General features: G+C 51.4%; 42 protein-coding genes (1 of these 42 cut by a window edge). 8 read left to right on the top strand and 34 right to left on the bottom strand.

The annotated features are described in order from the left end of the window. Positions 1–1,283: the 5' portion of an amino acid permease gene (locus tag DL94_RS0106020; protein WP_028129388.1), read on the bottom strand. The gene continues 85 nt to the left of window position 1, outside the view; only the first 1,283 of its 1,368 coding nucleotides appear in the window; its start codon is at positions 1,281–1,283; its stop codon lies beyond the left edge, outside the window. A gap of 195 nt (positions 1,284–1,478) precedes the next feature. Here DL94_RS0106020 and DL94_RS0106015 point away from each other — a divergent pair, with 195 nt between their 5' ends. Beyond that, positions 1,479–2,123 carry a YigZ family protein gene (locus DL94_RS0106015; protein ID WP_028129387.1) on the top strand — a complete coding sequence of 215 codons (645 nt, stop codon included), beginning with the start codon at positions 1,479–1,481 and terminating at the stop codon, positions 2,121–2,123. Here the strand turns inward: DL94_RS0106015 and DL94_RS0106010 are convergent. From DL94_RS0106010 to DL94_RS14350, 7 genes are all read right to left on the bottom strand, one after another. Continuing rightward, a complete protein-coding gene (locus tag DL94_RS0106010) occupies positions 2,120–2,680 on the bottom strand; it encodes a gamma carbonic anhydrase family protein (RefSeq protein ID WP_028129386.1) in 561 nt (186 codons plus the stop codon). The genes DL94_RS0106015 and DL94_RS0106010 overlap by 4 nt on opposite strands. A gap of 38 nt (positions 2,681–2,718) precedes the next feature. Then, a complete protein-coding gene (locus DL94_RS15240; protein WP_051586339.1) occupies positions 2,719–3,090 on the bottom strand; it encodes a hypothetical protein in 372 nt (123 codons plus the stop codon). A gap of 88 nt (positions 3,091–3,178) precedes the next feature. Then, positions 3,179–3,955, bottom strand: coding sequence for a hypothetical protein (locus DL94_RS0106000; RefSeq protein WP_028129385.1), 777 nt, complete (start codon positions 3,953–3,955; stop codon positions 3,179–3,181). A 106-nt stretch (positions 3,956–4,061) separates the two neighbouring features. Continuing rightward, positions 4,062–4,523 (bottom strand): YbjN domain-containing protein, encoded by a 462-nt coding sequence (locus DL94_RS0105995; protein WP_028129384.1) that lies wholly within the window; start codon positions 4,521–4,523, stop codon positions 4,062–4,064. Between the two features lie 21 nt (positions 4,524–4,544). Then, a complete protein-coding gene (gene uxaC, locus DL94_RS0105990) occupies positions 4,545–5,957 on the bottom strand; it encodes a glucuronate isomerase (RefSeq protein ID WP_028129383.1) in 1,413 nt (470 codons plus the stop codon). A 31-nt stretch (positions 5,958–5,988) separates the two neighbouring features. Continuing rightward, positions 5,989–7,410 (bottom strand): carbon starvation CstA family protein, encoded by a 1,422-nt coding sequence (locus DL94_RS0105985; protein ID WP_028129382.1) that lies wholly within the window; start codon positions 7,408–7,410, stop codon positions 5,989–5,991. 193 nt (positions 7,411–7,603) lie between these two features. Then, entirely contained in the window at positions 7,604–7,975 is a 372-nt protein-coding gene (locus DL94_RS14350; RefSeq protein ID WP_156031698.1) for a hypothetical protein, read from the bottom strand. A 178-nt stretch (positions 7,976–8,153) separates the two neighbouring features. Between DL94_RS14350 and DL94_RS0105975 the strand changes: the two genes are divergently transcribed. After that, complete coding sequence (locus DL94_RS0105975) at positions 8,154–8,945, top strand: sulfite exporter TauE/SafE family protein (protein WP_028129381.1); 792 nt, start codon at positions 8,154–8,156, stop codon at positions 8,943–8,945. An 87-nt stretch (positions 8,946–9,032) separates the two neighbouring features. On the opposite strand, the gene DL94_RS0105970 is transcribed toward DL94_RS0105975, so the two are convergent. The 4 genes from DL94_RS0105970 to DL94_RS0105955 form a co-directional block, all read right to left on the bottom strand. Continuing rightward, on the bottom strand, positions 9,033–9,860 hold the full coding sequence (locus tag DL94_RS0105970; protein WP_028129380.1) for a methyltransferase domain-containing protein: 828 nt from the start codon (positions 9,858–9,860) through the stop codon (positions 9,033–9,035). Continuing rightward, positions 9,857–11,302, bottom strand: a complete 1,446-nt coding sequence (locus DL94_RS14345) for an O-linked N-acetylglucosamine transferase, SPINDLY family protein (protein ID WP_051586337.1) — start codon at positions 11,300–11,302, stop codon at positions 9,857–9,859. Before DL94_RS14345 ends, DL94_RS0105970 begins: the two co-directional genes overlap by 4 nt. 32 nt (positions 11,303–11,334) lie before the next feature. After that, complete coding sequence (locus tag DL94_RS14340) at positions 11,335–12,255, bottom strand: metallophosphoesterase (protein ID WP_231464576.1); 921 nt, start codon at positions 12,253–12,255, stop codon at positions 11,335–11,337. A gap of 153 nt (positions 12,256–12,408) precedes the next feature. Further along, a complete protein-coding gene (locus DL94_RS0105955; RefSeq protein ID WP_028129379.1) occupies positions 12,409–12,648 on the bottom strand; it encodes a hypothetical protein in 240 nt (79 codons plus the stop codon). Positions 12,649–12,850: 202 nt separating this feature from the next. On the opposite strand from DL94_RS0105955, the gene DL94_RS0105950 reads away from it, so the two are divergent. From DL94_RS0105950 to DL94_RS0105940, 3 genes are read left to right on the top strand one after another with little or no spacing between them, the layout of a single operon-like run. After that, positions 12,851–13,357, top strand: a complete 507-nt coding sequence (locus tag DL94_RS0105950; RefSeq protein ID WP_028129378.1) for an NADH-quinone oxidoreductase subunit NuoE family protein — start codon at positions 12,851–12,853, stop codon at positions 13,355–13,357. A gap of 13 nt (positions 13,358–13,370) precedes the next feature. Further along, entirely contained in the window at positions 13,371–14,621 is a 1,251-nt protein-coding gene (locus DL94_RS0105945) for a complex I 51 kDa subunit family protein (protein WP_028129377.1), read from the top strand. After that, the gene (locus tag DL94_RS0105940) at positions 14,618–16,381 is read left to right on the top strand and encodes an NADH-dependent [FeFe] hydrogenase, group A6 (RefSeq protein WP_028129376.1); all 1,764 of its coding nucleotides are present in this window, start codon (positions 14,618–14,620) and stop codon (positions 16,379–16,381) included. Before DL94_RS0105945 ends, DL94_RS0105940 begins: the two co-directional genes overlap by 4 nt. Before the next feature lie 313 nt (positions 16,382–16,694). Here the strand turns inward: DL94_RS0105940 and DL94_RS0105935 are convergent, their stop codons facing one another. The 8 genes from DL94_RS0105935 to DL94_RS0105900 form a co-directional block, all read right to left on the bottom strand. Further along, entirely contained in the window at positions 16,695–17,270 is a 576-nt protein-coding gene (locus tag DL94_RS0105935) for a hypothetical protein (protein ID WP_028129375.1), read from the bottom strand. A gap of 4 nt (positions 17,271–17,274) precedes the next feature. Further along, positions 17,275–18,153: an NAD(P)/FAD-dependent oxidoreductase gene (locus tag DL94_RS0105930; protein ID WP_028129374.1), complete on the bottom strand. Its 879-nt coding sequence runs from the start codon at positions 18,151–18,153 to the stop codon at positions 17,275–17,277. Between the two features lie 72 nt (positions 18,154–18,225). After that, positions 18,226–18,648, bottom strand: coding sequence for a PaaI family thioesterase (locus DL94_RS0105925; RefSeq protein ID WP_028129373.1), 423 nt, complete (start codon positions 18,646–18,648; stop codon positions 18,226–18,228). 107 nt (positions 18,649–18,755) lie between these two features. Then, positions 18,756–20,216: a glucose-6-phosphate isomerase gene (locus tag DL94_RS0105920; protein ID WP_028129372.1), complete on the bottom strand. Its 1,461-nt coding sequence runs from the start codon at positions 20,214–20,216 to the stop codon at positions 18,756–18,758. A gap of 193 nt (positions 20,217–20,409) precedes the next feature. After that, entirely contained in the window at positions 20,410–22,056 is a 1,647-nt protein-coding gene (locus DL94_RS0105915; protein ID WP_051586335.1) for a ShlB/FhaC/HecB family hemolysin secretion/activation protein, read from the bottom strand. A gap of 3 nt (positions 22,057–22,059) precedes the next feature. After that, the gene (locus tag DL94_RS0105910) at positions 22,060–24,621 is read right to left on the bottom strand and encodes a two-partner secretion domain-containing protein (RefSeq protein WP_028129370.1); all 2,562 of its coding nucleotides are present in this window, start codon (positions 24,619–24,621) and stop codon (positions 22,060–22,062) included. Positions 24,622–24,748: 127 nt separating this feature from the next. After that, on the bottom strand, positions 24,749–26,008 hold the full coding sequence (locus DL94_RS0105905) for a glycosyltransferase family 8 protein (RefSeq protein WP_028129369.1): 1,260 nt from the start codon (positions 26,006–26,008) through the stop codon (positions 24,749–24,751). A gap of 73 nt (positions 26,009–26,081) precedes the next feature. Continuing rightward, positions 26,082–27,764: a phospho-sugar mutase gene (locus tag DL94_RS0105900; RefSeq protein WP_028129368.1), complete on the bottom strand. Its 1,683-nt coding sequence runs from the start codon at positions 27,762–27,764 to the stop codon at positions 26,082–26,084. Between the two features lie 187 nt (positions 27,765–27,951). On the opposite strand from DL94_RS0105900, the gene DL94_RS0105895 reads away from it, so the two are divergent. Further along, entirely contained in the window at positions 27,952–28,158 is a 207-nt protein-coding gene (locus DL94_RS0105895) for a hypothetical protein (RefSeq protein WP_028129367.1), read from the top strand. A gap of 136 nt (positions 28,159–28,294) precedes the next feature. Here DL94_RS0105895 and DL94_RS16525 read toward each other — a convergent pair whose 3' ends face one another. From DL94_RS16525 to DL94_RS0105875, 4 genes are all read right to left on the bottom strand, one after another. Next, entirely contained in the window at positions 28,295–28,366 is a 72-nt protein-coding gene (locus tag DL94_RS16525) for a type I toxin-antitoxin system Fst family toxin (RefSeq protein WP_255326879.1), read from the bottom strand. 123 nt (positions 28,367–28,489) lie between these two features. After that, a complete protein-coding gene (locus tag DL94_RS0105885) occupies positions 28,490–29,827 on the bottom strand; it encodes an MATE family efflux transporter (RefSeq protein WP_028129366.1) in 1,338 nt (445 codons plus the stop codon). Further along, positions 29,824–30,579, bottom strand: a complete 756-nt coding sequence (locus DL94_RS0105880) for a YdcF family protein (RefSeq protein WP_028129365.1) — start codon at positions 30,577–30,579, stop codon at positions 29,824–29,826. Before DL94_RS0105880 ends, DL94_RS0105885 begins: the two co-directional genes overlap by 4 nt. A 296-nt stretch (positions 30,580–30,875) precedes the next feature. Continuing rightward, a complete protein-coding gene (locus DL94_RS0105875) occupies positions 30,876–32,192 on the bottom strand; it encodes an ATP-binding protein (protein ID WP_028129364.1) in 1,317 nt (438 codons plus the stop codon). Between the two features lie 420 nt (positions 32,193–32,612). Between DL94_RS0105875 and trpS the strand changes: the two genes are divergently transcribed. Then, complete coding sequence (gene trpS, locus DL94_RS0105870; protein WP_028129363.1) at positions 32,613–33,629, top strand: tryptophan--tRNA ligase; 1,017 nt, start codon at positions 32,613–32,615, stop codon at positions 33,627–33,629. A gap of 195 nt (positions 33,630–33,824) precedes the next feature. Here the strand turns inward: trpS and DL94_RS0105860 are convergent, their stop codons facing one another. From DL94_RS0105860 to DL94_RS0105830, 7 genes are all read right to left on the bottom strand, one after another. Then, complete coding sequence (locus DL94_RS0105860; RefSeq protein WP_028129362.1) at positions 33,825–35,870, bottom strand: methyl-accepting chemotaxis protein; 2,046 nt, start codon at positions 35,868–35,870, stop codon at positions 33,825–33,827. Positions 35,871–35,928: 58 nt separating this feature from the next. Continuing rightward, positions 35,929–37,266, bottom strand: a complete 1,338-nt coding sequence (locus tag DL94_RS0105855; protein ID WP_028129361.1) for an MATE family efflux transporter — start codon at positions 37,264–37,266, stop codon at positions 35,929–35,931. Between the two features lie 5 nt (positions 37,267–37,271). After that, positions 37,272–40,397: an amino acid adenylation domain-containing protein gene (locus DL94_RS0105850; protein WP_028129360.1), complete on the bottom strand. Its 3,126-nt coding sequence runs from the start codon at positions 40,395–40,397 to the stop codon at positions 37,272–37,274. Positions 40,398–40,645: 248 nt separating this feature from the next. After that, on the bottom strand, positions 40,646–41,644 hold the full coding sequence (gene nirJ2 / locus DL94_RS0105845) for a putative heme d1 biosynthesis radical SAM protein NirJ2 (RefSeq protein ID WP_028129359.1): 999 nt from the start codon (positions 41,642–41,644) through the stop codon (positions 40,646–40,648). 12 nt (positions 41,645–41,656) lie between these two features. Continuing rightward, positions 41,657–42,838: a putative heme d1 biosynthesis radical SAM protein NirJ1 gene (nirJ1, locus tag DL94_RS0105840; protein WP_028129358.1), complete on the bottom strand. Its 1,182-nt coding sequence runs from the start codon at positions 42,836–42,838 to the stop codon at positions 41,657–41,659. A 33-nt stretch (positions 42,839–42,871) separates the two neighbouring features. Beyond that, positions 42,872–43,483, bottom strand: a complete 612-nt coding sequence (locus DL94_RS0105835) for a TetR/AcrR family transcriptional regulator (RefSeq protein WP_028129357.1) — start codon at positions 43,481–43,483, stop codon at positions 42,872–42,874. 136 nt (positions 43,484–43,619) lie between these two features. Then, positions 43,620–46,961, bottom strand: a complete 3,342-nt coding sequence (locus tag DL94_RS0105830) for a DEAD/DEAH box helicase (RefSeq protein WP_369793707.1) — start codon at positions 46,959–46,961, stop codon at positions 43,620–43,622. Positions 46,962–47,054: 93 nt separating this feature from the next. Here DL94_RS0105830 and DL94_RS0105825 point away from each other — a divergent pair, with 93 nt between their 5' ends. After that, positions 47,055–48,122 (top strand): glycosyltransferase family 9 protein, encoded by a 1,068-nt coding sequence (locus DL94_RS0105825; RefSeq protein ID WP_051586334.1) that lies wholly within the window; start codon positions 47,055–47,057, stop codon positions 48,120–48,122. A gap of 90 nt (positions 48,123–48,212) precedes the next feature. On the opposite strand, the gene DL94_RS15235 is transcribed toward DL94_RS0105825, so the two are convergent. Genes DL94_RS15235 through DL94_RS0105810 form a run of 3 tightly spaced genes read right to left on the bottom strand, consistent with a single transcriptional unit; the run spans position 48,213 to position 57,630 of the window. After that, the gene (locus DL94_RS15235) at positions 48,213–48,863 is read right to left on the bottom strand and encodes a 4'-phosphopantetheinyl transferase family protein (protein WP_231464571.1); all 651 of its coding nucleotides are present in this window, start codon (positions 48,861–48,863) and stop codon (positions 48,213–48,215) included. Between the two features lie 15 nt (positions 48,864–48,878). Next, a complete protein-coding gene (locus tag DL94_RS0105815) occupies positions 48,879–50,216 on the bottom strand; it encodes an MATE family efflux transporter (protein WP_028129354.1) in 1,338 nt (445 codons plus the stop codon). A gap of 19 nt (positions 50,217–50,235) precedes the next feature. After that, the gene (locus DL94_RS0105810) at positions 50,236–57,630 is read right to left on the bottom strand and encodes a non-ribosomal peptide synthetase (RefSeq protein ID WP_028129353.1); all 7,395 of its coding nucleotides are present in this window, start codon (positions 57,628–57,630) and stop codon (positions 50,236–50,238) included. Between the last annotated feature and the right edge of the window lie 41 nt (positions 57,631–57,671).

The raw sequence follows: 57,671 nt of genomic DNA, 5'->3' as shown, positions 1-57,671 counted from the left end.
GCCTCCCGCAAGTCAGGCGTAAACGCCATAATCACCAGACAGATAACCTGCGACCAAATGCCGAACAGCGTCACATAAGGGAACAGCGGCGTCTTATACTGCAGCTTGTCCGCCGTACCGTCAGCAATCATAGCCTTGCGGCTGCGGTACTGACTCCAGCAGATGGAAATCCAGGCAATCGCGCCCGTAAAGCCCGACACTGCCAACAGATACGTATATATCACCGAATCGGGATTGAACGCATAGAGCATGATAACCGCCCAGCAGGCACAAATGGAAATCCAGATGGCCCGGGAGGGCATACCATTTTTATTCAGGCCGCCCAGACTCTTGGGCGCCATATCCATTTTAGCCAGGGCGTGCATAGCCCGGGCTGCGCCGTACAGGCCGGAGTTGGAACAGGAAATTGCAGCTGTCAGAATGACAAACGCAAAGAACGCCCCAAAGCCCGTAAAGCCATACTGGTTGACAGCCGCCGCAAAGACGCTTTCTTCCAGACTGGCCTTATCCCATGGCAAAATAGAAACCAGCAGGGAAATCGGAATAATGTAAAGCGCGATGATACGCCAGGTGACATTGCGCACGGCCACGGGAATACTTTTGGCCGGATTCTCACACTCACCAGCCGCCAGGCCGATGATTTCCGTACCCTGAAAGTTTACCAGAATAATGACCATCGTCAGCACAATGGACCAGTAACCGTTGGGGGCGAAACCGCCGCTGCCCAGCAGTACGCTGGTACCAATAAAGCCCTGCTCACCGATGACGCCCAGGCAAATCAGCCCGGCTACTATACTAAAGGCCACCAGCGCGATGATTTTTATCAACGCCAGCCAGGATTCACTCTCACCGAACTTATCGACATGAAACAGATTTATGCAGGTCACCAGCAGGCTGAAGAACACCGCCCACCACAACTGGCTCACTGCCGGCAAAAAAAGATTCATAATGATGCCTGCGGCAATCATTTCTGAAGGAACATAGGCCACCCATGTAACCCAATAGGCCCAGCCCACACCACAAGCCCAGGTTGGAGAAATATGCTCCCGGGCATAGGTGACAAAGGAACCGGAAATAGGTTTTTCTACGGCCAGCTCCGCCAGGCACAACATAACACACAGGACAATAAGCCCACCGAGCAGATACGCCAGCACTGCGGCCGGTCCTGCCTGCTCCAGGACATACCCTGTTCCGAGGAAATAGCCGCTGCCGATGACTCCTCCTAAGGAAATCAACTGCAGATGCCTGTTTTTCAGCCCTCTGTTCATTTTCGTTTCGTTCATGACCTTATTAACACAACCTTCCCAGCACCGCTGCCTGTTTGTGATTTGTATAGCCTCTGCCATCCGCGGCGCTTCAATTCATTACGTTAAGAATACTACAAAACTCCGGCAATTACCATATAAAATTTTATCATCAGTATCTTTTTCTCATGGTATAATGTTAGATGAAAAATTTGCACCAAAGCAGGAGGCCTTATGCATACCTACCGCACGATTAAAGAACAAGACGACCGTATCGAAACCCTCTATGAAATACAGAAATCAAAATTCATCACCCATCTGGCCCATGTCGAGTCCGAAGACGCCGCCCGGGAATTTATTCAGGCGATGAAAAAGCGCTACTTCGATGCCCGGCACAACTGTTCGGCCTATGTGCTCGGCGAAAACAGTGCCCAGCAAAAGTCCAATGACGATGGCGAGCCCGGCGGCACTGCCGGCAATCCTATTTTGGAGGCCATCAAAAAAAACGGGCTCACCAACATTGTCGTGGTGGTAACCCGTTACTTTGGCGGAATAAAACTGGGTGCCGGCGGCCTTATCCGCGCTTACTCCCATGCCGCTGTCTGCGGCATTGCCGCCGCCACCGTTCTGGAAATGACGCCCTTTGCCGAGCTGGCCGTCACCATTGACTATGACCTGCTGGCCGCCTGCGAACACTATCAGCGGCAAAATAATATCCGCAGTGCTGAGGCAGACTACAGCGATAATGTAACCTTAAACCTGCTGGTACCGCCGGCCGACGCCGAGTCCGTCACCGCAGACCTCACCAATCTCACCGCCGGCCGGGCCAAAATAAAACAGGGCGCTGAGAAACTCATCGCCCTGCCGGTAAATATTTAATCCAAAATCTTTTCGCCGTGATAAATCTCGCCGCCGATATCCGGCTTGGCCCCGTAGCCAATTGCCCATTCACATTTGTACTTGATGGCCTGGGCATGGATGACATCAATTCTGTCATGAGTGCGAATAACCTTGCCCGGCACACCTACCACCAACGAATTCGGCGGAATAACTTCATTTTCCTTTACCAGGGCCCCGGCCGCAATCACGGAACCGCGGCCTATTTTTGCGCCCGACAGCACCGTGGCGTTCATGCCGACCAGTACATGGTCCTCAATCTCACAGCCATGAATAACCGCACTATGGCCGATGGTCACATAGTCGCCAATAATGCAGGGATGTTCATCAGCCACATGCAGGCAGGTCAAATCCTGCACATTGGAACATTCGCCCACCTGAATGTAATTCACATCACCTCTGGCCACCACACCGGGCCACAGGCTGGAATACTTGCCGACACGAACATCACCAGCCAGGAACACCTGCGGAGCGACAAAGGCCTCCTCATGAATCTGCGGACGAATTCCCTGAAAAACATCACTATTTAGCGTATACATGAACATCCTCCTAAGTAACCTAAGTAAGATAAAATATATCAGCCATCATTAAGCTGACTTTTGGCCAGTTCCAAAATATCAGCCTGATTTTTTGTACGGTCGCCGGCAATGCGGGCTGCGATATCCTCAGGAGAACCTTCGTCTGCCGCCGGCCATTCCTCTTCTTCCCCAGGCTCGCCGGCTGATTCTTCCACGGGCTCACCGTCTGGTTCTGCCGCCGGTTCCTCAGCAGCCGAGGACAGTTTCCGCTGCCGTTTTTTTTCCTCCGCCAAGGCCTCTGCCTCCATCTCCTCCTGTGTCAGGTCTGAGCCCGGAGTTGCCACATAAAACGGTTTTACCGTGAGCATTTCCATTTCCATTTTATTGCCGCCACGATAAACCCGGTGTCCTGTCTGAATAGGTTCTGACATACGCTCTCCCCCTATCTTTCGCGCTTACATCTAACCTCATTTTCGACAGCATGCTAAAAAAATCCTGCCACAGGCCTCACGGCAAAAATTAAAAAATACGGCCACGCACATTACCGGTAAAGCGTTCGATTTCTTCCATAAAAGCCTTCCATTCATCGGGCATGGCTTCACCACGCAGCGTATAGCTCCCCTTGTCTTCAGAACCATCACGCCAGCTCAGTTTCCATTCCACCCGGGGCAGGAAATCATCGGTAACACCATCCTGCTGCACCTTCCATTCAGCAGCATGCTCCCCGATACGCTCCAACAGCAGCGGCACATTGCGCACGGAATCAAATGCGTGACGTTCCGTCCCCAAGCCCTGCTTATGCCGGGTAAACACCAGAATATGTTTTCCCCGGTTGATAATCAGCTTTTCTGTCAGTCCGATTTTTTTCTGCTTAGGCAGATAAATGCTGCCGCCAGGATTTTCGATGGTATCATGCAGGATTAACGCCACCTGCTCGAGCTGCCGAACCCGATGTATTTCCACACCGGGAATCTCATTCAGCAAATCGATAAACGCCGCCCAGCTGCCGGGATGAGCATTATCCCCCACAATCCGGCGCGAACCGAGCTTGGAATCCTTAAAATACAACCGCCACAGGCTGTGGACGGCCGGCGGCACCGGTGGCTGATAGCTGGCCCGCCAGGCGCTAAGGTGCAGCTTTTCCAAACGCCGCAGCCAACGGCGCCCCCCCTCGAGCAGGGCAAAATCCCCTTTGCCCTCCCCTTGGGACACCTTGTAATAGAGCTGCCGCTCCCGTACCTCTATATCAACTTGTAAGTTCATTTCCTCTAAAGAAAATTTCAATTCCTCCAGCAATCTGTTTCGGCCTCCATTCCCACAATTCAAGCTTTCCCATATATCATAGTAAAAAGCCCGTGGCAATGCAAGAAAATATTGCCACGAGCTTTCGACTATTTGTTATTTATTTTCCCCAAACCTGTCCCATAAACTCATCGTACACATCTTCCAAGTGCTGGACAAGCACGCTGAGCATCAGCTGTATCATCTTGCTGTCAAACGTATCATCTACAAACGGCAGGCAGATGTCCAGATAAACCTTGCCGTCCTTATGTAAATAATACTTAAAGCTCTTGTAGCGGGAATTTAATTCATTGAGATATTCCTTGATACGGACTTGTTTGTCCTCCGGCAGGCCGCTGATTATCTGCGTGCGGATAACCGTGAAAATACTCGTATCAATGAGTATGGCCATCGGCAGAATCTGTCCCCGGGTTTCAATCCGGGAACGGAACAGCACCGTAGCGTAATCATCGTCCATGGACTCTGTGCTGAACACATTGATGTTGTTCTCAATCAAAAACTCCTGAAACCGGACAGCCTTTTCATTGCTTTCCACACTTTTCTTCGTTGTTTTCTTCGGCATAGTCAAAATCCTCTTCTGTAATTAAAATGCAAAATAGCGGCAAGCATTGTTGTAGCTGATATCTTCCACTAATTTTCCCAGCGTCTTCATATCGGCAGGATACTCACCATTTTCCACCATATTGCCAATGAAATTGCACAAAATACGGCGGTAGTACTCATGACGTGAGTAAGAGAGCAGCGACCGGGAATCCGTCGGCGCGCCGATGGTATTGCCCAGCACGGAAACACTGGCCAACGTCGCCAGCTGTGCCTCTATGCCGGCCTTGTTGTTGTTGAACCACCAGGCCGCGCCCTGCTGCACCTTGCCCAGTACCTCTGAGCCGGTAAACGAAGGCAAAAGCGATGCGATAACGATATTATCCGCCGGATTCAGCGAGCAGATAATAGTCTTGGGCAGGCAGCCGGCCTTATCCAGCGCATCGAGGAACTTAGCCAGGCCCGGGGCGCAGTTATGCGTATCAACAGCGTCAAAGCCACTGTCAGTCCCCAAAGAGGCCAGCCGTGTCGAATTCGTATCACGCAGGGCCGAATAGTGCAGCTGCATGGTCCAGCCCCGGCGGGCGTATTCCTCACCTAAGAACATAAGCATTGCTGTCTTATACTGCTCCATGGCCTCCTTGGAGGGCTGGCCTTTGCCATTGATGACCTTGCCGACCACATCATCGAGTTCAAATTCTCGGGCCGGAACATAGGCCATATAAGGCAGGGACTGGTCAGCAATCTGACAGCCCTGGCTGGCAAAATAATCCAGACGCTTGACAACCGCGTCACGAATATCCTGCATGGTGGAGATATCGTCCATGCCGGCAGATTCCCCCAGCTCGTAACGCATGTAAGTATCCCAGCCGTCCACTTCGATATTCAGCAGACTGTCAGCACGGAAGGTGGGCAGCACCTTGGCCGGACATGTTCCCTCCTGCTGAATCTTTTTATGCCATTTCAGGTCAGAGGCCGGGTCGTCCGTGGTACAGATAACTTGAACATTGGACTGCTTGATAATGCCCTGCGCGCGCATTTCCGCGCTCAGCAAGCGTTCATTGCAGATATCCCAAATCTTTTCCGCATTTTCCCCGTTGAGCACCAGGTCACAGTCAAAGTAACGTTTCAGCTCCAAATGTGTCCAGTGATACAGGGGATTGCCAATAGCCCGGGACAGGCTTTCCGCAAAGTATTGGAATTTTTCCCGTGAAGAAACATCGCTGCCGGACACACAGCCCTCATCCACCCCGTTGCTGCGCAGCAAGCGCCACTTGTAGGTATCTGAGCCCAGCCAGGCCTGGGCAATATTGCGAAACTCACGGTTTTCCGCAATCTCCCGGGGATTGATATGACAATGATAGTCATATATCGGCATAAGGGCGGCATGTTCATGGTAAAGATGCCGTGCCGTATCTGTTTGCAACAGAAAATCTTCGTCCATAAAAGCTTTCATAATCTAACCTCCCACAACGCCCTTACACTTCTTACGCCTTGCTGCCAAAAGTAGCCTTATAGTACAGGCCTACGCACAGCACAGCAAAAGCAATGCCGACAGGATAGGAAATAGCCGTGGAGAGCTGCAGCCCTTCCGGTGCCTGCAGAATATACGTGCAGGAAACGGCCGACATAAACGTCGCCGGAACAAAGGGAATCTTCCAGGCTCCGGACGTTTTCTTCGTACGATAGAGGTAAACTGCACCCGTCCAAAGGACAATCATCGCCAGCGTCTGATTCGTCCAGGAGAAATAACGCCAAATAATGTTGAAATCCATCTGCGACAGAATGCCGCCTACAGCCAGCAGGGGCACAGCAAACATCAGGCGCTTGGCAGCCTGGTCCTGATTGACACCAAACCAGTCAGCCAGCGTCAAACGGGCAGAACGGAAAGCCGTATCACCGGACGTAATCGGGCAGGCAATAACGCCCAGCATAGCCAGTACAGCACCAACGCCCGTGCCCATAAAGCCTACGCAGATATCGTATACAACCGTACCGGCACCACCGGCTTTCATAGCCGCAGCCAGTCCGCCCGTACCATCATAGAAAGTCACACCAGCAGCCGCCCAAATAAGTGCAATAATGCCTTCAGAAACCATAGCGCCGTAGAATACCGGACGGCCCAGGCGCTCATCTTTCAAGCAGCGGGCCATAATCGGAGACTGCGTGGAATGGAAACCGGAGATTGCACCGCAGGCCACCGTAATGAACATCAACGGCCAGATAGGCATTTTTTCCGGCCCGGCCGGATGGAGATTCTGCAGCGTCAGTTCCGGCATGGTGTGGCCGCCCACGCCAAAGAGCATACCGCCCATGATACCCAAAGCCATGACGATAAGGCAGATACCGAAAATCGGATAGAAACGGGCAATGAGTTTATCAATCGGCAAAAGCGTTGCCAGGAAATAGTAACCCAAAACACAGGGCAGTACCACTGTTACCGCCACACCGGTAAGTTTTGCCAGCAAGCCGGCCGGCCCGGTCATGAATACCGTACCAACTAATACCAGCAGTACAACCGAGAACACACGCATAATCATCAGCATGGTACCACCCATGTGATGACCAACTACCTCCGAGATACTCTTGCCATCCTCGCGCAAGGAAATCATACCCGACAGATAGTCATGGACAGCCCCGGCAAAAATAGTACCAAAGACAATCCAGAGATAAACGCTCGGCCCCCAAATCGCACCACCCAAAGCGCCAAAAATAGGACCTAAGCCAGCGATATTTAATAATTGAATCAAAAATACCTTCCATGTCGGCAGGGGAATATAGTCCACGCCGTCATTATGCACGAGTGCCGGTGTCTTGGCATCAGTGGGGCCAAACACATTGTCTACGATTTTACCATAGATAAAATAACCGCCAATCAAAGCACACAAAGCAACCAAAAATGTTACCATTTGTTTTCACCTCATCATTGTAACGCCGTTATGCCAGTTTTGCCGCAGGCCAAACTGCCTCTTGGCGTTTTTCCCCAGGGACCAGCTCCACGTCACACGGGACGGGAGATATATGTCCCCCTGCTGCAGAGCCGGGGGACATATCCTTCCGAGATATCACATCTAAGTTCCTGTTTATTGCCCGATGCCGGAATCAGGTACTCTCAATACTTACCGTGCCTCCCGGTCTGATGGTAATGGTAAAAATGCGGTACAAATCCAGATTATACCAGTAATCTTCTTTGCTGTCCTCATAGATGACTTTTATATCCCAGTATTGCACATTGTCACGTGGAGAAAACTTCAAAAAAAGTGACTGGCCAGGATATAACACATCCGTCGGCCCCAATTCGTCCTGATAAATCCAGTCGGACGAATGCGACGGACTCAGATAAATCTGCGTAATCGCACGGCCTGTGCCATTTACCAGATTAAAATCCTGACTCCCGGCCATCGCGGTTCCAGCCGCAGCTACCATCATCAGTACAGCCAGCCAGAACACTTTCAACACATGTAACCTTCGCATAAAAACTCCTCCTTTTCTGCGTGAACGTTTACATTTTTCTGTAAATACTACGCATAATAGCAACATTTGCCAATTTGGTAGCATGTTGTTATTTATGCTATAATGTGTATTCGTAATTAGGACAAAAAAATCCTGCCCAATGTCAAACTTTTCTTAAATAATCTTCAGGAGGCACTTTATGGAAATCCTTTTATTTTTCTTGTTAGGTTTAGGTGTCGGCACCTTCGGCACCTTGGTAGGTATCGGCGGCGGCCTTATCTGCGTGCCGATTTTTATTCTGTTCTTATCGCAGGGTACAGCCCATCCCTTCTTCCAGACAGCTGCCCAGATAACCGGCACCTCTTTGGTCATCGTCATGGCCAACGCGCTGTCGGGCACCCTTGCCTATATCCGTCAAAAACGCGTCTATTTCCAGGCGGCCATTCCCTTTGCTCTCGCCACCCTGCCCGGCGCTTTTTTCGGCTCTTACATCGTGGACAAGTTCAATCAGCCCATGCTGAATTTTTACTTCGGTATCTTCCTGCTGTTCATGGCCTCGCTGATGTACATCAACAGCCGCCGCAAGCCGCCGGTCGATGTCGACCAGCTCCCCGCTGGCTTTACCTATAACAACTGGGTGGGTATCATCTCCAGTTTCGGCGTAGGCTTTCTTTCCAGTATCTTCGGTATCGGTGGCGGCGTTATCCATGTGCCCCTGATGATTTACCTCTTAGGTTTCCCGGTGCACATGGCCACCGCCACCTCCCATTTCGTGCTGGCTGCCTCCTCCGCCTTTGGCGTGGTTTCCCACTTCCTGCTCGACCACATCATCTGGCTGCCGGCCATCTGCATTTCCCTGGGAGCCGCCATCGGCGCCCAGATTGGCGCAAAAATCTCCAAGAAAACAAAAAGCAAGGTCATTCTGGCCCTCCTTTCCCTGGCCATGTTCGCCTTAGGCTGCCGCCTGATACTCATGGGCAGCGTCCAGTAAACGGACAGCCAAACCAACGAAAATATCCCCGTATACCCAAATGCGGCTGACAAGTCATTTTTTTGACCTGTCAGCCGCATTTTTCGTTTATAAAAAAAATCCACCTGCCTGCAGCCGTGCCTGTACCTGTTCCCGGTGAAAACATGATTCCGCAATAAAGTCCTGCAGATATTCCGGAAAAATCCCCTCACGTGCACATAATTCCTGCAGTTTCTCCAGATTGGCCTCCAGCTGCACATCATATTCGATACGGTGCAGGATTCTGGCCAGTTCCTTGCGTATTGCCGGGCTGTACAAGCCTTTGAGATTTGCCACCGCCGCTGTGCTGACAGCCGCCCGGAACAGATAGCGGCTGACAGCCAGTTCGTGATTGATATTCACATAGCCCTGCGACTCCCACGCCTCTGCCGTGCTTTCCTCATCGTCCTTATCCCCCGGCACGAAATCAATTTCCTTAAATAAGGTATCATCTAGCAGCCGCACCATTTCGCTCTTGGCGTAGAGATGTTTTTCCCGCACAGGAAACTCCCCGGCCTGCAGGGCCGCGAGTACACCGGTATAGCGCACATTGAAAAAATCCCCGTACAACACACCGGTATCCGTCAGCTTGCGGCTGATATCCAGCAGCAGGTCATAGGGTTCATAGGCCCTGGTCAGCAGATTTTCCGCCAGCACGGCATCAAAACTCCCCTCGGCAAAGGGCAGTTTTTCCCGGCGGTAGTCCAGAAAATACCAGCTGATATTCAGCCCGGCAAACTCCGGCAGGTCCGCCGCCTCCTCGATTTCCGTCACCACAGTAAGGCTGGCCTGCGGATACAGGGCCGCAATTTTTTCGATATAAGTCAGACTTTCCAGCAGCAGCCAGCGCATTGGTGCCGGCCCGCCGCTCCAAAAACACGTCAGGTCCTGTTTCATAGGGCAAAATCTCCCTTGCGCGCCCACAAGTCAATGCAGGCACGCCAAAAGGCCTGCACGTATGCTGACTTGTCACAGAGGGGCGAATTTTTCACTTCTGTCTGCAGATTTTCCTGCGTAGCCGCCAAAAATGACCGGTCAGCGGCCAGCTGCAGAACAGTTTTCACATAATCACGGGGGCTGTCTGCAATCCATTCCCCATAACCTGCCGCTGTCAGCAGGCTGGCGCCAAACCGCGCGCTATGATGACGGCCGCGCAGTGTGACCACCGGCACGCCCATATAGAGGGCCGTCGCAGTCATGGCCCCGCCATTATAAGGGAAGGTATCCAGCATGATGTCAATTTCCTGATAGCCGGCCAGATAATTATCCGTTCCCAGGCGCACTTCCGTCCGTTCCATGGGCAGGCCGGCCTTTTCCAGGCGTTTCTCCACCGCCTGCCGCCGTTCCGGCAGCCGCGTGGTATCCTGCACAATAAGCCGCGTCCCCGGCAGAAATTCCATAATCTCACGCCAGCAGCTCAGCACCTCGTTGTTGAGTTTCATAAAATTTTGGAAAGCCCCTAAGGTCAGCACGCCCTTGCCCGTTATTGGCTGCCGCCGGTATTTTTCCATAGCCGGGCTCGGCGTAAAGCAAAAAGCCTGCGGCAGCTTTATCAATTCCTCACTAAAGCAGCGTTCTGCTCCGGCTGTGTCGAGAATATTATCCGTCAGCAGACCGTCCATCACGGTAAGGCCGGTCGTATCAAAGTAACCGATAGCGGACAGCTGCACCGGTGCCGGTTTTTTCGCCAGCACCATCAAAGTCAGTCCGCCCCCCGTATGTCCGGAAAGGTCGACCAAAATATCTATTTCGTCCCAGCGGATAGCCTCGGCCATTTCCACCAGATTTTTTCCGGCCAGGCAGCGATACACGAGGCCGCTGCCCTGCAAACGGTGGGTGAAGGTGTCCTCCTCGTCCTCCAGGGCATAGAGGTAAGTGCTGGCATAGCGCACGTCCAGGCCCGTCACCAACACCTCATAAAACCGCGCCGCAGCACTGTCACAGAAGTTCGTGGCGATAAAGCCGATACGCAGGCGGCTATGGGCTGTCACCTGTCTTACCGGCAGGAGTTCTTCTTCCCGGTAAAACTCCTGATAAAACTTATGCTGCTGCCATAAATCATCAGCGCTGAGCCCTGGCAGATAATGCAGGGCAAACAGATAGCTGGAAAAATGTTCCCTTTGGCTGCGCAGATATTTGTCACACTTCGCCGCATTGCTGTAAGCCGCCGCAGCCCCCTCTGCGTCTGCCAAATCATGGAACACTGCCCCATAAAGTTCATGGAGGCGCCATTCTTCGTCCTGGGGCACACTGCCCCGTAAGGCGTCTAACTTCTCCCGGGCCAGCCCGGTCCTGCCATGCTGTAAGCAGTCTATAATCTCCTGCCATTGCGCGTCCATGCCGTCACCTCATTTCTCCTTGGATTTTGCCTTTAATTCACCAGCCGGAAGTAGGCAATCTCCGGTGGACAGCCCACGCGCACCGGCAGCCAGCTGCCATTGCCGCAGTGAACATAGCCCAGCTTATCGCCTATCTTTACCCAACCACGAATATATTTATAGGCTGGAATAACGGGGAACCCCAATATCCCTAACTGACCGCCATGCGTATGCCCCGTTAAGGTCAGGGGTATGCCCAATGCCGCACCATCATCAATAAACTCCGGGTGATGTGCCAGTAAAATGGTATGACTAAGCTCGTCCTCCGGTATATCACGCACCGCCTTGCGAGTTAAAGCCGCTTTTTCTGCCATAAAACTTTCATCGTCCCGGGCAAAGGAATACTCCGCTCCGGCCAGCCACAAATTAGTTCCGGGAACTTTTTCTGCCCGCCCCACGAGTATATGTACCCGTGTTTTCTGCAACAAGGCCAACGTGCGTCCCCAGTTACGATAAGTCTCATGATTACCTATGCAAAAGTAAATCCCCTTGGGGAATAAGTCCACAGCCTCATCCAAAACCTGCACCGCGGCCGGATTCATCTGCAGATTATCAAACAAATCTCCCGTAACAGCCAAAATATTCGGTTTATCGGCTGCTACCAGCTGCAATAACTGACGCAGGTCGTCCACGGAAAAGAAACGCCCCAGATGTACGTCACTTATTTGCGCCACAGTCAGGCCAGCCAGCTCCGGAGCCTCTGGAAACTTAACATCGTAATAGCGCTTGACCTGCTGCCTGCGTTCGTAATAATAACCATAGCTGACTCCACCGACCATAGCTGCCGGATACAAAGCTGCCCCCTGCAAAAACCGGCGTTTATTTTTATCCACCGGAATCCGCCGGTAAATAAGACTGGTCACCACCGCCGGCACGACAATAAACAGTATGGCTAAAAAAAGTACCACCAACACCCAGAACAAAGAATCGCCTCCTATTTGACTTCATTTTATAAATTTCCGTAAAAACTAGTTAAATCCTGCAAAAAAAATAGAACCGGCAGCGCCGATTCTGACAGACAAATTGATAATAGCATAATGCATTATAAATAATTTATAAATCCCCTATTATGCCAAGCCACGAAGATGAGCGTTTTCCGCTTGCTGTTCTCTGTAATACCAACGGATGGATTTGCCAATGGCGCACCGAATTGCATCTAACTCTCCAGCCAGTGCCAGTTTGCGTAACTTTGCTACATCAAAGCCATTGACCGACAAGTAACTTGCAGAAAGGAAACCTCCCCGTTTTAAAATCTTGCGATAACTCGCACTGTCACGACGGTCCATTTCAATGTTCTTGATAGCCATATAAACAACCCCCCATAATCCCCTATGAAGTATATATTTACATGCTCCTCCTGCGGCGCTTATATTATAACACATTTATGTAAACTTGTATACATCTTTTGTAAATTTTTTCACAATTCTTGTAAGTATTGTTTTTTTTTCATATAATAAACTTAATGTACAATTTATCTTGTGAACAAATTATATTTTAGGAGGCTTTCTGATGCTAACAGCGCAAACCAAAGAGTATCCGCTGCCGGACGAGCTGCAGGCCAAAATTGACCTGGTGCTGGAATCCCATGACAACGACCCCACGCAGATTGTGGGCATTCTTCTGGACGTGCAGGATTTAAATGAACGCCACTATGTACCGGAACCAACAGCCTACTATCTGGCAGACAGGCTGTCCATACCCGTTACCAACGTATTTGACTGCCTGAATTTTTACAGCGAGTTATCCTCCAAGCCCCGGGCCAAATATCCCATTCAGGTATGCAGCTCGCCAGCCTGCCGGGTAAACCGCATCGATACCGAAAGGCTCCTCTCTACCCTGCAGGAACTTCTGGATATCAAGATGGGCGAGATAACCTACGATGGGCGATTCACGCTCGAACGCACCACCTGCTACGGTGCCTGTGACCGGGCCCCGGCCGTGCGTATCAACGGTCATGTCTACGACCATCTTGATACTACCGAAAAAATCGAAGCCCTGCTGCGCTCACTGCCTTAAAGGAGGGGAGTCCATGAGTACCACTGTAAAATTCCTGACCAAAAATTTTGGCCAGTACGATACCGCCTCCATTGGTTCATATATGAATATCGGCGGCTTTACCGCCCTGCGCCAGGCGGTGAACATGAATCCCGAAGATATCTGCACCCTGCTGAGCGAGGCAAAAATCCGCGGCCGCGGCGGTGCCGAGTATCCCTTAGGGCGCAAATGGAGCCAGGCTCGTGCCGTTCAGGGTGAAAACAAAATCGTTGTCTGCAATGCCGACGAAGGCGAAACCACCACCTTTAAGGACCGGGAACTCATCAAAAATGACCCGTTCAATCTCATCGAGGCCATGATTATTGCCGGCTTTGTCTGTGGGGCTACGGACGGCTATATTTATATGCGCGGCGAATATGCCTGCTATCGCCCTCTGCTGTTAAACGCCATCCGGCAGGCCAAAAACTATGGCTTTTTAGGGGAAAATATCTTAGGCAAGGGCTTTGATTTCAATATCCATCTCTACTCCGGCGGCGGTGCTTACGTCTGCGGTGAAGGCACGGCTCTTATCCGCTCCATCGAAGGCAAGGCCGGACGCCCACGAATGAAACCGCCCTTTATTAAAGTCAGCGGCCTGTTTGCCCGGCCGACCTGCCTCAACAATGTGGAAAGCCTCTCCCTCGTCCCTCACCTGCTGACGGACAAAGAGACTTATATGAACTGTGGCAGCGGCGAATCCATCGGCACCAAACTCATCAGTGTCGCCGGCAATGTCAATAACCCCGGCGTCTTTGAAATCCCCTTCGGCACCACCGTGCGCGAAATCATTTACGGACTGGCCGGCGGTGTGCAGCATGACCGCAAAATCCAGCTGATACAGTTCGGCGGCGCGTCGGGCAAAGTCGCTGACAGTTCAGTACTGGACACGCCTTACACCTACGATGACTTGCGCGCAGCCGGCGTCATGGTTGGTTCCGGTGGTCTGCTGGTCATCGACGAACGCACCAGCGTCCTCGACTTCCTGCGCATGAATCAGGAGTTTTTCTCCGAGGAAAGCTGCGGCCAATGTACGCCCTGCCGCGAAGGCAATCTGCACATCAAGATAATCCTTGATAAAATGGCCCACGGTGCAGCCACCAGTGAAGATATCAAAACCATGGGCACTATCGCCCGGGTTATGAGCATGTCCTCCTTGTGCGGTCTGGGCGAAACAGCCCAGAACACCCTGCAATCCGCGATGAAAACTTTTCCTGATGTCTTTGCCCTGGGAGGTACGAATTCATGAGTCAGCTTAACGAAAGCCAAACCTGTGAGATGGTTAATCTCACCATCAATAATATCCCCATACAAGTCCCCAAGGGCACCAAAATCATGCAGGCTGCACGCGAGCTGGGCATTGATATTCCCCATCTTTGCTATCATGAGGACCAGCGGATAAAAGCCCATTGCCGCCTGTGTTCGGTCGAAGTCACCGGCAAGAAACGCCTGCTGGCTGCCTGCTCCACCGAAGTATGGGAAGGCATGGACGTCCACACGGACACCCAGATTGTCCGTGACACGCAGGTGTCCATTCTCCAGCTCATGCTGGCCAATCATAAAAAAGACTGCCTGAGCTGCTCCCGTAATCAGAACTGTGACTTGCAGCGTCTGTGCAGCCGCTTTAATATTTTGGAATCACCTTTGCCCAGCGTAGTAAAGGAAGAGCCCCCCATTGTCACCAATCCAGCCATCGTCCGCGACCCGGCCAAATGTATCCGTTGCGGCCGCTGTATCCGGGCCTGCAAGGACGTACAGGGCATTGCCGCCCTCACCTATGCCGGACGCAGCAGTGACATTGTGGTAACCACCGCCTTCAACAAGCCCATGGAGGCTACTGACTGCATTCTCTGCGGCCAGTGCAGCCTCGTATGCCCCACTGGCGCCATCGTCGAAAAGGACGACACCCAAAAGGTTCTCGACGCCCTGCAGGATAACAGCAAACATGTCATTGTGCAGGTTGCCCCCTCCGTCCGCGTAGCCTTAGGTGACGCCTTTGGCTTGGAACCCGGTGCCATCGTCACCGGACAGATGGTCACCGCCTTAAAGCTCCTGGGTTTTGACAAAGTCTTTGACACCAACTTCGGCGCCGACCTGACCATTATGGAGGAAGGACACGAGTTTTTACACCGCCTCGAAAACGGCGGCACACTCCCGATGATGACCTCCTGCAGCCCGGGCTGGGTTAACTATATGGAAAAACACTTCCCCTCCTGCATAAATCACCTGTCCTCAGCCAAGTCCCCCATGAGCATGTTCGGAGCCATCGCCAAGACATACTATGCCGACAAGGCCGGCCTTAAACCGCAGGATATCGTCACCGTGTCCATCATGCCCTGCACCGCGAAAAAATACGAGGCCGCCCGTCCGGAAATGGGCCGTGACGGCTATCGCGACGTGGATATCGTCCTCACCACCCGTGAGCTTATCAAACTCATCAAATACGTTGGCCTGTCCATCGGCAGGCTCCCGGAAAATGACTTTGACAGTCCGCTGGGCCTGTCCACCGGTGCCGGTGCCATCTTCGGCGCAACCGGCGGCGTAATGGAGGCCGCCCTGCGCACCGTCTATGAAAAAGTCACGGGCAAGACCTTGGACAAATTAGAATTTATGGACGTCCGCGGCTTTGCCGGCATTAAGGAATGTACCGTAAAACTCCCCGGCCGTGACGTCCGCATTGCCGTGGCTCATACCCTCAAAAATGCCCGCCTTATCATGGAGCAGGTCAAGAAGGGCACCAGCCCCTATGATTTCATCGAAATCATGGCCTGCCCCGGCGGCTGTATTGGCGGCGGCGGTCAGCCCATCGGCACTACCAACACCATACGCCAAAAACGCATGGCCGCCCTCTACGAAATCGACCGTAACCTCCCCCTGCGCAAATCCCACGAAAACCCGGATATCCTCACCCTGTATAAAGACTTTCTTGGGGAACCACTCGGGGAAAAAGCCCACGAACTGCTGCACACCCACTACCATAAAGTTGATAAGCCCTATAGTTTCAACTAAAATCTTTCCACCAAAAAGGAGCCGCAAGCGGCTCCTTTTTCAGTTTCTTGTCGTGTGCTGGCTGACTACGTCCTAAGCAAGGCCTGTGCTGATGACTTTTCGGAGCGTTTGACGCTTTGCGTCTCAGCGAAGTAAAGTTATCAGCACAGGCCTTGCGCCTTATAACGCCGTTGTTCCAGTTTTGCCATAGGCAAAACTTCCTCTTGGCGTTTCAACGAGGTGGGAGATATGCTCGCCGCCTGTTTTGGTATTCGTGCCCCCACCTGCTGAGGTGGGGGACATTTTCTTGCCTCGTTATAACATCGCTGCCCCCTCACGCCAGCAGCGACATTATCTTTTTATCCAATATCTCCAAATTATTCGTCGAAATACTCAGCACCATCGTCCCCTTATCTACTTCCCCTTTAGCCTTTTGCGTACAAGCATGGGACACAGCATTCGTATTGATGACCAGAATATCCGTACCACTCAGTTTATCACGGTCAAAATTCTTACTGCTGCCGACGATTTTAAACAGTGGATGACGTTCTGCCACCTTGGCCTGCCAGGCCTCCGTACCGCCAATGACCGCTACCTTAAACGGCAGGTCAGTAAAGCAGTCCTGCGGTTCTTCCTCTGCCGCAGGTTCTTCCGCCACCGCTGACAAGTCAGTTTCAGCCTCTGCCTTGACTGTCAACGGTTCGTATTTTCTGAGGCGGTCCCTAAGTTCCGTAAGCTGCTCCTGCAGGCGGATACTTTCCACCACACTATCCTGATAGCGTGTTTTGTAATGTGTATTTTCCCGGCGCAGTTCCTCATTTTCCGCCTGCAAAGCCGTGCATAATCGTTCCAGTTCCTCTAAGCGTTTTAATACTCCCTTGCGCGGATTTTCCTGCTTAATATCTCTCACACCTTTATTTTTTCTTCCCTCGCAGATAGCGTACCGCCGCCAGTCCGGCCTCTGCCCCCTGGTAAACAGCCTTGGCTATCTGCAGCAGGCCGCCCGTACAGTCACCGGCGGCAAACAGTCCCGGCACATTGGTGGCCATGTGTTCATCAACTTTAATATTGCTGCCGGCAAGCTGTACGCCCAGCTTTTTAGCAATAGCCGTACTGCCGGCTGTCCCCAGGGCCACAAACACACCATCTAAAGGCAGGCTGCTGCCATCAGCAAATTCTACCTGGCTCAGCCTTTCCGCCCCCTGCAGGGCCGTTATTTTCCCTGCGTGTACCGTTATTTCCGGTGGCGGTGTCACGGCTGGCTGCTCACCATTGGTGAGCAGTACCACCTGGGCCGCATGCGGCAGCAAGGTCTGAGCCTCATGCAGCGCATACTCGCCGGCACCGATAACCCCCACGTTTTTGCCACGATAAAAAAAAGCATCACAGATGGCACAATAACTGACGCCCTTGCCGGTAAATTCCTGCAGTCCCGGCACCTGCAAAGTCTGACGGGCTGCACCTGTCGCCACGATAACACTGTCAGCCGTAATTGTCCCAGCTTTGGTCACTGCCTTAAAGCCGGTAAAATCATCATTATAGCCCAGGTCCAGCAGTTCTTCGTCCACAAACTCCACGCCGAGCCCCCTGGCCCCGGCTATGCCCTTGGCATACAGTTCAGCACCGCTTATTCCCTCGGCAAAGCCATAGTAATTTTCTATCTTCTCTGCCCGCAGCAAGCCGCTAAGTTCCACACCACCGCTGATAACTGTAACTTCCGCGCCGCCTCTTTTGGCATACAGGGCCGCCGATACGCCGGCCGGGCCTGCCCCAATAATCAGTACCTTTGCCATATTTTCACTCCTTTTACCTTTAGCTAAATATAACAAAGGACCGGCCATTTTTCCGTGAGCCGGTCACCATATTTACTCCACAAACTGCCCCAGCACATAGAAGTTGGCATGAGCCTTGGCAAAAATCTTGCCATGCTTGCTCTGCAGCTCGCACTCACAGGTCATTGTATGCCGGCCATCATGCAGCACTTTGGCCGTGGTTACCACGGTTTCCGTCAGCGGCACAGCATGCATGAAATCCGTGGTCAGGCTGATGGTTACAACTTTTTTGTTGCAGGCCAGGCAGGCGGCCCCCATGGCTGTGTCCGCCATAGTCATCAGCACACCGCCATGAGCAATGCCATACAGGTTGGTATGCACTTCATCAACAGGCAGTTCCAGCCGCACCTCTCCAGTCGCCAGGGGCTGCACCTTGATATGCAGATATTCCACAAAGGGATTATGATGGTAAAACCTGATTATCTGTTCCTGCAGCTCCGTAAGTTCCCCAGACATAAACGCGCCTCCACAAATCAAAATCTCTTTTTATTTTATACCACCTGCGCCCCTCTTGCAATAACAAAGGGCGCACAGCCTACGCCGTGCGCCCCTGCAAGTCATATTTATTTCTGGTTGGCAGCCTTAACTTCAGCCAGTTTCGGTCCCATAATGCGCTTATAGGATTCAACACCCGGCTGGTTGAAAGCGTCCACGTTGGAGAGCTCGCCTTCGTATGCTACGGACATAGCCAGCATGTAAAGGAGTTCGCCGAGGTGGTAAGCGTTGAGTTTCGGCAGCGTGAAACAAGCATTGTAACGCTTGTTGGAGGCCAGAGCATCAGCATTGGACTGACGGGCCACTTCCAGTGCCTGGCCCATGGTTACACCGGAGATATCGGAAAGTTTCTTAGCCTCCGGGAATACATCGGGGATAACCAGGTCATTTTCCCAGTCAGCCAGACGAATGAACTGAACAACCTTGTTCAGCTTGCCTTCCTGATGCTGCTGCGTCTGGGAATGCATATCCGTCGTGCCGACAGCCACGAGCGGCGTACGGCCGTAGCAAACTTCTTTGCCGTCCTTGTTGAACTGCTTGCCGAGGGATTCAGCGAGCAGCTGAATGTACCATTCGGAAACGGATTTCAGATAGTCACCATACGGCATCATAACTTCGATATCGCGGCCGTGCTTTTCCGCAGCAGCGAACTTCAAAGCGGCATTGAGCATAGCCGGGTTCTGCCAAATATCGTCGTTCTGGCAGGCCTCGTCCATAGCCTTGGCACCATCGAGGAAGGACTGAATATCAAAGCCAATGCAGGCAGCCAGCGTCAGGCCCACTTCACAGAAAATCGTGAAACGGCCGCCCACCCCATCGGGTACAGCAAACTGCGGCCAGCCTTTTTCGATGGCCAGTTTCTTGAGGAGCGTCTGCTTTTCCATGTTGGGGTCAGTTACAGCTACAACTTCCACATCAATATCAGCATATTTCTGCAGTGCGTCATAGATAACCATGAAGTTGCTCATGGTGTCAAGCGTGCCGCCGGACTTGGAGATAACGAGCAGCAGCACCTTGAGGTTGCGCTTTTCATGGGACTTGGTAACCTTGGCGCTATTTTCCAGGTAATGAATGATATCACCAGTGCGGCGCGGGTCAATGTTCTGGCCGCTGAATACAACCTTCGGGAAACCATCGCGTTCTTCCTTGGACAGCTCGTTCCAGAATTCGCCGCAGTGCACATCAAAGAGCACCTTGTTGCCGAGGTAGGAACCGCCGATACCCAGGGAAACTACAACGTCTACATTATTTTTTACATGAGCAGTGAGTTCGCCCAGCTTTTTCAGCGAGCTGGGGCTGTTGAGATTGCCTTCCTTTACATAGGGCAGCTGGGAGAACAGAACCTTTTCCGGCTCGCCGTCCTTGGACAGATGAGCACGGATAAAGCCCTTCTCACGCATAACCTTCATGGCCTCATGAGCCTTCTTTAAATCTTCTTCATAGCTTTTCAGGTCAGCCTCTGTAACCTTACCTTCGCCATAGAGGTTTTCATAATCAAACTCAAAACCGGATGCAAGTTTCAAACTCATTTTGTACACTCCTCTGATTCATTCCAAATTGCTATTGTTACATACACATTGATTATAACGCAGTTGTTCAAATTTTACCATAGGTAAAATTACCTATTGGCGTTTCGTCAGTATGACATAACGCAGTTGTTATGATTTTTCCACAGGAAAAATTACTTATTTGCGTTTCGCAATGATGTTGTCGTAAGAGTGCTTAGATTGTTTTACCGAGCAGGAACCACATCCGCTGTGGACTGCTGGCGCTATCATCATTGGCCAGGTAATCAGGCAAACCGATACGACGGGCATAATCCAGACGGGCAAACCAGTTGGAGGAATGCGTGTAAGTCACCCCTATGCCCCAGCCCTGCAGGGTTGCACTGCCACCAACGCCGTCCTTACGCATACGTACACGGCCTACATCATAATAAGCCCTGAGCATAAGACCTTTAACCGGGGTATGATAGCGCAATTCCATATTGGCGAGGCAGCCCTCATCCCCGGAACCTGTGCCTGTCGGATAAGCACGCACGCCATGAATACCGCCAACATACATCTGCTCACTACTATCCAGATTACGGCTGGCCAGTTGGCCTTGGAACTTAAACAAAAAATCACAGGTATGCCCTATACGCTGCAGGACTGCGGTATCCAAAACGCCCTTGGTATAACGCCCCAGCGAATTCCGCGCATTACCCTGGGTATAGGCAAAATCAGAATCTGCCCCCACTGTTCCCGTATAAGCAGTCAGACTGGCGTGCATACCGCCGCCCTGAGGGTTGCGCAATGTCCCCTCCAAACCGATATAACCGGCATAGCTATGTTTCTTGGCTGAAAGGTTCTGCAGTTCGTCCTTAATATCACGATAATCGAAACCATATTTAACAGCCAAAGAACTTCTCACCGTATGCCAAAGTGGCGTGACAGCATATAGGCTCGTCGTGTTAGCTATGCCACGCGCGTCAATAGCCGAAAAAACATCGCCCAACTCATAATCCATACGACTATAGCGAATGCCAACATTGGTGCCACTATGTCCCAGCTGCATATCCCAGCCAATATTGTAGTTATGCATATTACTGTTGGAAATAAGGCCGCCCACAGTCAAGCGTCCCCCTGTTTCCCCCAAATCCATGAATCCTGCCTGAAAACCATAACGATAACGTCCAGAGGCCTTGGAGCCGTAATTATCGCTATAAATAGTCGCAGTCTGTTTCCTGCCGGGACTCAGTTTTATAATAAGGTCGCTTGTGCCTTCGCTTGCGCCGGGGATAAGTTTACCTGCAGCATTAACACCATACATATTATTGACATTAACCAGCGCTGTCTCTAAAGGCTGTTCCTTTATGACCTCACCTGTTCTAAGGCCTGCTATCAAGCCCTTTGCCCGTTCCTGCGCATTTTTGCCGGCGCCATCTTCCACAATGACCTTGCCAAAGCGCCCCAAGGCAATACGTATTTCCAACACACCGTTCTTCGTCCGCTGTTCGGGAACGAAAGCATAGGCAGCCGGATAGCCATGACTGCGTCCATAAGCAGAAAGCTGCGACAACACCCTGTCCAAATCCTTAACAGTGATTTCATGGCCTACGGCCTGCGCGGTGATGGCATCCATATCCTTCTGCGGGAAACGGGTTTCCGGTTGGTCCACCCGTATACCACGCAGCGTAAAATGTAATTCCTTGGCCGGAGCAGCAGGCTGTGCCGCCTGATTGTCAATTTCCGGTGCCGGTTTTCCCATCTCCGCCCCAAGACTGTCCCCCGGACGGGGGACAGCCGGAGCTGCTTCCAGGCATGGTGCGGCCGGGCCACCGGCCACACAAGCTAAAACTGTAAATGCGATTGCTGTATTTTTATTCATGAATTATTTTGCCGCCTTTCCTGCTTCGTCCCCATCACTGAAATCCGAGATTTCATGGTGTTCTGTTTCCCGTTTACCGGAATCTGCTGATGAAATAACAAGCTCAGCGCCATCCATCGAGGCCCGGTCACCGAGGCTGACCTCATGCACCGCATTGGTTGCATCCAGGCTTGCACTGGAACCGCTGTCCTGCAGTATAGAATCGGACTTTATATCATCCTCACCTGAGCCTTCAATATGATATGCTGCCGTGATAACGCTCATATCAATCTGCTGTTCCGACGTTGGTTTCGTTGTTGGTTTCGTTGTTGGTTTCGTTGTTGGTTCCGTTGTTGGTTTCGTTGTTGGTTCCGTTGTCGGTTCCGGCGTCGAGGCCTTGATGGTCAGAGTTGGCGTGGAATTGTTGATGTTATACCCCCATAACTGTTCAGAGTAAAGGTCAGACTTATAAGTCCCTGCCTCCTTACCGGAGTTGACGATAGACCCCTTAAGCATGGCCGGCGTGCCGTAGACGTAGAAGGTATAATGCACATTGCCGTCATAGTCCACGGTCTTATTGGCCTGCGAAAAATCAAGACGGGAAAGGAAATTCGTGAGCAGGGGGGTAGTCTTGCCATCGTAGATGCGCCATGCTGCACTCGTACTCTGTCCTGTGGTATCCAGATTGCTGTCCCAGCCGGCGAACGTACTTGCCTGTTTTAGCTCGTCTGCGGTCTTGGCCGTGCCGTAAGTTGCATTTCCTGTGCCCTGCTGGAAGAATACATTACTAACGGTAACCTGCGCAGGATTTGCATTATCCAACACTTTCCCAATAATGGCTCCGCCCTGACCTGTGCCCTGCGTAACCGCCCCTGTCTGGTACACGCGCTCCAGCGTCAAAGCCTCCCCATTATTACTACTAACCAAACCAACAATACCACCAGCAGTGTAAGCATTACTGTCAACAGCCTTTACTGCGCCAGTGTTATATACATTCTGCACCTTCACTTCCCCGCTTATCTGCGCGGCTTCACCAATAATCCCCCCTGCACCATCTTGCGCGGTAACTGTGCCTGTATTGAAGGAGTTTTCTATTCGTCCTTTTGCCATACACCCCACCAAACCGCCTGCCGCCGTTCCTCCAGTGAGCTGTACCGTCTTACTGCTCTGTACCGTTCCTGTGTTGTAACTTGATTCTATGGTACCAGCCTCCAAGTGACCGACAATACCGCCAACTTCGAAACTGCCAGATATATTGCCTGCATTGTAGGCATGGGTTATGGTTAAATCAGTTGCATTTGCAATACCACCAACAACCTCAGTGCCAGATACATCACCCGTATTATAGGCATTGGTTATGCTGCCTTTAGGCATATAACCAACAATACCACCAACTAGCCTCATACCTGTTATCGTACCGGAGTTGCCGACATTTTTGAAACTGCTGGCGTCCGCATTACCAACCAAACCGCCAGTCATCAAAGAAGGATTATCTCCACTTCCGGTTACATTGGCCTGATTATATACACTGGAAATCGTCGCATCGCTGACGGTTCCAGCCAAAGCACCAACATTATTCTTCCCGGTCACCGTTCCAGTCAGGGTTAGGTTACGGACAACAGCGCCAGAAAGCTGGTCAAAAAGGCCGACATTCTCCTCTGTTGATTTATCAATAGCCAGTTTAATGCTATGCCCTGCTCCATTGAATTTACCGCTAAAATAATAAATTAAATAATCACTAGTACCAACAATTTCTTTTTTATCTTGATAGATAATGGATGCCTTGCCATCTTGGGGTGAAACGGTTGTCTCATCATTCCAGGTATTACTCAGCATATAATTCCCGGCAAGATTACCGGACTGGTCTGCGTTAATCCCTTTTAATTCATCGGCATTATTAACCAGTTTCATCCAGGTAACGTTAGGCGTACAGCTAAGGTTGCCCGGCTTTGCCGTGGGCGCCGTTCCGGCATAGCCCACATCCACTTCATTGGCCACAGCCGTATATTTGGCATCGCCGCCCACCTTGCCGCCAGCATAGTGCGTAAAGGTTACGCAGTCCCCCTCCAGCGTAATATTCATATTCGACAGGCTCGACTCCATGCGATTGACGATATCCCCCGTCTCCGGCACAGCCGCCGACAGTATTCCACTGCTGTCAAACTGCTTAAAATCGGCCTCGGTCAGCGTGCGGGTGGAGGCATACAGACTGCCTACGTTTATCTGCGCCCCCGGCCCGAACAAAATGCCGTTAGGGTTAATCAAAAATACATTGCCGCCACCAGTCATCGCACCGTAAATCTCCGAGCGTGCGCCCCCTGTGACGTAGTTCAGGTAATTATTTGTACCGCCAAAGGCGACCGTTTCCCCTGACGCAATCGAAAAACTATCCCAGGCGATGATGTTATTAGCCGCCTGACCATTGATATTCATAGTATTGCCGCTTTGACTAATAGCCGCCGTGGCACTAATACCGCCAGCCGGCATAGCCTGTGCGCCCGGCATAATGCTGAATGCCCCTGCCAGTAAAGCGGCCGATACGGCCAGCGTCAGCTGACGGCGGCCTCTTTTTGCCAAACACTTCATATCCGATCCTTCCTTTCAAGACCTTCCCCAATCGTACATCAGTGCGCTGCATATCCATCCTCGTAAAATGCCTCGCCCTACTACTATAATAATAAATCTTCAGACAAAACTCAATATACATTAAAGGTTAAATATTCCACATGACAGTCTGCTCACTAACACGCAAATCATCTATCTGCCCTTCGAGCAAACGTGTACCATCGGCAAAATCCTCATACTCCTTTTTGCCGGCATTTTCCAGCAAGTTTTTTATCTCCGCGTAGTTGGACCAAAAGAAAATATAGGCATGCGTTGCGGTATCATAAGGCAGGCGCAGCTGCCCACCGGGGGCCAGGGCCATATACGGCTCGTCCTCCCCAAGCGCAAAATCAGCGCGGAGCCTTTGCTCATCCATCGCCAAGCCCACAAAAACCCGCTGTTTTCGGCAGCATAAATTATAAATGCGCCGCACTTTGACCAGCCGTTCTTTTGCCTGCACCTGCATATTGTCCACCGCTACCCGATAGCCATGCCACAATACCGTGGGATTAAACCACGGGCTCATGCCCCAATAGGTCAAAAACATCCGGTAATGCGGCTCTGCCGGATTCAGGCCGTAATTCCTCCCCAAATAATGATATATGCCGGGCACGAGCTGCCCCCTGCCAAACTGCTGCGCCCATTCCAAGCGGATATTATAATGCCAGGACAAATGCGTGAACGTCTGCGCAAAAAACGCAATGAGGATATCGTTATCGTAGAACTCAAATTTTTCTGCGTGTGCCTTGAGGAACGCTACACCTTCCAGCAGCAGATTTGACTCCCTGCCGCGCAGACAGTCCAAATCCATAAGCAGTACACCGGCATTGAAGACTGTATCCACCGTGGCCTGGCATTCCGTGTAGAGAAACGACTGCGAGGGCGCCACCTCATCCTGCCGGCCAAAATGCTCCAGCACCGCTATATCCGGCACCGCGGCCAGGCCACTTTCGCCAATGTCTTCCTGCCAAAGCTCAGCAATATCCATATTGACAATGGTATCAGCATCCAAATAAATAGCGCGGTGTACATCGGGCAGCAGTTCCGGAATCGCCAAACGGTACATATTGGCCCCCGTGTAGCGCTCAGCATTAAGCGACTCGGCAAATATTGCGCCCGCCTGCGCCCACGTTTTAGGGATAGCCGTCTGCACATTGCACAGCCTGATTTCCTGCCCATAGCGTCGAGCAAGCTGTGCAAATTTTGCTCGATTCGCCTCCGTCATTTGCCCATCATAAAGCAGATGGACAATTACCGCAGAATTTGTATTGGCAAACAAAGAACAGATTGCGGCCCCCGTGAACTTGCTGTAGTTGCCGCTTTTGTCCACCATGGCATAACATACATGGATGGTATCTTTCTTATCCATAAAAATAATTCATCCTTTTTCCTTATGTAAAAAAGCCGAATCTCTGAAGATTCGGCTTCCATATAGTTAATTGTCAGGACAGGTACGGCTTTACTGCCACAGCCATGGCGTCCTTAGCGGCCTGTGCCTCGGCGAGGTCTTTGCCCTTCGTCGTGTAGTAAGCCTTGATTTTCGGTTCAGTGCCGGACGGGCGAATGATAACGGAAGAACCGTCTTCCAGTTCGTAGGTCAGCACATTGGCTTTCGGCAGGCCCGTTGCGGCAGTGTCGAGGTAATCGATAACCTTCGTAACCTTCTTGCCGGCCAGTTCCTTAATCGGGTCTTTGCGCAGATTTTCCATCATGCCCTTCATCTTGTCCATGCCGGACAGGCCGGGGAACTCGAAACTATCTACTTTGTTGAGATAACGGCCATACTGGCTGTAGATTTCTTCCAGACGCTGTTTGATGGAAGAACCCGTGCTGCGGTAATAAGCAGCCATTTCACAAATCAGCATGGAGGCCACGATAGCGTCCTTGTCGCGGACATAGGGGCCGGCAAGGTAGCCATAGCTTTCTTCAAAGCCAAAGATAAAGCGGTTTTCTTCGCCCTTTTTCTCCAGACCGAGAATCTGGTCGCCAATCCACTTAAAGCCCGTCAGCGTGTGGCGGAGTTCTACGCCGTAGTGTTTAGCCACAGCATCAGCCAGCGGCGTGGACACGATGGATTTTACAGCTACAGGGTCTTTAGGCATAGTGCCTTTTTCCTGACGGCCGGCACAAATGTAATCAAGGAGCAGCACGCCCATCTCGTTGCCGGAAACGAGTTCATAAGAACCGTCCGGGCACTTCATGGCGATACCGACACGGTCTGCGTCCGGGTCAGTGGCGAGCATGAGGTCAGCGCCCTCTTTCTTCGCCAGCTCCACGCCTTTTTCCATAGCCGCGAGGATTTCCGGATTCGGATAGGAGCAGGTGGTGAAATAGCCGTTGGGATATTCCTGTTCCGGCACAATCGTCACATTATCAATGCCGATATCGCGCAGAACACGGGTAACAGGCACAAGGCCGGTGCCGTTAAGTGGGCTGTAAACGAGTTTCAAGCCAGCCGTCTTGCAAAGGCCGGGACGTACCTGGCAGGCCTCGATATTTTTGTACAAGCCTTCCTTGCAGTCCTCACCGACAAATTTAATCAGGCCCTTTTCTACGCCTTCGGCAAACGGCATGTATTTGGCACCTGTGAGCACATCGGTTTTCTGAATGGCGTTGTAAACAACGTCAGCAGCGTCGTCCGTCATCTGACAGCCGTCCGGGCCGTAGGCTTTGTAGCCGTTGTACTTGGCCGGATTGTGGCTGGCCGTCACCATGATGCCGGCGTTGGCCTTATAGAAACGGGTGGCAAAAGAAAGAGCAGGTACCGGCATGGGCTCGTCGTAAATGCGCACGTTAATGCCATTGGCCGCCAGAACACCGGCAGCCTCCTTGGCAAAAGTCCAGCCTTTAAGACGGGTATCATAGCTGATAGCCACCGTCTGCGTGCCGCCTTCACCTTTTACCCAGTCAGCGACACCCTGCGTAGCCTGACGTACTACCCAGATATTCATGCGGTTGGTACCGGCGCCCAATGTTCCGCGCAGGCCAGCCGTACCAAACTGCAATGCAGCTGCAAACCGTTCTTTGATAGCGTCATCGTCACCTTCAATGTCCCGCAACTCTTTCCCCAGGTCGCAGTCAATCAGGTCAGCTCCCAACCAGCGTTTGTATTCATCTTGATACATAAAAAATCCACCCTTCTTTAGTTTGTGTCAACATATATATTATATATACAACAATCCTGGATAAAATCCTGCCTATAAATGTAAATCAATGCAAAAACTTTCTGTAATACTTTTTATCATCAGCCGTATGTATATACGTAACACCAACACACAAGGGTAATACCCCACACGAAGGGAGACATTCATCATGAGCAAAAAAGTTGAAATCACTGAATTGGAATTGGCACAAGTAGCCGGCGGCCGCCCCAGGATTCGTCTCCACGGCCCGCGCCGCAAACCATTTCAGACGATTACAGATATCATCGACGTAATAAAGACCATTGTAAATCCGCCGAAAAAGGACACGCCTGCCCCGACACCCACCACTCAGCCCCCTGAGAAAAAAATTGCCTAAGGTGTTTTTCCAATCGCCACAATAATAAAATTGCTTTTCTCGCAACAGAATGCTATAATGAAGATACGAGAAGAACAAGCGATATGCAAAGCCCCCCGGGATGGCGGTCCCGGGGGGCTTCTCTACTATTTTGCCTTTAGTGGTTCAACCAGTAATTAAAAAGCGTTACCAGAATTCCCACTGCCAGCGGAGCCAGTATCAACTCCACGATGCGCTTGAACAAGCGATATACACCTCCTTTCGCAAGGCGGCATTAGTATTTTATCATAATGTCAACAAACCAAAAAGGCCAGTGCACATTTTGACAACACTGGTCTTTTAATTTTCCCCATCAGCTGTATTTTTTTCGAAACGTCCTTCTCGTCCAGAAGAACGCGATAGCCAGGGGTATGCACGATCCGGCCCAGGCCATGGGGTTGGCTACGCAGGCGCCGAAGTAGCCCCAGATTTCACAGAGGAAAATCGCCGCTCCGGCACGCATTAAGAGTTCCATGACGCCGGCGATGGTGGGCACGACACTCTGCCCCAGGCCCTGCAGGGTATAGCGGAAGATAAAGAGCAGCGCCAGTATCCAGTAGTTCACGCCGTTGACAATCAGGTACATATGCCCCATTTCCACGACTTCCTGCTGGCCTTCACCAACGAACAATTCCATGATGAACGGGCCAGAGGTAATCAGAACCACTGCCGCGAGAATACTAAAGCCCACGGACATATAACTGCATTTTTTCACGCCCTCGGCAATGCGGTCATACTTTTGCGCGCCGTAGTTCTGCGCCGTATAGGCTGCCATGGCCAGACCGAAGGACATCATAGGCATGAGGGCGATGGAGTCCACCTTCTGCGCCGCCGCATAAGCTGCCACAGCTGTCGGGCCGAAGTTATTGAGGGCCACCTGCAGGATAACGGCACCGATGGCGATAATGGAGGACTGAAAGCCCATGGGCAGACCGAGTTTCAAGTGAGCTTTTAAAACTCCCCAGTTCAGCCGCCAATCCTCGCGATGCGTACGGAGTACCGGCACCTTTTTACAAATATAGTAATAGCAAATCGCATTGCCCAGAAACTGCGCGACAATGGTAGCCAAGGCCGCGCCGGGAATGCCCCAGCCCAAAACGAGAATCGCAATCGGCTCCAGGATAATGTTGATAACGAGCGCCGTCGCCAGTATCACCGTGGGCATACGGCTGTCACCGAGCGCACGCAGCAGGTTCGTCTGTGTCTGCAAGCAGACAAACATCACAATACCGCCGAACACGATACTGATGAAAGAGTACGCGCCTTCCAAAATTTCCGGCGGTGTCTGCATCCAGATTAAGAGCTGCCGGCACAAGGACACGCCCACGATGGTCAGCACTACGGCCTCCAAAAAGGATAATATCGCGCAGGCCGCTGCGCTTTGGCGTACTCCCTGGTAGTCTTTAGCCCCGTAGCGCTGTCCCGTGTAAATGGTTATACCCGTAGAAAAACCAATTACAAATCCCAGCATGAGAAACATGAGGCTGCCGGTACAACCCACAGCGGCCAGCGCCTCCACGCCGAGAAAACGGCCGACAATCAACGTGTCCACGAAAGCGTAAAGCTGCTGAAATATATTGCCGGCAATCAACGGCAGGGTAAAAAAGAGGATGAGCCGGGCCGGCTCACCATGTGTAAGATTCTTTGTCATTCAAGGTACCTCGTAACCAGTGTCCGCAGGACTTCCTGCAGCACCAGCACATTGTCATCCAAAGCCGCCACACTAGGTCTCAGCTTATTGTAGTGGAAATCATGGTGCAGGTTCACCCGATAGTCAGAGGGATATGCCGTAACTTCCATGCCGTTTTTGGCAAAGTTCAGTACAGAACGGCGCATATGAAAAGCTGACGTCACCAAAATCGGCTTGTTAAGACCGCGCTCGCGCATGATTTCCGTGGAAAATTTAGCATTTTGCGTAGTGTTAATACTTTTGCCCTCGACAATAATCTTGTCCTCCGGCACGCCCAGGTCCATCAATATACGCTTGGCGATAACCGCCTCCGGGCCGCTGTCACTATATACCTGGCCGCCGGAAAGAATAATGGGCACAGCGAGTTCCTTCTGCAGGCGTACTGCTGTCAGCAGCCGGTTAGCCGGTGAGGAACACAGCGTTCCCTGACCGCTGACATCCGGCGTATCAGGAAACGCGCCGCCCCCGAGCATGATGACAACATCACCCTGCGGATTTTCCGGCGGCGTATAGGCGCTTTCCAAAGCCCCCATCAGACGCTCCGACACCAGACTGGTACAAAAAAGGTAAAACACAAATACCAAGGCCGCCAGCATAGCTGCCAGCCTCTTTTCTCTTTTCTTATACAACCGCCAGGCTGCATACCACATCGCCAGGAAAAAAATCCCCGGCGGCAGCACCCAGGCAGCACCGAATTTTAATAAGTAGACCATTTTAATCTTTTTGTCCTCATGATATAATATTTCCAAGGCAGTTGATGAGCCGGCTTTCCCCGTTTGGGGAGGTGAGAGTCATGACGCTATATGAAAAGCTATCGTTATTCGTTGCAATTCTGACGCTGATTGTCTCAATCCTTGGATTGTTAAAGTAATTTAGCATGAAAAAAGCCGCCCATGCGGCACACGGCGACCTTTCTCCAAATTCACTATTAAATAAACTAGGGAGAGTCGACGCTACCACACATCAACTGTCCTTTTAGTATATTTAATTATACATCATTACCTTTTTTTTAGCAAGTTTTCCCCGCACTCAAAAGCGAATTGATATACTGCTGGGCCGTCCGTCCGGACAGGCCGGAATGGCTCATTTCCCACTTGACAGCACCGGCACGCAATTCTTCGGCCGTGAGTTTTATTTCCGGATGACGGGCCGCGATATTTTCCACAATGGCAAAGTATTCCTTTTGATTTGGTTTAAAGTAGCCGATGGATAAGCCAAAGCGGTCAGCCAGGGACAATTTTTCCTGCACCGTATCATTGGGATGAATATCCGGGTCCATGAATTCAGCCCGGTCGTCCATGCGTTCTTTAATCAGATGACGGCGGTTGCTGGTGGCGTAGATAAGGATATTGTCCGGCTTGACCTCCAGGCCGCCTTCAATGACCGCTTTAAGATATTTGTACTCGATTTCAAATTCTTCAAAGGACAAATCATCCATGTAAATGATGAACTTATAATTGCGGTTCTTGATTTGGGCGATAATCCGCTGCAGATAGCGGAACTCATGCTTATACACCTCAATCATGCGCAGGCCCTGGTCATAGTACTCGTTCAGGATAGCTTTGATACTGGTGCTCTTGCCTGTACCGGCGTCACCATAAAGCAGTACATTATTGGCCTTGCGCCCCGCCACAAAGGCCTCTGTATTGGCCACGAGCCGCGCCTTCTGGCTTTCATAACCAACGATATCCGTCAGGCTTATCTCCCCCGTTGTCGTAATGGGTTCGAGCAGCTGCCCGGTTGTTTCCAGCTCCGGCGATACCCGGAAGGCCTTATTGAGCCCCAGCATGCCCACACCAAAGCGGTAGTAAAAGTCCGTCACCGCTGTCAGCATAGCAGCTGCACTGTCTGTTTCCCCAATGCGCTGGCATAAATAGCGTACCTTGTCGCTGACACTCTTATTGTAAATCTGCTGGCTCTTTTCCACCGCCGTGTAATCCTTGATAACCGTGAAACAATTTATCCCCAACACCTGTTCCAGCGGTGAAAAATCAAAATCCCACAGCTCCTTAAAGATTTGCATGTCATTTTCCGCAAACTGGCGGACGCTGCCCTCAACCGCACCGCGTTTTTCACAGACCAGCGTAAACGGCGCCTCCGTTGTGGCCAGCAAAAAAGCTAAATAGGAATGCCACAAATTCCCATTAAAGCCATAACGGGTTGCCACATCGAGCAGCCGGTTTATCTCGGTCAGCACTTCACTGCACAGCGCTGACCGGTCATAATCCTGAGCCTGCCAGCGCTGGTAAATCCCTGCCAGACGATAGAGAATGGCGTCCTTTCCCAAATTACGATAAATGATAAGCCGTGCTGTCAACTGATGCATTAGTGTAACCCCCTCGTATTGTAAATACCGTCCTCTCCATTTTAACACATATTTGTGCTCCGTGACCACAGAAAATGCATATCCGTAATGTTGACAACCCTGCAATGACGTGATAGGATAAACTGAGCAAACCGTTGAGGCGGGAGTAACGTCAGTATCAGCCCTTACAGAGAGTCCGGGACAGCTGGGAGCCGGATAGCAAGCGAACTGGCAAATGGGCCGCTGAGGGCGCACCGAACACTGAAACAGTCAGTAGGCTGCGACGCTGGACACGCGTCAGTTGTCAGAGATATGACGGTATCTCGTTAAGAGCATGGCTCAGCCATGAAACAGGGTGGCACCGCGAAGTATATTCGTCCCTGACAGAATTTTTCTGTCGGGGATTTTTTAATGCCCTGACAGGTCAAAGGAGCTATCACTATGGAAAACAAAGAAACTACCGACAAAAAAATCATTCTCTCCGGTATTCAGCCCACCGGCGTATTCACCTTGGGCAATTATCTGGGCGCAGTTAAGAACTGGCAGACAATGCAGGAAAACTACAACTGCTATTATTTCATCGCTGACCTGCACTCCCTCACGGTTCATATCGACCCGACGAAACGCAAACAGCAGACCTTGCAGGCCTTTGCTCTGCTGCTGGCCTGCGGCATTGACCCGGAAAAGAGCCTGATTTTCGTCCAAAGCCATGTCCGCAGCCATGCGGAAATGGGCTGGCTCATGAGCTGCTGCTCCCAGTTTGGTGAGCTCAGCCGCATGACGCAGTTTAAAGATAAGTCCAGCAAACACCCGGAAAACATCAACGCCGGTCTGTTCACCTACCCGGCGCTGATGGCCGGTGATATTCTGCTGTATCAGGCTGACTATGTGCCTGTAGGCGCTGACCAGACGCAGCATTTGGAATTCACCCGGGATATCGCTACCCGTTTCAATCACAACTACGGGGAAATCTTCAAACTGCCGGAAGGCTACTTCCCCAAAGCCGGGGCCCGTGTCATGAGCCTGCAGGAGCCCACGAGCAAGATGAGCAAGTCCGACACGAATCCCAAGGCCACGATTTCCATTTTGGACGAGGAAAATGTCATTCTCAAAAAATTCAAGAGTGCTGTCACCGACAGTGAGGCCGTGGTCTGCTATCGGGAAGATAAGCCCGGTGTCAGCAACCTCATGACCATTTACTCGGCCATCACCGGCAAGTCCATGGCTGAAATCGAAACCGAATTTGCCGGCAAAGGCTACGGTGACTTTAAGGCTGTCGTCGGCCAGACTGTTGCTGACGAATTAAAGCCTGTCCGTGAGAAGTACAAGGAACTCATGGGCGACCGCAAACATTTGGAAGAACTCATGCGTGACGGTGCACAAAAAGCCGAATACATCGCCCGCAAAACTCTTTCCAAGGCCAAGAAAAAATTAGGGCTGCTGCCGGAAATCCGGTAAGCAGACAGTAAAGGGGCGTTCCCGGTCATTGCCGGGAACGCCCCTTTTTATAACGCCGTTGTTCCAGTTTTGCCATAGGCAAAACTTCCTATTGGCGTTTCAACGAGGCGGGAGATATGCTCGCCGCCTGTTTTGGTATTCATGCCCCCACCTGCTGAGGTGGGGGACATTTTCTTGCCTCGTTATACATACATATTAAACTTTAAACTTGCGTACTTCCATCTGCAGCTCGCCTGCCATCTTGGCCAGGCTGTTGCTGGCATTAGCAATTTCCTGTACCGACGCACTCTGCTCTTCGGTAGCGGCGGATACTGTTTCCGCCTCTTCAGCTGTAGTACGGCTGGAATCCTCAATCGTACGGATATGACCGACAATCTCCTGGCCGCTTTCAGCCATACCGCCAATCCCGGCAGAAATGCTCTGCATCTGGCCGGATACTTCCTCCACTATTTCAATGATGCGTTTGAAGGATTCACCCATGGACACGATGTTCTGCGCACCCACGCGGACTTCTTCACTGCCAGCCTGCATGCCGGCCACTGCACTTTCCGTATCGCGGCGCGTTTCTTCAATAATAGCCGCAATACGCTGCGCAGCCTCCTGCGAGGATTCTGCCAGCTTGCGTACTTCATCAGCTACGACAGCAAAGCCGCGGCCATGTTCGCCTGCCCGGGCAGCCTCGATGGCGGCATTGAGGGCCAGCAGGTTGGTCTGTTCGGAAATGCTCGAAATCGTATCCACAATCTGGCCGATTTCGCTGGAACGTTCGCCGAGTGCCGTAACCACTTTGGTGGATTCAAGCGTGGATTCCTCAATCCGCTTAATCTGGCCGATGGCCTCGTTAAGCGTCTTGCCGCCGTCTTTAGCCACGGCCGAGGCCTCCCGGCTCTGCGATGCTGCATCGTCAGCTTTAGCGGCAATGCTCTGAATGGAATCATTCAGCCCTTCAATCGCGGAAGAGGTGGAATTTACAGCGTCAAGCTGTTCGCTGGTGCCCTGTGCCACACGCACGATGGAATCAGCCACCTGATTGGAGGCCTGTGCCGACTGCTCCGTGGTGGCGTTCAGTTCTTCGGCCGCAGCCGACAAGCTCTCAGACGAAGTGCTGACACTGGAAATAACATCACGCACACCCTGACGCATGGAGCGCACCGCTGCTGCCAGTTGTCCCAGTTCGTTGTTTACAGTAATCTGAGACGGACGGTTGCGGAAGTCACCGCCGGCCAGCAGACGCATTTCGTCCATCATCACCGCCAGCGGTTTCATGGAACGGTTAACCGTAAAGAGTACACCAAGGGAAATCAAAATGAGGAGCACCAGGGAAATACCGGTCATGATTTTCAGCACATTGGCCACAGGAGCAAAGAGTTCATCCTGATAGGCAACGGTAGCCATGCCCCAGCCCGTGGCTTTAATCGGGTTATAAAAGGCAATCATATCCTGACCATCAGCCCGGGTGAACTTGTAGACACCGGCCTCACCGGAAAGCATTTTTTCGCCTAAGGCACGTACAGCCGGGTCCTCTTCCTCGGAAATCTTTTTCTTCATGATGGCCCCTTCATCGGGGTTGACAATATAGGTGCCTTCCTTGGAAATCAGCAGGCTGTAGCCCTTTTCGCCTAATTTCAGGTCGCTGACCTTTTCCGTTACGGCATCAACATAAATGGCGGCCAGCACCATGCCGACATTGGCCCCATTATTGTCCTTGGCCAGGGCGATGGCATTGACAATGACCTTGCCCGTAGCCTGAGAAACTACCGGGGAGGACATAAAGGAATCCTTGGCACCGGTCATTGTTTCCTTGTACCAGGCCTTGTCGGCATTGTGCATTTCCTTAAAGCCGGACTTCGTCTGCCCGTACAGGACGCCCGAACCATTGAACGGCCCCCAGCTGACGCTGTCGTAAATGCCGGGATAAATTTTGTTCATGAGGTTCAAGCGGTAGACATTATTCTCATTCATCAGCTCCGGTGCGTTCGCAAGATTCTTCGCTGCCGGATGATTGGCCGCCGTCTGGGTTTCCAGCATACGGGTATCCAGCCAGGCCGACACGCCGCCGGCTACTTCCTGCGCATTCTTCAGCGCGCCGGTCGTCAGCTGCTGTTCAAAGGTCGAACCCACATAGCGGAAAATAATCCCTGCCAGCAATATGAGTCCTACTGCCACAATTGGCAGTACATACAGCAGTATTTCTGTTTTAACTGTGCGCGTGCCACCTAAGGCCTTGCTATTTTCAGACATTTTAAAATCCCCCCATTTGGTAGTTTATTTATATTTAGATATTAAAAATATCCACTCACTATACTTTATCGCCGCAATAATCGCCACGATACATGTAAAGCAGGGTAATTGCCACACTAGCAGCAGCAACTTCTGCTATAGACTGGCATCTCCACAAAATCTCTGCGCCAAACAGCAAAGGCAGAGTAAAAACAGCCAGTGTTTCAATTACAACTGTACGGGAAAAGGCGATAATTGCCGATATTTTCCCATTGTTCAAGCCAGTGAAATACGCTGAGGCATACGAGTTGAATCCCTGCAACACGAACGCCAAGGAAAAGGCCTTCAATGCATGTTCAGCCAAGACGCAAACTTTCTGGTCATATCCTACGTACACAGAGGCCACCCAACCGGCAGCCACCTGTGCCAGTAAAAACATCAGTACACCGAAAGTTAAATTTATCACCACACCTTTTTTCAACAAGTTTTTCAACTCTGCATAATTTTTAGCGCCATAATGATAACCCACTATAGAATTAGCCTCCAGCGCCATCCCATAAAACACCGACGTGAATATACCTTCGACAAACACAACCACGCCAAAGGCCGCTACACCATCCTCGCCCATAAAGCGCAGTAATTGCATGTTATAGAAAACAAAGATAACCGACACTGCCATATCTTCAACCATCTCCGACATTCCGTTGGAGCAGGTTTCCCAAAGGACCTTAGGTTCAAAATGACATTTGGTAAAACGCAGCCGGCTGCTGTTCTCACGTGAAAAATAGATAAGCGGTACAATACCATTCAGGCATGCGCCAATTCCCGTTGCCACAGCTGCGCCAACCATTCCCCAGCCGAACACCACAATAAACAGATAGTCAAAAATGATATTGCTGAACATATTGGCAATGGACAAATACAGCCCAAACTGCGGCTTTTCGGCTGTTATGAGCATACTTTGGAAAGCATAGCCAACAATCATAACCGGCAGGAAGATAAACAGCGTTCGTCCATACGGCAGGCCATATTCCATGATAGGCTGTGTAGCTCCAATCAGGCCGGCAATCTCCGGCAAAAATATAATCCCGATTATTGCCAGGAATATGCCAAAAAGCAATGCCGCTTTAATGAGCATAGTAAATACCTGATTAGCTCTATCCTGTTGGTCACGCCCCATTTCCGACGCTACCAGCGCACTGCCGCCAGTGCCGAACATATAACCTATGACGGATAGCATCAGCTGAAACGGATAAATTATATTGACTGCCGCAAATGCCGTCTTGCCAATATAATTCGATACAAAGAAACCGTCGATAATATCGTACGTTATAGCAATCAACACGGTACCTATTGTCGGCGCAGCAAACAGCAGCATTTTTTTATAGGTAAAATGGTCCGACAGTTTTATTTTCACTTATATCACCCCATCACAATCTCCACGAAATTTTTCATATACAGATTGTGAAATTTCACCATCAGATTACGTGAAAATATATTACCTGCCCACTCAAATTCTGATTCAAAGCAGCCTGAGTTATCATCATTTTCCAGGAATTCCAATTCCAGCCGTGCCCCCGGGGCACGATATTTGTTGGCCAAAGGAAGATAAAATGGTTTTAACTCATCAAGTTCATCGGCATTGATGTCACGCTGATAGTTTACCTCCATCGGGTCATTCCGGTACCGCTTGTCATCAGCCTCGAAATAATCATAGCTGGAATGGGCAATGCCTTCCGTTACCTGCAATTTCACTTCCGCCAGCAGCGATTCAATGCTGTCAATCCTATCCATATGAATGCCCACAGGTAAATTCTTTATCATCATGCCCACAGAATCTGCAGCATAGCCGCCCAGCCGATTATTGAAAATCCAGTTGGTCATCACATCATTTTTCCCCGAAAACTGATGCAGGGATTTGAGGGCAGCCGCGATGGCCATGACACTTCTTGACACCCGCAGCCTCTTCTCGGCTGCAGCCACGTCCTCCTCATCAAAAGGCAGCTTAATCACCCGCGCACTGGCCTCCAGATTAAATTCTTCATTATTGTCCTTATCCGGCGCCGGAATATTGCACCAGTCATAGCCGCCGTATTGCGCCTCAAAGTATGCTTTGTCCTCCTGATACTGCGGTGAATCGCGCAGCTTTTCTTCATTTGCCAGATATGTACAGTAGTAATCACGCGGCAGCGGTTCACCATGATAAGCACGGATAATATCGGCCATGACTAACCCCAAAGATGAACCATCCATTGCCAGATGATGCACATCGAAAAATAGGTAAATATAACGCGGCGACTTAAAGAGCCGGACACGGACGAGCGGGTCTTTGAATATATTAAACGGCCGTACCAAATCATCGGCCAGATGAATAATCTCCAAATCGCTCATATACTCATATTGAACATCCTGTATAAGTTCCGGCGTATATGTCTGTACCAAATCTTCCTCATCATCGAAACTAATCCGCATAGCCAGCGCAGGATGATTGCGAACGGCGGCATTGACCGCCTTCAGCAGTCTGTCCGGATCAGTTTGCGGCGAAAAACGCAGGAAGTATGACATATTATTAAACATTGTGGAACGGAATCTTGCAAACTGGGCATCGACCATTTCAATCTGCATAGGCGATAACTTATGCGGTTTCTTACGTTCCTTATCATCCGTTATGTCCAAATCTTCCCTAGTGTCACGTTCATTCAGCAGTTCTGCCAGGCGCTCTGCCGTTCGCAGGGTAAACAAATCAAAACTGGTAATCCCCTTGTCCGTCAGTTTCGATACCAACACCATACTGGAAAGCGAATCACCGCCCAATTGGAAGAAATCATCTTCAATTCCCACCATGTCACGGTCAAGGTGCAAAACTTCTGCAAACATATCACAGACATACCGCTCATTGTCATTGCGCGGTGGTACGTGTCTGCTATCCCCCCGCAGCGGCTCAATGTCAGGCAGCACTTTACGGTCAATTTTGCCATTAACGGTTTGCGGCATAACTGCCAGACGTTTTACCGCCACAGGAATCATGTATTCCGGCAAATGCTGCCTCATAAAGGCCAGGATTTCTTCTATAGCAGGTTCCTCTTCCTCCGCAGTCGTGAAATAGCCTGCCAGATAATCGGACCTGCCGGCCGGACTAAGTACTTTTACCGCACACGAGGCAATTTGCGGATATTCGCCCATTACCTTTTCAATCTCGTCCAGCTCTATCCGAAAGCCCCGTAATTTGACCTGATTGTCTATGCGCCCGTGAATGCGTATTGCCCCGTCCTTTGTCCATGAGGCCAAATCGCCGCTATGATATGCCCTTATTCCGTCAATGGTAAAAAAAGCCTTGGCTGTCTGTTTCGGCAGATTGATATAACCACGTCCGACACAATCGCCACAGATAATCAACTCGCCTTTTTCCCCAATGGGCAAATATTCGCCCTGCTGATTAACGACATAAAATTTTGTATTGACCATGGGGCCGCCAATGACAATTTCTCCTTCGGCCTCCATAACAGCAGCCGCACAGCCCATGGTACATTCCGTAGGGCCGTAGACATTCAATATCACGCTGTCCGTGCGCAGTTCCTTCAGTTTTTCAAACAGTCCTGCCGGAAATGCCTCAGCACCGACATCATAAAAATCGATATTCTTCAGCGCCTCCCGGCATTCCGGTATACTCAGTATGCTCAGCAAAAACGTCGGCGTGCAAAAAATAGCATTTATCCCCACGCTTTCTATGCATTTTGACAGCAAAAACGGGTCATGAATCTCATCTTCCGTGGCAATACACACGGTTCCCCCATTGGATAGCGGCACAAATTCTTCCACGATGGAAACATCAAACGAAAATGCCGCCATCGCCAGCGACACACGTCCGTCACGCACAAAATGCATAATTTCTATCGATTTTTCATCGCGCTCCATATAATTGGCAAAGCTGAGATGTTCAATCATTACCCCCTTGGGTTTCCCCGTCGAGCCGGAAGTATAGATTACATAAGCCAAATCATCCGGAGCAAGGCGTGTTGCCGGATAAGAAGTATCCTCGGTTTCCAGCAGTTCCTCTAAAGCTACGACCGAAAACTTTCCCCGCAGTTCCGGCCGGGCAGCTTTTATCGCCGCCGAGGTGATGAGCAGCGGTGCCTCAGCATCCTCCAAACAAAAACATATGCGCTCGTCAGGATAGGAGGTCACAAAAGGCAAAAATGCCGCACCTGCTTTCAGAATTCCCTGCTCAGCAATATATGCACCCACAGACCTTTCCAGCAACACACCAATAATGGTATCGCGGCAGGGATTGTCCGCATCGCCTTTTATGCTGTTTCCCAATCTTTTCTGCAAATAATTGGCCACACGATTGGCTTGTCTGTCTAACTCCCTATAACTCAACTCCCCAGCGGAAGTAGAAATTACAGCTGTTTTGTCAGGATGCTTTTTTACCTGTTCATGAATCCGTTCGGGCACGGATTTAAACGCAAAATTGCTCGCGGTTTTATTAAACTTTTCCTGTTCCTCAAACGCCTGTTTGCTCATGTCTTGGTATTCAGTTTTGTTCACAGTTGCGCGCCCCCTCTCTTCAGGAGTACATGATAGCGCTGTGTAACAATCGTATAAACTCTTTTAATTTATAAACTTTTCTGTATAATCTCGAACTGTTACAGCCACTACAGTTTATTACTTAGTTATTTTATTTTTATTTTCGACATTAACATTTTTATTCCTTCCACCCATGATTACAATACTTATGACATGCACAAAAAAATGAGGCAAGCGGTAATGTTTGCCCTACCGTCTGCCTCACAAAATTATTCTCCACGCCGCCCATGATACAGGCACCACGGTTCTTCGGCCATGTAGTCGCCGCCATGATAATAGGCTGCTCTGGCCCGGCACCCGCCGCACACACCCTTGTAACTGCAGGTACCGCAGCCGCCGCTGTATTCCAGCGTCCGCAATTTTTTAAGCACTTCACTGTCACGCCAGATTTCATCAAACGGCGTGTCATGCACGTCGCCCAGTTCCATATTCAGATACGCACAGGGCTGAACCTTGCCGCGCGGACTGATGATACAATAGCTCAGGCCTGCCAGACAGCCGCGGTGGAATCGTGTCTTTATCCCCAGCTGGTCAGCAATGCGCAGGAACTGCGGTGCGCAGGTTGGTTTTAATTCAATATCCACCTGCTCCTGTTTCTTCATAATCCGCGTGAGCACATCTTCATACTGCTCAGCACGCAGGGATTCTTCTTCGATGGTAGCTGCCCGGCCCGTAGGTACCAAAAAGAAAAAGTGATGCGCCTTGGCGCCGATTTCCACAGCAAAATCCGTCATAGCCTCAAGCTCGTGCTGATTCCAGTCCATAACCGTAGTATGAATCTGGAAGGGCAGCCCCACCTCCCGGCAGTTTTTCATGCCCTGTACAGCACCGTCCCAGCCGCCGGGGAAGGAACGGAACTTATCATGCTTGTCCTTATCCAGCGAGTCCAGGGAAATACCCATGCCTCTGGCCCCGGCCTCCTTTAAGGCCTTGGCCATTTCGAGCGTAATCAAAGTGCCGTTCGTGCCAAACACAGGGAACAGGCCCAAATCGGCAGCATACTTCACGAGCTCCACAATATCGGGACGCGTCAGCGGTTCACCGCCGGAGAAAATCATGATTTTAAAACCGGCCTTGGCAATTTCGCGCAGAAGTTTCTTGGCCTCCTCCGTGGAAAGCTCGTCCTCTGCCTTGCAGCCGGCGTCACGGTAACAGTGAGCGCAATACATATTGCAGTTGTTGGTGGTATTCCAGGATACAATCTTCATGCTGCGCCCTCCTTACTTGATACCGATTTCTTCATCGGTGAGATAACAGGAAGGGTCCGATTCCCAAAAATCACCGGTCACAGCCTCAGCCCGGGTGCGGAAATTGCCATTGCAGTTGTCCAGGAATTTGCACCGGGCACAGCGGCCTTTCAGCAGCGGTTTTCTATCTTTCAGGCCGGCCAAAATGGGGCTGGCACTTACGTCTGTCCAAATGTCACCGAACTTGCGCTCGCGGACATTGCCAAAGGTATGATGCTGCGTGAACTGGTCAGGATGCACGTAGCCCAACGGGTCAACCTCACCAAAGGCAATGCCGGAACGGTTGCCGCCATTCATGGAAATGTACTTTTTAATCTGCGCCGCTGTTTCATCGCGCCCCTCAGCCAGGGCTTTGAGATACATGTAAACACCATCGCAGTGATTGTCCACCGTCAGGATTTCCTTTTCCAGACCACGCTCCTCAAAGTCACGGGTGCGGCGGATAATGGTATCCATAGCCTTACGGGACTGCTCCGGTGTTACATCCTGATTGACCATCTTTTCGCCGCGGCCGGAGTAAACCAAATGATAGAAACAAACACGGTTTATGCCCTTTTCTTCGATAAAGTCAAAGATATTGTCCAGTTCCATGATATTATGATGGTTTATCGTAAAACGCAGGCCCACACGCTGGCCCACGGCCACGCAGTTCTGAATGCCTTCCATCGCCCGTTCATAAGCGCCCTCGACACCACGGAATTTATCATTGACATCTTTAAGGCCATCGAGCGATATGCCCACATAGCCCACGCCGATATCCTTAATGCGCTGGGCCACCTCTCTGGTAATCAGCGTACCATTGGTGGACAACGTCGGCCGCACGCCTTTTTTCTGTGCATACTCTGCCAGCTCAAAAAAATCCGGACGAATCAGCGGCTCGCCGCCGGAAAACAACAGCACCGGCACATTAAAGTCCGCCAGGTCATCAATGAATTTCTTGGCCTCCGCCGTAGTGAGTTCGTCCTTATACTTTTGGGCGTCAGACTGCATATAGCAGTGCATGCACTTCAGATTGCAGGTCTTGGTTGAATTCCAGACCACTACCGGCCCCATGCCCTCGGCAGCGCCATTGCGCATACTGTGCGCATTCTGCGTATAACGCAGGTTATCCCCATAATAATCCCTAGCAAATAACAGTTTAGTAACACTAATCATGCGAGCTTCTCCACTCCTAAAATATATTACACATTAAGTATCCGGCTGTGCCTTAATCCCAGCAAGCAGCAGCCGCATTTTCATAGACACATTTTCCTGAAAGGGAATTCCGAGCTTGCTGAACGCCGCTGCCTGATAAATGGAATGAAACATCTCCGCTATCAGCTCCGGCGGCACATCATTGCGCACTTCTCCGGCCTGCTGCCCCTCCTGCAAAATGCTCTCAAACAGGTGCTTAAAGCCCGGCGTCGGCATCGGCTTGCGCTCTTCCGCCTTCTCCGGCAGGCCTGAATGTTCCGCCGCGGCTAAAAACAGCGGCAGGACATAGCGGTTTTCATCAAGGAACTTAGCCGTGATTGAACAAGCGGAGGCCAGTTGTTCACAGGCCGGCCGCCTGGCCTCTTTCAATTCTTTCAGCGAGTCGTCTACTTCCTGCACCATGCCCCCCAGCAAATGCATGAGGATTTCTTCTTTGGACTGGAAGTAATTATAAAAGGTGCCTATGCCCAAGTCAGCCGCATTCATGATATCAGCCACCGATGTTTCCTTGAACCCCTTCTGACTGAACTCACGCACAGCCGCTGCTAATATCGCCTGCCGGGATAGCATTTTTTTCCGTTCCCGGCGGCCCATTTTTTCTTCCATGGTAACATCGCCCCAATTCCATAACTGATTTCAACTTCCGTTTACTTCTGTTTTCTATTATATCGGAAAAGTTTTCTACTGAAAAGGTAAAAAATGAATTTAATTCATTTTTGTAGGAATCACAAAAGATTTACATTTACTTTTGGAACAATTCCCGAATTTCTTCGTCCGTCAACCGCGACAGGAAATTCTCGCCGGGCTGTATCATCTGGTCTATCAGGGATTTCTTCTTCTGCTGCAGCTCATAGATTTTTTCCTCCACCGTACCCTTGGCCAACAGGCGGATAACCTGCACGTTGTTTTTCTGTCCCAGACGGTAGGCTCTGTCCGTAGCCTGGTCCTCTACCGCCGGATTCCACCACGGGTCAAAATGAATGACCATATCGGCCCCCGTGAGATTTAAGCCCGTCCCCCCGGCTTTCAGCGAGATAAGGAATACCGGCGTAACGCCCTCGTTAAAGGCTTTGACCAGGCGGATACGCTCCAGGGGCGGCGTTGAACCGTCCAGATAATAATAAGCAATGCCCTGTTGTTTCAGCCGCTCGCCAATATGTCCCAGCATTGTGGTGAACTGGGAGAAAATCAAAATACGGTGACCGCCCTCCACGGCCTCACTGACCAATTCTTCCAACTGGTCAAGTTTGCCGGAACCGCCGGTATACCCCTCCAAAAACATTGCCGGGTCACAAGCAATCTGCCGCAGTCTGGTAAGTATGGCCAGTATCTTTATCCGGCTGTCTTCACCGGCTGCCAGCTGCTGGGCAAACTCCTTCTGACTTTTAAGGAACCAGGCCTGATAAATCTTTTCCTGCTTGGCCGTCATGGAGCTGACCATCTTGCGCTCCACCTTGTCCGGCAGTTCCGTCAGCACGTCCTTTTTCATGCGGCGCAGGATAAACGGCATGACATGACGTTTCAAATCCGTCAGGCTCCGCTCGTCCTGTTCCCGGACAATGGGCGTTTCGTACGTATCCTTAAAGCGTTTGTGATTGTACAGATAGCCCGGCATGAGAAAATCAAAAATAGACCACAGCTCGGTCAGAGTGTTTTCAATCGGCGTACCTGTCAGCGCAAAATAGCCGCTTGTCTTCAAGCGTTTCACCGCCCGCGCATTTTGCGTGGTCGGATTTTTGATATGCTGTGCCTCGTCCAAAAAGGCATAGCGGAAACGGCGTTTCTCGTACATATCAATGTCCCGTTTCAACATATTGTAAGTGGTAATCAGCACATCGTAACTGGAATCTGCCTCATCGAGAATCGTCTGCCTTTCGGCCTTGGAACCGGCCACTGCACAGGCCTTCAAATCCGGGGCAAAACGCTCTATTTCCTCCAGCCAGTTATACATCAGCGATGTCGGTGCAATGACCAGCGACGGCGGTTCCTTGTAATCCTGCTTGGACAACAGGAAGGTAATCACCTGCAAGGTTTTCCCCAGCCCCATGTCATCGGCCAGTATGCCGCCCAAATGGTATTGGGACAGCGTGGACAGCCAGTTAAAGCCCGTCACCTGATACTCGCGCAGAACCCCCTTAAGGCTTTCCGGCACAGCCACCGTGTTTTCCTCCGGGTGCCGGATATCCCGAACAATCGTGCGGAACTCGCGGCTGCGTTCCAGACGCAGGGATTCATCAGCCCGGGCCAGTTCGTCCAGATACATGGCCTGCGACAAAGGCAGCTCCACCTTCATGCCCTCAGCCTTGCTCCGGGCAATGCCGGTATTGTCCACAAAATCTGCAACAGCCTGCATTTGCTGGTCACCCAGTGTGATAAAGCTCCGGTCCTTCAAGCGGTGATATTTGCGCTTTTGCCGGTAGGAATCCAATATCTCCATCAGCTCGTTAAAATCCAGATTCTTGGCATTAAAGCTGACTTCCAGCAAGTTGGCGTCATTGACACTGACACCGGCCGTGACCTTCGGCATAGGGCGCACCGGACGGCTGCCAAAGGCATCAGAATAGAACACGTCCACCCAGTCGGGCAGATATGGCAGTTCCGCTGTCAAAAATTCGTAGCTCTTTTCTTCGTCCGTCTGCACCAGCTGGTCACGTTTTTTACGAAAACCATAATGTGTAAGCCTGGTGATAATCTCATCTTCACTGGCATTATTCCGCACCAGTTTCCGGCCGTCACGCAGTGGCGGTTCCGGCTCTACCAGCGGATTAAACACCGCGTCGCCATACGCGAACTTAGGACGCACAGCAATGCCATCGCCTTCATAGTCGATGTATAATTCCACCGTCAGCGGGTGAATTACATACTGCTCCTGGAATTTATCATCAACGTCGACTGCAGCGGCCATCTCCATGCGCGGCAGTACCTGACCGAAAAACCTGGCCATATCAGCCTTATTTATCGATACGCTGTTTGTCGCGTCAAAAGTATCTATAAGGGGCTTTATAGAACGTGCAAATTTTTTGTCACACCGGTATATAATGCCGTCCTGATATACGTAATCACATTCCCGGGTCAACGCTGCAATATCAGCCCGTTTGACCAACAATTCCCCGTGGCCGTTTTTTTCCTGCAGGGCCAGGCTGATTTGCGGATTTCCCAGCTGGGTGCAGACTCGCTCCGGCACACTGCCTTCAATATGAACTTCAAAACTTTTATCGCCCATAAGCGTCAGAAATTCCCCCAGGGCCTCCGGCGATAAACGAAACTGTTTTTGGTCAAAAAGGTATGACCGATTATCCGTGTAATAGTAACGGCTGCTGCCCCCGGCGGCAAACATGCTCTGTTCCAGGCGATAGTATTTTTGCAACAGGCCATAGAGTGCGGCCGAAACTTCATCACCCCAGCGCACAGTGCCCAGGTTGACCACAGACTTGCTGCCCAGCTGCCACTGTTCGCCTCTTTCCACGCCTTGCACCAGGGCGCCGATATTTTTGACCACATACAGCTTGTCTAGGCCAAAACGGAACTCCAGCCAGTTGCGGTGATTGCCGTAAAAACTTTCCGTGAACAGCCGCGGTTCCAAATAGCCATACACCAACGGCCCGGCCAGCGCACTGCTGTTATCCCGGGCCGCCTCCTGAAAAGCTGCAAACATGCGCCGGGACTCAGCTGATTGCTGTTCCTGCAGTTGGACCGCCTTTTTTTTCGCCAAACTGCTCAATGTATCAATACCGTAGTCGGCCATCACCCCGCGCAAAAGTTCCTGCGCTGATTGCGGCCGGCGGCTTTCCTGCTCTTCCTGAATGGCCAGCAGCACTGCGACCACATGCTTGCAGGCCCCCAGATACTGCGCTGCAGCCGGACAGTCACACGTATAGCTTTCCACATTGTTCTGTTTCTTATTCAGTTTCACAGACACATTATAATCTTCCGTGCCATATACCATGGCCGTCCATTCCTTCCCGGCATCATTTTCAGATTCGAGGTGTTCTACCGCGCCTTCCCTGTAATATTTCACACCGCGCCGGTAGACCGTATCACTGCTGGCTACAGACTTAATGATAATATCTTTTAACATGTCCATATCCTTTCCTCAGCTTGGACAATTCTTTTCTACTATGTTAATATAAGACCTATCTAATCATTGTACTATGAACAGGAAGGAAAACCAACCTTTATGCAAAATAAAACCACGGCTGTAGCTGAGTCCTGCCGCATACTCATCATCCGCTTATCAGCCATCGGTGATGTCCTGCATGCCACCACCGTGGCCCGGCACCTCAAAGGAATTATGCCCGGCTGTCACCTGACCTGGCTGGTCAGTCCGCCGGCTGATAAAATGCTGGCGGGAAACCCGTTTATCGATGAAATACTGCTTTGGGACAGGCGCCCTTTAGACCAGGCCGTTTCGGCCTTTGACCTCATGAGTGCCTGCCGGGAAATCAAAAAAGCCCGTACCCTGCTAAAGCCACGGCACTTTGATATGGTGCTCGATATTCAGGGCCTGTTTCTGACCGGCATATTGGCGCGCCTGTCCGGTGCCAAGCGGCGCATCGGCATTCATGAACGCCACGAGGGCAACAGCCTTTTCATGACGGAAATGGCTCCCAACATAAAAAGCCCCCATAAGGTACACCGCTATTTGAGCGCCCTCATCCCCCTCGGTTTTGACTTGTCAGATTTCACCCCGGGGCTGACCATGAACCTGCCCGTGAGCCTGGACGGCTTTGCCGCCAAGTTTTGGCAGGAGCGCAGCATCGACACCAGCCGCCCCATCCTGATGGTGACCGTACGTACTACCTGGCCGGACAAAAACTGGGCGCCGCAAAACTTCGGCATTGCCCTGCAGGCTGTTCCGGCCAACGTCCAAATCGTTTTCAGCGGTGCGCCCAGCGATGAGGTCTTTATAAAGGAGGCCCAGCAGCACTTAAACCGTCCCAGCATTTCCATTGCCGGACAAACCAGCCTGCAGGAACTGGGGGCCCTGTTAAAAACGGTCACGCTGCTGCTCTCCTGTGACACCGGCCCCCTGCATATCGCTGACGCTGTCGGCTGCCGGACGCTGTCCCTCTGGGGACCAACCCAGCCTGACGTTTACGGGCCGCTGACGGCCGGGCACGAATTCATCATCAGCCCCCATTCCTGCCGCCGCTGTCTCAAAACAAAATGCAAATATAAAACCAATGCCTGCATGAATGCCATCAAGCCGGAAACCGTCGCCCAAAAACTGTGTGAACTGCTTTGACATGTCATGCCACGCGAAAACAAGCGGGCCTTGCGGCAATGCTTTTCCATGTAAAAGTATTGCCACAAGGCCCTTCTTTTATGTAAAAACTTAAACTTCGCGCAGCAAACAACTGTCACCGGTGATTTCCTTCCAGGAAATGTCACGCCTTATAAGGCGCGGCTGCTTTCCCTGCAAGGCAGCCGACAACATATAACCACCGAGGTTAAGACTGCCAATCCCATACGTCTTTCCCAGATAATCTGTTAACTGCTCTTCAGCCACAGGCAGGGTACTGATTTCTCCGGGCGCTGACGCAAAACCTTGTCCCTCGCATTTCACCAGACTTTCCTTCCTTGTCCATAAGCGATAAAACCGTTCCTGGCATACAGTCTCATCTTCCCCCTGCAGCATCCAGGCATATTCCTGACTTGTCAGCGCCTCCCGTACCCAGCCGCCCAGCGGCACCATTTCCTCGATATCCACGCCCACAGGACTGTCTGCCTCGGCCAGTACGGCATACGCCCCACTATGCGACAGATTGAAGAAAAGCCCCTCCGCCAGAGGTTTTCCCTCTTCATTATAAGAAACACTGCGGCCCTGGGCAGCTTTTGGCAGCAGCAGGGAGGAGGCAAAGCACCGCAGCCTGTCAGCCTCCTGCCGGTAACGCATCATCTTGGAAAAGCGCGCTGCCGGCAAAAGTCTTTCAGCCTCCCACAGATGTGTGCGCAGACAGGCCACCGGCAATAGCGTAATAATCACTTCACCCAAACGTCATCAATCCTCTTCCGTGCCGAGCAACGGCATTTTCTTTATCAGGAAGGCCGTGCCAAGAATAGCGCCTACCACTGTAGCCGCCGGAGCAGCGTACCAGATGTTATCTGCGCCGAACAGTACCGGGAACAAGTAGATAAAGACAATCGGCGCAATAAGCGACTGGCAGACAGCAATGACTGCCGAAATTGTTCCGCGGTCCAGCCCCGTAAAAAAGCCCGAGGTCACAAGGCAAAAACCGTACAGGAAAAATTCCAGTGCGCAAATTCTAAGGGCTCTGGTCGCAAAAGCATGTGCCTCTGCGTCGTAGCCGAGATATAAGGTGGCAATTTCATCGGCCAAAGAAACACCAACAACGGTCATTATGAAACCCAAGCCGAGCGTTAAAACGATGTTTTTCTTCATCAAATCCCTTATGCCGTCAAAATCCCCTGCACCATATTTATACCCGACTACCGTCACCGTTGTCGTATTGAGGGCAAAGAAAACGGATAAAAACACCTCACCGACATAGCTGTGCACACCGATAGCCGCTACACCTAACTGCCCGAGCAGCAGCATGAGCTGCAGATTGTATACCAGCTCCAGGATATTGACTGAAACGGCATCAACCATCTCGGATATGCCATTGTAGCAAATCTTCGCCAGCCGATAGAGGTCAAAGCGGAAACGCACAAAATGCAGTCCGGAGGCATTGGGACGGGAGAAATACCACAAGGTAATAATCGTGTTCACGACAGTTGCCAAGCCGGTTGCCGTCGCCGCTCCCTCGATTTCATATGCCAGCACGACGATAAACAGCCAGTCAAAAATAACATGCGTCACGCCCTGCACCACAGAAAGGTAAAAACCTGTCTGTGATTTCTCGGCCATAACCCACAAACTTTGAAAGGACGTTGTTACGAGCAGCGGCGCAATAAACAGAAACAATATGCGTCCATAGCGCAGACAATAGGGCACAAGTTCTTCTGATGCCCCCAGCAGCCGGACAATATCCGGCAGGAAGATATACATCAAAGTACTAAAGAAAGCGCCCCAGATAAATATCACCGCCACCAGCAGCGTAAAATACTGCCGGGCTTTTTCTATATTGCCCTCGCCCTTGAGCTTGGAGATAAAGGCACTGCCGCCCTCACCAATCATAAAACCCGGTGCCACCAGCATCATCAGCAGGGGAAATACCAGATTGACAGCCGCAAAGGAGCTTACCCCCAGCCAGTTGGACACGAAAAAACCATCTGCCATCTGAAACGAAGTAATCGCCAGCATGGTGCCGATATTCGGCAGGCTGTAGAGTAATATTTTTTTATACGTAAAATGTTCGGAAAGCTCTATTTTCATCCAGCGGTCCCCTTTCACATTATCCATTTACCAACTGTTTGAAATGCTTGATGTAGATATCCAGGAACTTCCGGATACTGCCCTCAGCATAGGCATGGGCCAAATATTCGATATGGATATTGACCTCGCCTTTTTTCTCCTGCAGATAGAGATCTGCATGTCCCATCATGGATTCGTCCACACCGGCCAAGGGAACTTCCGTCGGTTCAAAGCCCTCCATATTGGAGGCATCACCCAATTGGGCAACGTAATTGACCACGATGGCGTCTTCTTCGGCGATGTTTTCCTTGGCACTATAATCGCAAATACTGTTGGCAAAACTCTCGATGACCTGACGGTTCACTTCCTGCAGCAGCATTTCCAGGGAAGAATATTGCTGCAAATCCACAGCCAGAGGCAGCATCTTAAATACGAGCCCCACGGTATTCTGCAAATATTTTTCCGTACGGTTGCTGTTGAGGTAATCGACATTGATTTCGTCCTTATGACAGTATTCCTGCAAGGCGAGCATGGCTGCCGTAATAGCCAAAACGGTGCGGGAGTAGCCCCGGCGTTTTTCCGCCGCCTCGACCTGCTGGACGGTCACGATGCCATCTTCTGCCTCTATATGCGAGTCCGTCTCCCATGTCTCGAAATCCGGAGTAGGAATCCTGCACCAGTCATGGCCGGCCAGGAGATTTTGGAAATAGGCCTTGGCCTCATCAAATTCCTTGGTGCCCTGGGCCTCCCATTCCTGCCGCAGATAGCTGTAATAGTAATCGCGTACCAGTGGTTTTCCCCAGTAAGCCTTGGCAATGTCTGCGAGCAATACGCCCTGGGAAGTGCCATCAGACACCATGTGATGTACGTCCATGAAAAGATATAACTTTTCACCGCAGCGGAAAATCTGCGAGCGGAAAAGCGGCGCATTGAAGATACGGAACGGCTGCACCAACGTTTGCGTCAGTTGTTCCAGTTCCTCTTCTGTGACATCCTTAACGGTTGTTTTCTGCAGAATTCCCGGCTCTATATGCTGCCTGATTTCCCCTTCCCCCTCTATATCTATGGTAAACACAGAGTTTAAGGAAGGATGATGGCTTACTGCCTCATCCACCGCCTTGGCCAGCTTTTCTGCATCCAGTTTTGCCTCCAGGCGATAGAATACGGGAATATTATACATGGGCGAACGTACGTCCATGAATTGGTCATCAATCATCAGCATCTGCGCCAGCGTTGCCGGGATAGCCTTGCTCCGCGCCTCTTCATCATACGCCTGCAGATTCCCCAGCATTTGTCCGGAAAGTTCTGCCGCTATGCGCTTTGCTGTCTTACACTTGAAGATGGTCTTGGCACTCAGTCCCTCAATATCCGCCGTTGCCATGACCCGCATGGATTTTATGGAGTCACCGCCCAAAAGATAGAAATCATCATTTCTGCCCACACTGTTTTCTTCCAGGCCTAAGACTTTGGCAAAGACATCACAGAGTTTTTTCTCTATCTCGTTGGTCGGTGCCTCATAGGCAACATGCTGGCCCTGCAAGTCCGGCACGGGCAGGATTTTGCGGTTGATTTTGCCATTGGGCGTCAGCGGCATGACTTCAAGCGGTATATAGACGGTTGGCACCATATATTCCGTAAGTGTCCCGGACAGGAAGTGCTTAAACTGTTCTACATCTACCTTAGTGCCCTCTGCCTGCGTGTAATAAAGGACCAGCTGCTCCTTCACCACAGCTGCCGCCACCTGCTCAATGCCATCGTACCGGCTGGCACAGTTCTCAATCTCACCGAGTTCTATGCGGAAGCCGCGCAGTTTGACCTGATGGTCTATGCGGCCTAAATATTCCAGTTCCCCGTCTTCATTGTAACGGGCCAAATCGCCTGTACGGTACATTTTCTGCCCCTGCAGCCAAGGACAGGGTACAAAGCTTCTGGCGGTGATTTCCGGCTTGTTCCAGTAGCCATCCGCAATCTGATTTCCAGCCAGACACAATTCGCCTGCCATTCCCTGGGGCAGCAGATGACCATAGGCGTCACAGATAAAGGAATAGGTGTTGGGCACGGGACGGCCGATGGGAATATCTATGTCTTTTTCCTGGTCTACCCAGTGATAGGACGAACACACGGTGAATTCCGTGGGGCCATAGCCATTGACAATCTGGATATCCGTCTTTCTGCAGGGCAGCATCTTTTCGCCGCCCATCAACATATAACGCATGGGCAAATCTGGATACTGATTGAGCATAGCCATGCCCATCTGCGTGGAAAACGAGGCTTGGACGATGCCATGCTCGATGATGTAGTCCTTCATCTCCTCCATATTGCGGCGCAATTCCTCCGACAGGATATGAATTTCAGCCCCGGCGGCGATGGGACAGAGCAAATCCTCCAAAGATGCATCAAAGGAAAAACTCGGATGCACGGCATGAACGCTCTTTTCCGTGATAGCAAAATCAACCAGCCGCCATTCCACATAGGCACGCAGGGAACGGTGACTCTGCACTACTCCCTTGGGACGTCCCGTGGAGCCGGAAGTATAAATCATATAGGCGCGCCCCTGCGGCACTGCGCGGTTAACCGACTCTGCCTTTGGATATTTTGCTATGGCCTCCGCCACCACGTCTTCGGTCAAAACAGCCCGCGCAGCCGAGTCCTCGAGCATGTAAGCAATACGGTCCTCCGGATATGCCGGGTCAATGGGCACATAGGCTGCCCCCAGCTTTTCCACGGCAATCACACCGGCCAGGAATTCCTTAACACGGTCCATGCGCAGGGCTACAAAGTCGCCCTCTTTGGTTCCCTTTTCCCGCAGCCAGGCTGCTATGCTGTTGGACACCTGCTCCAATTCCCCGTAGGTATACTTTCCTGTGCTGTCCACAACGGCCGTATGTTCCGGTCTTTCTTTCACCTGCTTGAGGAACATATCCACCCAGGTTTCGGACATATCATACACATATGTCGGCCCTTGGGACAGAGCTATAAGCTCCGCTTCCTGTTCTTTGTCCAGCAGCGGCAGAGAATGAAGTGAACGCTGCGGCTGCTCCACCATGCAGGCAATGTAATGTTCCATAAGGGCGAAGATGCGTTCCATCTCAATCTTGCGGTAACGCTGCGGGTCGAAGGACAGAATCACCTCGATGCTGCCATCGGCCAAAGCCATTGCATCAATGCCGACATAACTGCCCACATGCTCTTCTTTGACGAGCATGGGCTTCAGCATGGACAAACCTTCCTCATCATCCCCGTAGTTCTCAAAGGAAAGAATGGAATAGACCAGACCATCAGTCATGCCAATCGCTTTCTGTACATCAGCCAGCGGACAGAAATCAAACGGATTTCCCTCCAGGGACTGTTCATAAAGATTCTGCAACAGTTCTGCCGCGGTAGAATCCTTGCCTGCCTTAAGCCGCACAGGAACCGTATTGATGAACAGGCCGACCAGGTCGGACACATCGGCGGAGGTATTATCCCTACCGGAAACCACCTTGCCAAACACCACATCATCCAGACGGCAGACAGTCTGCAACACCATGCCCCAGGCCAGTTCCATACCACTGGATAGAGTTGCGCCCGCATTGCGGCACATCTGCTCAAACTGCCCAATCAGTCCGGCATCCAGATGTCTGATAATCCTATTATCCTTATAGCGCTCATGTTCGGCAATCCTGCCATAGGCAGGAATCTCCGCCTGATTTTCATAGCCTTCCAATAGATTAGCAAAGTACCTTGCAGCAACTTTCCTGTCCTTGGCAATGAGTTCCCTGACCATGGCCTCATAAAGGCCATTCTTGTCAGACATAATCTCCGGCTGCGTTATCCCTTCCCTTGCCATCTGCAGGAAATGCTCAAAGTCTTTCAGATATGTGCCCACACACCAGCCATCAACGATAATATGATGAACAGCCGTAATCAGGCAGGCAGTATTCTCCGAGGTCTTGGCGCAGATAATCTGGAACAACGGCCTTCTCTGCAGGTCAAAGCCCTCTCTAAGCATTTTCTCCCGTATCCTGTTCGCGACAGCAAAGTTGTCCTGCTCTTTGCTGATATCCACCAGCGAAAGGCCGGGTTTCCTGTCCGTGATGGCCTGACGATGTACCGCTACCCCTTCATGAATGATGGCCGTGCGCAGGACTTCATGCTTAACGGCCAGTGCATCCAATGCCAGGCGAAGTTCTTTTTCCGTGGGCAGGAAGTTCAGGGCATAGATATCCACCAGTCGGTAAGCCGAATCATGGGGGTCCATGACATGGGAAAGGAGCATTCCTTCCTGCAGCGGCGTCAGCGGATAAATCCGCTCGATATGTTCCCCTCTTGCCGCGAATTCAGCAACAACAGCGTTGAATTCTTCCTCGCTCCAAGAAGTTTCCCCTAAATCCGAGGCCGTGGCCACAGGTTCACGAACACCGTCCAAATGCGCTGTCAGCGCCCCAATCTCGCCCAGAATCCCCTGTGCAAAGGCCTGTGCTGTTTTCTCATCGTAAAGACCCGTATTGTAGTCCAAATAGAGGGCAAACCGTCCTCCGTCAATCAGACAGTTGACCGCCAAATCCGGGCCGTCACAATTCTTCACCGCTTGATAGTCCAGCCCCGTGGAAAAACCATCCTTGCTGTCCGGGGCAAAATACTTTCTGTTGTCCTCAGCACCTGCCACATCGCCCAGATAGTTGAACACCATTTTCGGAATGAGATTCTTTTCCCAAGCGAGCTTATGCTGTCCCTCCACAAAGGCGAGGACATTATAGCCGACACCCTTGTTCGGAATACGGTGCAGCGTCTCCTTCACCCGTATGAGATCATGCTGCGCCTCTCCATTCAGCTTTTCCAACACGACCGGAAAGATGGAAGTAAACCAGCCAATGGTGCGGTCGGTCAATAGTTCCTTGCCAATGTATTCACGGCCATGACCTTCCAGCTGCAGGGACAGGGAGTCCTTGCCAAAGGTCTGCCGGTAACTTCTGCCGACAGCCGTCAGCAACAGGTCGTTAATCTCCAGCTGATAGGCAGAAAGTTTGGCCGCGAGCAGTTTGTCTGTCCCGGGCTTGTCCAGAGAAACGGTAAGCTGCGCAAAATGACGGCTATAGTCCTTCCCCTTGGAGGTCTCCATAGCCAGAACCTTGCGGACCGTTTCCTGCCAATATGGAATCTCCAGCGACAGGGCATAGCTGTCCCGGTACTCTTTCATGGCCTGCGCATAGTCCTGATAGGTATGCGTCTTTTCCGGCAGCTTAACGGGTTCCTTGGCCAAAACCTGACCATAGGCCGTCTCCAAATCCTCCAGCAAAATACGCCAGGAAATGCCGTCCACAATGGTATGGTGCGCCGTAATGAAGAAAAGGTCCCTTGCGCCTGCATGCAGGAGCGCCGCCCGCACCAAGGCTTTGTCCACCGCCAGATGGGACTGGATATCCTCGCAGAGTTCCTTTATCTTGTCTGTCTCATCAGGCAGTGTATATTCTTCCAGTGTCACCCCATGTTCACCGGCAGCTGCGGCCTTTACAAAGAGATGCCCCTGCTCAAACCTACTGCGCAGCATATCATGCTGGAAGGTGATGCCATCAAAGGCCGCCTGCAAGGCCGTAAAATCGGCCCTGCCCTTCCATTCCAGCAGGGTGGACTGATTGAAATAAGCACTGTCCGGGTAGTCAAGGTCCTTGTAGAAGAGGAAAATGCCGCTGTCCTCCACCAAACCTTCTATCGGCTCCTGGCTTGCCTGTACTTCTGCAGCGCCATATCTGGCAAACTGGGCAATCTTTTCCACCACGCGGTGTTTCAGCACATCATTAGCCTTCAGCAGGATTCCCTGTGCCCGCAGGAAACTGACCATACGGATAGCCTTGATGGAGTCGCCGCCAATCTCAAAGAAATTGTCCAGAGCGCCAATCTTCACATCCCGTTCCAAAGCCTTCTTCATGCAGTCGGCTATCGCCTGCTCCAGTTCATTGCGCGGCGCAACGTACTCTACATCACGCTCCATAACCGGCTCCGGCAGCGCTTTACGGTCCAGTTTGCCATTAGGCGTTTCCGGCATTTTATCAAGCCGGACGAAACAGCCGGGAATCATGTAATCCGTAAGGCTTTCTTCCATGGCAGACTTCCAGGCCTGTTCGTCGATATCCTTGTCAGCCGTGTAGTAAAGGCAAAGAGTATCGTGCTTTACTTCGGCCGCCACCTGCATAATGCCCGGATATTTCAGGGCCGCGCTCTCCACTTCCCCGAGTTCAATGCGAAATCCGCGCAGTTTCACCTGAAAGTCTATGCGTCCAAAGAATTCCAGCTGCCCGTCCTCATTGTAACGGGCCAAATCGCCCGTGCGATAAACGCGCCGCACATCATCATCTGCTATCTTAATCTCAATGAACTTCTCCGCCGTAAGTTCCGGCCGTTTCCAATACCCTTTGGCCAGCTGCGGGCCGGACAGGCAGAGTTCACCCACTTCCCCCAGTGGCAGCAGTTCCTGTTTTTCTCCCAGAATAAACGCCGCGCAGTTGTAAAGTGGACGGCCAATGGGGATGGGATTATATTCCTTCCCCTTCTCCAGTTCAAAATACGTAGCATCCACCGTAAATTCCGTGGGGCCATAGGTATTATAGACCGCACCGCGCGCTTTGACGGTGCTCGTCATGGCCTCGCCACCCAGCACGATGTAGTCCACATTCAGCGGCTCATCCCCGGCCAGCATCTGGCCGAAACGGGTGGTATAGCAGCCGCCGGTAATGCCGTGCTTTTCGATGAATTTTTTCATTTCAAAGATATCACGCCGGGCCTCTTCCGGGACGATATAAACACAACCGCCAGCCGTAAGCGCAGGATACAAATCCTCCACTGAGGCATCAAAAGCAAAGTTCGAATGGCAGGCAATCCGGCTCTTTTCCGTCAGCTGCCAACGCTCCCGAATGAAGTGGACAAAGTTTAAGAGCGCCTTGTGCTGTATCATTACCCCCTTGGGCTTTCCCGTGGAGCCGGAGGTATAAATCATATAAGCCAGGCCTTCCGGCGACAGCTTATAATCATGCTTGCCAAGCGGTAAGCCCTTTCCTGTGGCCTCCCTTACGAAATTTTCCGTTATGACAAGTTTTGCCTCGGAATCTTCCATCATGTAGGTCACGCGGCCGGCAGGATATTCCAAGTCCAGCGGTACATAAGCGCCGCCTGCCTTGTGCACGCCCAGTGCCGCCGCAATAAATTCCTTGGACCGCCCCATGCGGATAGCCACAAAGGTATTCTCTTTTAGTCCCTTCTCCAGGAGATACGCTGCCACGCGGTCGGATACTTCATCCAATTCCCTATATGTCATGCTGCCGTTTTCATCAGCCACGGCCAGTCTATCAGGATATTTCTCTGCCTGTTTCTGAAATAAATCCACCCATGTCTCAGAAGTATCATAAACATACTTCTCGCCTTCAGACACTGCCAAAATTTTTTTCACTTGCAAATCCATCTTTATTCCTCCGTTAACCCGCCTTCAGAAATCAACGGCCC

Source organism: Selenomonas sp. AE3005, from assembly GCF_000686945.1.
Lineage (GTDB): Bacteria > Bacillota > Negativicutes > Selenomonadales > Selenomonadaceae > Selenomonas_A.
The sequence above is the reverse complement of the archived record's forward strand: the minus strand, read 5'-3'. Positions and strand labels throughout refer to the sequence as shown.

Excerpts from the sequence above, each read along its gene's own strand:
- uxaC (WP_028129383.1), bottom strand. The coding sequence starts at position 5,957 with ATGAAAGCTTTTATGGACGAAGATTTTCTGTTGCAAACAGATACGGCA.
- DL94_RS0106010 (WP_028129386.1), bottom strand. The coding sequence starts at position 2,680 with ATGTATACGCTAAATAGTGATGTTTTTCAGGGAATTCGTCCGCAGATT.
- DL94_RS0105915 (WP_051586335.1), bottom strand. The coding sequence starts at position 22,056 with ATGAATAAAAATACAGCAATCGCATTTACAGTTTTAGCTTGTGTGGCC.
- DL94_RS0106015 (WP_028129387.1), top strand. The coding sequence starts at position 1,479 with ATGCATACCTACCGCACGATTAAAGAACAAGACGACCGTATCGAAACC.
- DL94_RS0105825 (WP_051586334.1), top strand. The coding sequence starts at position 47,055 with ATGCAAAATAAAACCACGGCTGTAGCTGAGTCCTGCCGCATACTCATC.
- DL94_RS0105995 (WP_028129384.1), bottom strand. The coding sequence starts at position 4,523 with ATGCCGAAGAAAACAACGAAGAAAAGTGTGGAAAGCAATGAAAAGGCT.
- DL94_RS0105895 (WP_028129367.1), top strand. The coding sequence starts at position 27,952 with ATGAGCAAAAAAGTTGAAATCACTGAATTGGAATTGGCACAAGTAGCC.
- DL94_RS15240 (WP_051586339.1), bottom strand. The coding sequence starts at position 3,090 with ATGTCAGAACCTATTCAGACAGGACACCGGGTTTATCGTGGCGGCAAT.
- DL94_RS0105830 (WP_369793707.1), bottom strand. The coding sequence starts at position 46,961 with ATGGACATGTTAAAAGATATTATCATTAAGTCTGTAGCCAGCAGTGAT.
- DL94_RS0105910 (WP_028129370.1), bottom strand. The coding sequence starts at position 24,621 with ATGAAGTGTTTGGCAAAAAGAGGCCGCCGTCAGCTGACGCTGGCCGTA.
- DL94_RS0105880 (WP_028129365.1), bottom strand. The coding sequence starts at position 30,579 with ATGGTCTACTTATTAAAATTCGGTGCTGCCTGGGTGCTGCCGCCGGGG.
- DL94_RS0105875 (WP_028129364.1), bottom strand. The coding sequence starts at position 32,192 with ATGCATCAGTTGACAGCACGGCTTATCATTTATCGTAATTTGGGAAAG.
- DL94_RS0105975 (WP_028129381.1), top strand. The coding sequence starts at position 8,154 with ATGGAAATCCTTTTATTTTTCTTGTTAGGTTTAGGTGTCGGCACCTTC.
- DL94_RS0105925 (WP_028129373.1), bottom strand. The coding sequence starts at position 18,648 with ATGTCTGGGGAACTTACGGAGCTGCAGGAACAGATAATCAGGTTTTAC.
- DL94_RS0105885 (WP_028129366.1), bottom strand. The coding sequence starts at position 29,827 with ATGACAAAGAATCTTACACATGGTGAGCCGGCCCGGCTCATCCTCTTT.
- DL94_RS0105835 (WP_028129357.1), bottom strand. The coding sequence starts at position 43,483 with ATGGAAGAAAAAATGGGCCGCCGGGAACGGAAAAAAATGCTATCCCGG.
- DL94_RS0105810 (WP_028129353.1), bottom strand. The coding sequence starts at position 57,630 with ATGGATTTGCAAGTGAAAAAAATTTTGGCAGTGTCTGAAGGCGAGAAG.
- nirJ1 (WP_028129358.1), bottom strand. The coding sequence starts at position 42,838 with ATGATTAGTGTTACTAAACTGTTATTTGCTAGGGATTATTATGGGGAT.
- DL94_RS14350 (WP_156031698.1), bottom strand. The coding sequence starts at position 7,975 with ATGCGAAGGTTACATGTGTTGAAAGTGTTCTGGCTGGCTGTACTGATG.
- DL94_RS0105955 (WP_028129379.1), bottom strand. The coding sequence starts at position 12,648 with ATGGCTATCAAGAACATTGAAATGGACCGTCGTGACAGTGCGAGTTAT.
- DL94_RS0105815 (WP_028129354.1), bottom strand. The coding sequence starts at position 50,216 with ATGAAAATAGAGCTTTCCGAACATTTTACGTATAAAAAAATATTACTC.
- DL94_RS0105920 (WP_028129372.1), bottom strand. The coding sequence starts at position 20,216 with ATGAGTTTGAAACTTGCATCCGGTTTTGAGTTTGATTATGAAAACCTC.
- trpS (WP_028129363.1), top strand. The coding sequence starts at position 32,613 with ATGGAAAACAAAGAAACTACCGACAAAAAAATCATTCTCTCCGGTATT.
- nirJ2 (WP_028129359.1), bottom strand. The coding sequence starts at position 41,644 with ATGAAGATTGTATCCTGGAATACCACCAACAACTGCAATATGTATTGC.
- DL94_RS0105970 (WP_028129380.1), bottom strand. The coding sequence starts at position 9,860 with ATGAAACAGGACCTGACGTGTTTTTGGAGCGGCGGGCCGGCACCAATG.
- DL94_RS0105985 (WP_028129382.1), bottom strand. The coding sequence starts at position 7,410 with ATGGTAACATTTTTGGTTGCTTTGTGTGCTTTGATTGGCGGTTATTTT.
- DL94_RS0105900 (WP_028129368.1), bottom strand. The coding sequence starts at position 27,764 with ATGTATCAAGATGAATACAAACGCTGGTTGGGAGCTGACCTGATTGAC.
- DL94_RS0105950 (WP_028129378.1), top strand. The coding sequence starts at position 12,851 with ATGCTAACAGCGCAAACCAAAGAGTATCCGCTGCCGGACGAGCTGCAG.
- DL94_RS14345 (WP_051586337.1), bottom strand. The coding sequence starts at position 11,302 with ATGGACGCGCAATGGCAGGAGATTATAGACTGCTTACAGCATGGCAGG.
- DL94_RS0105940 (WP_028129376.1), top strand. The coding sequence starts at position 14,618 with ATGAGTCAGCTTAACGAAAGCCAAACCTGTGAGATGGTTAATCTCACC.
- DL94_RS0105860 (WP_028129362.1), bottom strand. The coding sequence starts at position 35,870 with ATGTCTGAAAATAGCAAGGCCTTAGGTGGCACGCGCACAGTTAAAACA.
- DL94_RS0105905 (WP_028129369.1), bottom strand. The coding sequence starts at position 26,008 with ATGGATAAGAAAGATACCATCCATGTATGTTATGCCATGGTGGACAAA.
- DL94_RS0105930 (WP_028129374.1), bottom strand. The coding sequence starts at position 18,153 with ATGGCAAAGGTACTGATTATTGGGGCAGGCCCGGCCGGCGTATCGGCG.
- DL94_RS0105945 (WP_028129377.1), top strand. The coding sequence starts at position 13,371 with ATGAGTACCACTGTAAAATTCCTGACCAAAAATTTTGGCCAGTACGAT.